We start from the raw sequence: 57,671 nt of genomic DNA on the forward strand, positions 1-57,671 counted from the left end.
TCAGTATAGTACATAACTGCAAAAGCGCCGTTTCCTGCATGCGTTGCCACAACTGGGTCGGCATTAAAAATCGGCATTTTGCTAAGCTGTAATATTTCCATCGCCTGCGCTTTGAACTCCTCGGCCATTTTAAGACCATTCGCATGTTCAATATCCAGCTCGACAATTTTTTTCGACTCCGTTTTAATCACATCAAATAAATACGACATGATTTTTTTGTTGCTTCGTAATTTAGCCTCTTCTTCTAGCTGGCCATTTTTTAAACGCGCAATCAATTTAATGTTTAACAGACTACCTAAAATCCCTTGCACTTTCCCGACGCGCCCACCTTTAATAAGGTTTTCAAGCGTCACAACGACAATATAAAGTTTCGTTTTCGACCGAATTTCCGTCATGCGCGCCGTAATTTCCTGAACCGAAGCATCGCCAGATTTCGCCAATTTAGCTGCCTCAAGCACTTGGAAAGCTTGGCCTCTTGCGATATAATCCGTATCAACAACGGTCACATTTCCTTCAACCATTTCGGCAGCTTGTCTAGCCGTATTCACCGTTCCACTTAATTTTTCCGTTAAATGAATGGATAAAATATCGTAACCTTCAGCAATATATTTTTCATACATCTCAACAAAATTCCCAATTGCGGGTTGAGAAGATTTTGGTAAACTTTTTGACGAACTCATTAAATCCATAAAAGCTTCCGGTGTTAAATCGGTTAGCGGATTATATATTTTCCCGTCAACCTCTACAGACAACGGTAAAACCGCAATCCCCCACTCGTTTTGTTCTTCAACTGAAATACATGCTGTAGAGTCCGTAATAATTTTTATTTTCCTCATACTTTCATCACATCCAATTTTCGCTTGATACTCCCTATTATAACGTTCAATTGGCTATTAGGATAGTCATATTAGGAAAATCTCAGAAAACTCTTTTCATTCTAACATTTTTGCCGTAAGATAAAGGTATTACAAAAGAAAAGTTTGGTGATAAAATGAACACGATTTCCTATAATTTTAAAGAAGAACTCGCGAACGCCATCACGCACGGTATCGGCTTTTTACTTAGCATTCCAGCCTTTATTTTACTCGTCCTATATGGCGTAACGAAAAATGATCCTCTCTATTTAACCAGCTTTCTCATTTACGGCATCTCGCTTATGGTTCTTTATCTTTGCTCCACACTACTGCACAGTTTTAAGCCATGCAAAGCGCGCAAAATTTTCAACATTATGGATCACGCATCCATCTACTTACTAATCGCTGGCACCTACACACCGTTCGTTTTAATCACCTTAGAGGGCGCACTCGGCTGGACGCTCTTCGGCATTGTCTGGGGGCTTGCACTTCTCGGCATTACGTACAAAATCTTCTTTTTGGAAAAATGGCGGGTTCTGTCAACCATCGTTTATGTCATCATGGGGTGGCTCGTTTTAATCGGCATTAAGCCGCTTTATTCCGGCCTTAGTGCAACTGGTTTTTGGCTTCTCGCTACTGGCGGCATCATGTTCACGATTGGCGCTGTGCTTTACAGCTTTCCAAAAATCCCGTACATGCATGCGATTTGGCACCTATTTGTCATCGCTGGCACAACCTTTATGTATTTCTGTATTTTGTTTTATGTATAGAAAAACGCCACCGGGCTCTTGCCCGGTGGCGTTTATTTAATTTGCTTCAGCAAAAGTTGCGCATTAATCGCCACAATAATCGTACTTAGCGACATAATCGCCGCACTAATTGCGGGCGGTAAAATGAACGGGTATAAAACGCCTGCCGCAACTGGAATGGCAATCACGTTATAAAGCGTTGCCCAAGCCAAGTTTTGCACCATTTTGCGTTTCGTTAATTTTCCCCAATGAATCACCTTGAACACATCTTCTGGATTGTTTTGGATTAAAATAATATCTGCCGCTTCATTTGCGACTTCCGTTCCGCTCCCAATTGCGATGCCAACACTCGCTGTTGCTAGGGCTGGGGCATCATTGACACCATCGCCAACCATTGCTACGTACTCCCCTTTTTCTTGGAGTTCCGTTAAAATTTGGAGTTTTTCTTCCGGTTGAAGTTCCGCAAAGTAGCCATTAAGTCCAAGTTCATCGCTCACATGTTTCGCGACCGCTTCATTATCTCCTGTAGCCATAAAAACGCGAATCCCGTTTGCCTGCAAATCTTTCACCGCTTGCTTCGATTCCGGCCGAACCTCATCAGCCAGCTCAACTTGCCCAATCAGCTCGCCTGCGATGACCAAATACACAACCGTTCGTGCCGCAGCATCTTCCGTTTTAAGCGGCTTCAAATCAAAATCTACCAGCGCCTTTGGACTAAGCACCGCATGCTTTTCGCCGTCAATCAAGCCACTAACCCCTTTTGCAGTTAAAGCTTCAAAACCAGTAACATCGTGCTTCCGCACCTCATGCTCCTTGCCGTAATTTGTAATCGCGCTTGCAATTGGGTGTTCTGAAAACTGCTCGAGGGAAACAACGCGCTGAAGGACTTGTTCCTCCGAATAATCGCTTTTAAAGCTCACGACCTGAACAACCGTAAAATTCCCGATTGTCAGCGTACCCGTTTTATCAAAAACAACGGTTGTCATTTTGCTACTATTTTCAAATGCCGTCCGGTTGCGGATTAAGACGCCGTTCGCTGCCACTTTCGAAATCGAGTTAGAGGCCACGAGCGGAATCGCGAGTCCAAGAGCATGCGGACAGGCAATAACCATGACGCCAACCATCATCATAATCGCAAACGACGGTTCCCGCCCTAAAGCCAGCCAGACAATTAAAGTTGAAAAACCCGCTGCTAGTGAGATATAAGTTAGCCATTTGGCTGCACGGTCCGCTAGATTTTGCGTTTTTGATTTGGCGTTTTGCGCTTTTTGCACAATATCAATGACCGTCTGCAAATAAGATTCCGCCCCGACTCCCGTCACACGAAGCGTTATCGTGCCACTTCCGTTAATCGAGCCGCCAATCACCTGGTCTCCCGTCACACGCTTGACCGGCCGTGATTCCCCCGTCAGCATCGACTCATCAATATGCGTGCTACCACTTTCAATTTCACCGTCTGTCGGGATTTTATCGTTTGCACGCACGAGCACCTTGTCGCCTGGCTGAATATCGCTAATGTCTACCTCCACCTGTTTCCCGTCCACCAGTTTAATTGCCTGTTTCGGCAAAAGTCCTGCAAGAGCTTCAAGCGCTTTTGACGCCCCCATAATCGAACGCATCTCAAGCCAGTGCCCAAGCAGCATGATGGAAATCAGCGTACCTAATTCCCAAAAGAAATCCATGCCATGAAAACCGAAAACCGTTGCTACACTGTAAAAATAAGCAACTGAAATGGCGACACTAATTAAGCTCATCATGCCAATTGCATGGTCTTTCACTTCCGAGACAGCCCCTTTTAAAAACGGTAAACCGCAGTAAAAATACAAAATGGATGCGAGAATAAGCTGCACAAATTCCGTCCCGGGAAATGTCAATTGATAGCCAAAAATATCTTGCACAGCAGCAGAAAGCACGACAAGTGGGACTGTCAAAAAGAGCGAAATAATAAACTTCTTCTTAAAATCCCCCGTATGATGCCCCGCATGTTTATCGTGCATATGCTCCGAATCTTCCTTATGCAAATCATGGTGATGACTATGTTCATTTTCCATCAATCACACCTTCTTTACATGATATTTCAGACTGATACGTTTTAGTTCACACAAATTCAAAGTTTTTCACAATCTGATTTCCATCACTATTGTAACATCAATTTGTGAATTTTTCCGAAAAGGACTTCGCAAAATAAAGTCGCATGAAATCTTTTTCGATTCCATGCGACTTTTCTAGAGCGCATTCAATAAATCAAATTGCGCCTGATACAAATTGTAGTAATAGCCTTTTTGCGCCATGAGTTCATCATGACTACCAGCCTCCTGAACGAGCCCATTGTCAATATAGAAAATTCGCGAACTATTTTTAATCGTGGAAATCCGGTGCGCGATAATAAATGAGGTCCGTCCTTCTAACAAACGTTCAAGTCCCTCTTGTAATAAAATTTCCGTTTTAGTATCAATGCTTGAAGTCGCCTCGTCTAAAATTAAAATCTTCGGATCCGCAAGAAGCGTTCGCGCAAACGAAATGAGTTGCCGCTGTCCAGCCGAAAGCGTGCTACCACGCTCTTTAACCTCCGTATGATACCCGTCTTTTAAATCCTTAATAAAATCATGTGCCCGAACGATTTTCGCCGCCTGAATAACCTCTTCTTCCGTTGCATCTAGCTTCCCGTAACGAATATTCTCAATAATCGTCCCGGAAAAAATAAAGGTATCTTGCAGCATGACCCCCATTTGACTGCGCAGCGAATGAAGTGTCACATCACGAATGTTCTGCCCATCAATAGCAATTTCCCCTTCATTCACATCATAAAAGCGGCTCAGCAAATTGATGACCGTCGTTTTCCCAGCCCCAGTTGGCCCAACAAGCGCAATCGATTCGCCAGCTTTCACATGAAAATCAATTCCTTTTAGGATATCATGATTTTTTTCATAGCGGAAAAAGACTCTATTAAAATCAACATTCCCTTTAATTGGACGCATTTTCGCAGCGTGCGGCAAATCTTGAATATCCGGTTTTACATCAAGCGTTTCAAAAATCCGCTCAAGATAGGTCGTTGCTGTAATTAGCGCATTATAGAAATTCCCGATATTAATTACCGGATTCCAAAAATTCCCAACATAGCCGACAAAGGCAATTAGTGTCCCTGTTGAAACATCTACGCCTAGCCCTCTTATGCCGACAAAGTAAATCAAACAAGTCGTCATTACCGCAATATTTTGCACACCCGGCCAAAGTAAAAACTGGATTTTAACAGCCTTCATCCACGACTCCCGGTAAGCATCGCTCACATCGCTAAAAATTTCAAAATTCTTTTCTTCACGCGCAAAACTTTGTGTGACTTTAATACCCGCAATACTTTCATGAATATAGGCGTTCATATTTGATGTTTTATTGCTTAAAACTTGGTATGCCTTGCGTTGAGCCGTTTTGATGACTAACACGATAATAAGTAAAACGGGCACAAGCGCTAAACTATAAAGCGTTAGCACAGGATCAATAGCAAACATAAAACCAAGTGTCACAATCACGCTTAAAATATCTGAAATAAGATTAATTAATCCATTTGATAATAGGTCACTCAGCATATTAATATAATTGACGACGCGAATTAAAATCTTGCCGTGTGGGCGACTATCAAAATATGAAAATGGTAGCTTCTGCAAATGACTAAAAATCGCCGTTCGCATATCCTTTAAAATGTCTTGCCCGATAACCGTAATTGAATAAATTCGGTACCGCATACACAGTCCAGTAATGACAACCGAAAGAATGAAAATGACGGCAATCCAAAATAGCTGAGTATAATCTTGATTCGGAATCGTATCATCAATGACAATTTTAGTTAAATAAGGACCCGCCATTTGCGCAATGTTCGCTAGTAAAATGACAAATAACGTCAAATAAATCGGCTTCTGGTAAGGTTTAATATAGACAAAAATGCGTTTTAAGTGCGCCGCATTGAAGCCCTCTTCTAGTTCCTCATCAACATCAAATTTATTCCGTGCCATCGCCGCTCACCTCCGTTCCAAGTTGCTTATGATAAATTTCATAGTAGTATCCTTGCTTCTCAAGTAACTCCGCGTGATTTCCACGTTCAATCACTTCTCCGCGGCGGAGAATCAAAATTTCATCCGCATCTTTTACCGAAGAAATTCGGTGCGCAATAATAAACGTCGTCGTTTTATGCGTCACTTTTTTTAACTCATCTTGAATTTTTACTTCTGTTTCCATATCCACTGCAGAAGTTGTATCATCCAAAATTAAAATAGAAGGCTGCTTCAATAAAGCTCGCGCAAGCGAAATCCGCTGTTTCTGTCCACCCGATAAACCAACACCGCGCTCACCAACTATTGTGTCATAACTTTCCGGCATCGTTTCAATAAAATGATCCGCATCAGCAATACGCGCCATCCGCCGAATATCTTCCATTGAAGCATCTGGTGCGCCAAACGCGATATTGCCCTCAATCGTATCCGAAAACAAGAAAATATCTTGCATCACAGTTGCAATATGCTGTCTAAGCTCGCGCACATGCCATTCTCTTGCATCAACACCATCGATTAGCACTTGCCCAGAAGTTGGGTCATAGAAGCGGCAAATTAAATTGACGAGCGTTGACTTACCTGCTCCGGTTTCCCCTAAAATCGCAATCGTTTGCCCTGGTTTAACTTGAAAAGAAACATTTTTTAATACCTCGGTTGTTGGATCATCTTCAAAATGAAAAGAAACATTTTTGAATTCAACATACCCTTCAATCGTATGTGGCAATTTTTCAGCGCGTAGTGGAATTTTCGCTTCTGCTTTTAGCATGTCCCGAATTTTAAAAGAAGAGGCGATAAAACGCTGCGCGTCATTGATTAACCAACCACTCATTCGCATCGGCCCGTTCAGCATCCATAAGAAGCCATTAAATGCGACTAAATCGCCAAGTGACATTTGCCCTTTCATCACTAAGTAGCCACCTAGAATAAGTGTAATAATGGTTAACATACCTGCTAATGAATCAAGCACTGGTAAATATTTCTTAGAAACTTCTGCAGAATCTAAGTTACGCTTTTTAAAATCAAGATTGTGCTTATGAAATTTTTGCATCTCGTAGTCTTCCCGTGCGAAGGCTTTTACAACACGATTTCCACTAATATTTTCCTCCACCATGGAATTAAGGCGCGAAAAACTTTCCCTAATTTCATAAAAAGCGGGTTGTGCCTTTTTAGACATCAAAATGGTAAGAATCGCTATAAATGGTGTTAGTAGTACGAGAGTAAGTGTTAGTTTCCAATCAATAGTCAGCATGATGCCAATCGCAAAAATAAACAGGAATAAATTTTCCAAAATATTATAAACAACCCAAGAAACGAAATGCCGAATCGCATCTGTATCCCCTGTCATTCGCGCCATAATATCCCCAACACGAGTGTGATTGAAAAAGTTAAAATCAAGCGCTTGCAATTTTTGGTAAAGGTCTTCACGAATTTGATATAATCCGTTTTGTCCAATCCGTTCGAACAAAATTTGATAACTATAGCGAAAAACAGTTCGAATAAAGGTACTTATAATCATAATAAGCAAAATCGGAATGAGCAAAGAAGTCTTGTGCTGATAAACGACCAAGTCAATCACCTTACCGCCAAGCAATGGATAAAGAACGCTAATAAGCGAAGCAAGAAATATAAGAATAAAAGCAATTAACAAGCGCGTACGATAAGGCCTCACATATGTCCAAATCCATTTTAAGCTGTCCAAGTGCGAACACATCCTTTTGAATTAATATACAAGTACTTAGTTTACACCGATTTTATTAAAAAAGAATGGTTAATCTTTCCCATAATGATGGACTTTATTATATAATTAAATCGAGGCTTGTAAGCGTTTAAATCCAAAGGGGGAAAGAAGATGCTCAAAATCGATACCAACACGTTTAATCCGCAAATTCTTTATGTGGGCGATTGTTATACGAACGAGCCACGGATTGGCGAGAATCACCATCATGATTTTATCGAGTTTTCCATTATTTACGAAGGACAAGTGAAGTATAATATCGAAGGACGTGAGGTTCTTTTAAGTCGTGGCGATATGCTTATTCTAAACCCAGGTGTGCGCCATTTTGATATTGCCGAACGAGGCATGCAAAATATCCAGATTCATATCGGTTTTCGCAATTTTTCTTTAGCCGGCTTCCCGCGCAACACCTTTCCTTTTAAAGAAACCGTGTTGCAAAAAAATCAGTTAAGCTCGAAAATTTTAGCCATTTGTGAGGATATCCTTCGAGAAAAGTCCGAAGAAAATCCTGGCTATGATTTACTGCTAAAAACTTACGTTATGCAACTTATTATCCAAATATTGCGCGAAGCAGAACCAGAACAGATTCAAACAAGCGGCTTAAAACTGTCTATGGAAGAACTTGAAAAACAACAAATCGTCAATGAAATCATTCACTATATGGAAAAACACCACACCGAAGAAGTTTCCTTGTCACGCCTATCCGAAACCATGTACATTAGTCCCGCCTATATTTCTCGCGTTTTTAAAGAGGAAACTGGCGACTCACCGATTCATTACCTGATTAAAATCCGCCTCGAAAAAGCCTATCTGCTACTAAAAGACGGCCACCTAACCGTAAAAGAAGCCGCCAAACTTGTCGGCTACAATGATGCCTATTATTTTAGCAAACTCTTCAAAAAACATTACGGCTTCCCGCCGTCTCAAACGAGTTGAATTAAACTTTTAACAGTAAAGAAATGATTAAGATAGCTCTCATAAAGAAAACCCAAAGAATTAGAAAATCTATTCTTTGGGTTTTTATGTTTTACTAACTACTGAATATTTACAATTCCTCATAAAATTTGTCTTTATTTTTTATTCGCTTAGTTTTCAAAAATTTGAGAAACAGATGGAGCCCCGTTATTAGCACAAGATAACTAACTAAAAATAAGCCTGATAATAGTAACAAATCATTTCGAGTTGAAGTGCATCTTGCAAGTTCATTTTGATAGATTCTTTTCAATAAATTCAAATATCTATTTTTTTTATCAGTCGTGATGTCCACAATTTCTTGAGTCGATACCCCAAGTTCTTGTTGCATCTCTAAATTAGTTGTATATTTACCCTTACTATTTAGGATTTCAAAAACTGTATAGTCACTTAATTCAGCATGACCACGCACAACAAGAATATTTGCATCAGTTGGCAGTTCAGACTCAATACTAATATTATCTGTATATATAACTTTAAAAAGAACGTTAGGAACAGAGCTCTTTTTTATGACCTTTCCAAGTTCTCTTTTATCAGTCGAATTAGCTGAAACTATAAATTCATCATCATAGATTAGTTTATTTATCCCACTTCTCTGCGTATAATTAAAAGTAATCTTATCATCTAGTTGCTTCCATTCTTCATCATACTTAGGATGAAGAAAGTAAATAGTCTGCTCCTCAATATCTTTATTTTGTAATTCAATCGTTTTTTTTATCGAACTAAAATTAACGACCAAAAACAGCAAAACTCCAGTAATACTTAAAACTACTAACCATTTTTTATTCATATATAACCCACTCATTATTATTATTTCTAACATTTTCAAGAAATTGTATAGCAACTTGAATACGATTTTTGAATTCTTCGTCTGAGAGTTCTTGTGTTTTCAAATATTCCGCAAAATCTTCATATTGTCCAAACAAACTATACATTCCTTCATCATAATCTCCAGTTCCTAAATTTGTTATGAACACTTCACATCTATTTGTTTTTGATTGACTTGTTATTTCGAAAGCATTTGTTTGAAATGTGTGATTTCTCCGTCATATTTCGACATGGTGCCACCTTCCTTTGTTTATCATCTCACAATTTGATTATATACAATTTTATACCGCATGACAATAAAACAAAAATTTCATTTAATAATAAACTTTACGAATTAGAATTCGTTGCTCCATTTAGGCATGTTTCCAATTCAATCAAAATGGAATGGCAGGGTCTTCTTTTTTAAAAATTTTAATTGACTTATGTTTTATTTCATTGTATTCTTAATACCAATAATTCTTATCGGAATTATAAACATTAAAAAAGGGGGCTTTTTATTTGAATACCATTTTAGTCATACTTAATTTAGTTGTGGCGCTTGCCATTATCGGACTTTTTATCTTTTTACAAAAGCGTCATGTTTCATTCTCAAAAAGGGTTTTACTCGCACTTTTCGTCGGCATTTTAGCCGGATTTATATTACAGTGGATTTACGGCATGTCAAGCGTTGTTACAACAGAAACAACCGACTGGCTAGGGATTATCGGCGGAGGTTACGTCAAATTCCTACAAATGATTGCCATTCCACTTATTTTTGTTTCCATTATCACCGCTTTTACACGTCTGGAACTCAAAACGAATATCGCTAAAATCGGAATTTGGATTATTGGAACACTTATTGTAACGGCGGCAATTGCTGCTGTGGTTGGTATCGTTTCTGCCCTACTCTTCCATTTAAACGCCGATAATATCTCACAAGGTGCGGTAGAAGTCGCACGCGGCAAGGAGCTTCAAGACCGGTTCGCAGAAATTGGTGATCTTACTTTACCCCAAAAAATCTTAGAATTATTACCAGCTAATCCGTTCCTCGATATGACTGGTGCAAGAGCAACATCAACCATTGCCGTAGTTATTTTTTCAGCCTTTATCGGCGTCGCGTATCTTGGTGTTAAACGCAAGCAGCCAAAAGAAGCAGAAATTTTTTCGCGCGGCATTGATGCCATTTTCGCCATCGTTCTTCGCATCGTGAGATTAATCCTTCGCCTAACACCGTATGGCGTTTTCGCGATTATGACAAGTACTGTTGCGACAAGCGATGCTAATGCGATATTGAAGCTAGGGAACTTTGTCATCGCCTCTTACGTTGCCCTCATCACCATGTTTATTATTCACCTATTAATCGTTGCGATTGCAGGCGTTAACCCTATTACTTATGTAAAAAAATCACTCCCCGTTTTAACATTCGCTTTTACTTCCAGAACGAGCGCGGGAGCCTTACCTCTCAACATTGAAACACAACGCAAACTAGGTGTGCCGTCAGGGATTGCCAATTTTGCCGCATCATTTGGACTTTCCATCGGTCAAAATGGCTGTGCTGCCATTTATCCAGCGATGCTTGCCATTATGATTGCACCAACAGTCGGCATTGACCCTACTTCGATTAGCTTCATTCTGACCGTAGTTGCCATTGTAGCCATCAGCTCGTTTGGCGTAGCCGGTGTTGGAGGCGGCGCAACATTTGCAGCCATCATCGTATTATCTGCCTTAAACCTACCCGTTGGACTTGCTGGCGTTTTAATTTCAATCGAACCTTTAATCGACATGGGGCGTACCGCGCTTAACGTGAGTGATAGCATGGTATCCGGAATCGTCACAAGTCGCGCCACAGGCTCTCTTGAAAAAGAACAAGAAACTGAAGAAGTTGCCGTATAATATGAAAAGGAGCAAGGCGACCTATCGCCTTGCTCCTTTCTCTATTTTCTTCAATCGTTTTCTAAAAATGATTTCAACACGGTTTCCCGGGAACGATTCAATTAGCGCAATTCCCGTTATCTTTCCTTTAATCGGCGAAAGATTGACCCCGTACCGATAAACACCCGCGATTTTTTCATTGTGTAAATGACTGGAAATCGTCGTATGCGGCGTCCATCTGCCCGGTAAATAATGCGATGTCGGATTGCGATTGTAGTCATCAAATAAAAGGTGATGCTTTTCATGTAGAGACAGCAACTCTCTTGTTACCGTAGGAGCCAAGAAAACTACGCCTGACTTTAAAAATGTGCCTACTGCATTAAATTCCACTTTTATCTCATACTGCCCTTTATAAAAATGCACAAGCTTATTCACAAATTGCTGATGCCGAATATTATCGTACGTAGCAAGCGTAATATGTGGCATCCGGTGGCGCATGTCGTCCACATAATTTGACAAGCCACGCCGTTTCAATTCAAACCAAATGTCCTTAATCTCTCGCTCCGTATTCTCATCAAAAAGTGCAATTACAGCATACATACAACCACCTCCGCATGCTTTTTTACCAGTTTTCCCCTTCCAACTTAGACTAAACGTTCACCTGCTCTTTTTCCAACCCAAATTCCACATAAAAATCACGTTTTGTTTCTAAAAAATAACGTAAATCATTCATAAATTGAAAGAGCACCGCCCGATTTTCAAATTCTTCCCGCGAACTAGGCAAATCACTTTTTCGAAAAGCGCGAACAAGATTTGTAATTTCCTCAACCAGCCTATCAGCCGGATTATCTTCCGCAAGTTCAAGCGCTGTCTTCTCCGTCAATCCAGCCAAAATTTTGCTATGCTCCGTATTTCCCTTAAACTCCGCAAGATGTCGCTTCATCTGCGTCAAAACACGATACTGAACAAGCCGCATATCCACATATTGCACATAATAATGCACTTCTTTTAAAAAATAATTGTCCACATTTTGCGTAGCTCCCGCTTGCATGGCTAAAAGAGACGTTTTAAGTTCACTAAAACGAACATCACCGTCAACATAAGGCACTTCGTTTTTTAAACTTTGCGACATCGCGAATAAAATCTGCCGCATCAATGCCTCAATTTTTTGCTGATCTTGTTTTAATTTCACATCCAGTTTAGGCATATAAAGGTTTAGCAGTATTGCTATCCCCGCCCCCACTGCCATAAGCGCCATTTCATTAACAAACCAGAAAAGCGCTAGCGACTGTTCCACTAAAATGTGCGTCACAAGCACCGAACTAACGACTATCCCATCTGTCACTTTAAGACGCACAGCAAGCGGAATAAAAATAAGTAAATACAGTCCAAAACTAATCGCATTAAATCCTATCAAAAGAAATAAAATGGCTGAAATCGATAGCGCAATCACAGTCGAATAAACGCGCTGAATCGCAAGTTGCATCGATCCCTTCTTCGTATTTTGAACACTCAAAATCGTAATAACTCCCGCCGAAACAGCATATTCTAATCCTATCCACTGTGCAAGCAGTATTGCAACTGTCGCCCCAATTGCCGTTTTTAATGTCCGCATCCCAATTCGCATCGGTCGACCTCCTCTTTCACATCACTCTATGATAGCATGAAAACAAAAAATCTTGAAGAATTCTCTTCAAGATTTTGTAAAGTTTAAAATGGAATGTGTAGCCCATCAAAACGTTCAAAAAATGGCTCTAGCGTGTCAAGCACGCGATTTATGCCTCCCGCTTCGTCAGCCTCTAAATTAAACGGCATCACTGGTTCATGCAAACTCATTCGAAGTAGAAACCAGCCCGAACCATACTTGCCGCTTGTCTTAACGCGAATACCTTCAAAATTCTCCCGTTCAAGTTCAAAGTCAGGCGTCAGTTTGATAAAGCTTTCAAATTCGTGCAACACGTTTTGTCCGTAGGATTTAAAATTAGACGTCGCAATTTGAATGCGAATCTCCTTGCTTTCTTTTGGCTGCTCTAGGTCGGCTATCAAAGCAGTTAAGTCTTGACTGTTTTTCTTGAGTACCGCATATTCCATTAAAATTCGAGCCACTAAATAGGCGCCGTCATCTAAAAAGTAGTTTTCTTTCAAAGCAGCATGTCCACTCACTTCAATCGCAATTTCAGATGGCGTACCCATTTCATTTAAGCGAATCGCTTCGCCAATAACATTGCGATAGCCGCGTTTAAAACGATGTTGCTTGCCAGCATGTGCCTCAATAAAAGCTCTTAAATGGTCAGAAGTTGTTGAATCCGTCACGATTGTCGTTTCAGGATACTCTTTTAAAAGAATAGCGGAAATAACGGCGATAAGAGCATTTCGATTCAAGCTTTCCCCGTGCTGATCCATAATAGCCGCGCGGTCGACATCCGTATCAAAAATGACACCTAAATCAGCTTGACTTTCTAAAACAGCTTTTCGTAAGCTCGCCATTGCCTCATCATTGTCAGGATTCGGAATGTGATTCGGGAAATGGCCGTCCGGCTCTAAAAATTGACTCGCTGAAACGTCAGCACCTAGTGGAGCTAAAACGCGCTCTGCGAAAAAACCACCTGCTCCATTTCCTGCATCGACCACAATTTTACTGCCAGCAAGTGGCTTTTCTCCTGCGCCAACTTTTGTTTGAATCTTCCTCACTAAATCATCTGCGTAGAGGCTCATCAAATCAATATTTTCAACCGAACCAGCTTGTTCTTTCACATGCTCTCGGTCCGCATGTTCCAATATGTAAGCAATATCTTCTTTTTCAGCGCCACCCGCTTTTGTGAAAATTTTGATACCGTTGTAAAAATAAGGAAGGTGACTTGCCGTAATCATGATGCCACAATCGGCGTCAATTTCCGCGTACTGGGTCGCCATAAACATCGCAGGCGTAGTCGCAAGGTGCGCGTCCAAAACAGCGAAGCCATCTGCCGCGAGCACGGAAATAAGCTCCGACTTAATTCGTTCCGCCGATAAACGGCTGTCATGGCCAATCGCCACTTTTATGCGCCCTTTTAACCCTTTCTTTTTGGTTAGAAAAAAGGTGATGCCGCGTGCTATTTTTTGTATCGCCTCATCCGTCAAAGTCACGTCGTGTTCGTCCGTTTGAATCGCAATACCACGAATATCTGAGCCATTTTGAAGTGCTAAAAATTCAGTCATACGAAACCTCCTGTTTTTCTTTTCATTATATAACATGGAAAGCCTTATTTTAAGTCCAAATTATGTTTAGCGCCAACAACTAATTTGTAATCAACGGTGATTTTTTGAGGCGTTTTTTGTAGTAGCGCCGCTTTCTTTTCTTCCGTAATGTGCCAGCCAAGTGGTGTCATTTCCATTAAATCCGTCAGCTCCACCCGATTAAGTTTGCGCTCATACGTAATACGCTCCTCATGCAAAATCGTAAAAGTTTCCTTAAAACGTTCATGCACACGCTCATTTGAATACGTGTTTTCTTCATAAAAAAAGGCACGTAACTCGGTTAAATAATTCGTTTCCGGCATAACCTTAATTAAAATACCGTCATCCGTTAAAATTCGCGCAAATTCCTGATAACTAGCCGGCGACAAAATATTTAGAATGACATCCGTTTGTCCCGTTTGAAGCGGCATATTCGCAAGATCCGCAACCGCCCAAATTGCTTCCCCGTAATCTCTCGCAGCCTGCCGAACGCCTTCTTTTGCAATATCAAAACCAAATGCCCGAACTTTTTTCTCACTCTGGGCTAAAAGATGCGCCAAGTGACTGCCCTCGCCTGAACCAGCGTCAACCATTTGAATCTCCGCTTTATTGAAACGATTTATAAGAGGGACAATTTGCGCCGTCAGACCATCAAAAAAGCCTGTTTCAATGAGCCGTTTCCGCGCTTCAAATAAACCTTGCTCATATTTCGTTTTCACTCCGTGTGGCAGTAAAAACAAGTAGCCTGGTTTCGCAACATCAAACGCGTGCCCCGTTCCACATTTTAATGTCAATGGCCGAACAAAATGACATGGCGACGCACAAATTGGGCAACGAAATGCATCCACTGCGGCAGAAATTCGTTCCGCTCGCTGCTCTAGTTTCGATTTCATCATACCGATTTTCTTTCGTACGTATAGAAACCAAATGTAACGTTGCTTTTTTCATCACGCATGCCGTCCGTTTGGCTCATCAATTGGAAATTTGACCAGTCGATTTCAGGGAAAGCCGTATCAGCATCATAAGCCGCATCAATTTTCGTCACAATTAAACGGTCGACTTCCGCTTGAAATAAGCGATAAATTTCTGCTCCCCCGCAAATAAAGACCGACTCATTTGCCGCCAAATCCAAAATAGTTTGCTTATCATGGACCACTTCCGCATCTGGCAATTGGAGCGACTTATCACGTGACAAAACGAGATTTCGCCGATTAGGTAAAGCTTTTCCAAGGGAATCATACGTTTTTCGCCCCATCACAATTGTGTGACCGCTCGTCTGCTCTTTAAAAAACTTCAAATCGGCTGGCAGATGCCACGGCATTTTATTCTCTTTCCCAATGTTGCCCATTTTATCTTGTGCCCAAATAAAAGAAATCATCGTCATCCTCCTCAAACAGAAATCGGTGCTTTAATCATCTTGTGCGGGTCGTAGCCTTCTAGCGTAATATCCGCCACATCAAAATCGAAAATCGTCGCCGGCTTATCCGATAAAACAAGCTTCGGAAGCGGACGCGTATCACGCGACAATTGCTCTTTCACTTGCTCAATATGGTTGTTGTAAAGATGCGCATCTCCCATCGTGTGAACGAATTCGCCCACCTCAAGCCCCGTTTCACGCGCAATTAAATGCGTAAGTAGCGCATAGCTTGCAATGTTGAACGGTACCCCTAAAAAGATATCCGCACTTCTTTGATAAAGCTGACAGGATAGTTTTCCGTCTGCCACAAAAAATTGGAACAGCGTGTGACAAGGCGGCAAAGCCATGTTCGGCACATCTTCCGGATTCCATGCGGATACAATTAGACGGCGCGAATTGGGGTTCGTTTTAATCATTTGAATGACTTCCTGCAGCTGATCAATTGTCGCGCCGCTAGACGTTTTCCATTCACGCCATTGTTTCCCGTAAATATTGCCAAGCTCACCGTATTTTTCAGCAAAGCTCATGTCTTCTAAGATTTGCGCTTTAAATTTCTCCATTTCAGCTTGATAAACTTCATTAAATTTCGGATCACTATTCGCCCGCAAACCAAAATCCGTCATATCAGGGCCACTGTAATCCGCACTTTTCACATAGCGCTCAAACGCCCATTCATTCCAAATATTGTTATTGTGTTGCAACAAATAGCGAATGTTCGTGTCCCCGTGCAAAAACCATAACAATTCACTCACAACTAAGCGAAACGGTACACGTTTTGTCGTCAAAATCGGAAAACCTTCCTGTAAGTTAAAACGCATTTGATAGCCGAACGTACTAATCGTTCCAGTCCCTGTGCGGTCCCCTTTTTGCGTGCCATTTTCTAACACATATTTTTCCAAATCTAAATATTGTTTCATCGTCCCACTCCTAATTCGCAAATTGCGATAAATATTCATAACGCTCGTACAAATGTAACAATTCGGCTTCTCCTGCTTCAATTTGTTCACTTAACTCGCGAGCTTTCGTAAAATCGGCACCTGTTTCAAGTAAAGCTTCGTTCAAATTCGCGACGAGCTCTTCTTTTGTGGCAATGGCTTCTTCAATACCGGCCCATTCTTTTTTCTCCATATAAGAAAGTCGCACTTTTTCTTTCGTTTCAGCTACAGGTTTTTCCTGCACTTTTCGAACGGTTGGCTTAATTTCTTTTTGTTCTTCCAAAAGCAAATACTCGCTATACATCCCGTAATATTCTTGGACGACGCCAGCGCCTTGAAACACAAGCAATTTGGAAGCCGTTTTATCAAGAAAGTAGCGATCATGGCTGACTGTAATGACAGTCCCATTAAACGTTTCTAAATAGTCTTCCAAAACGGTCAAAGTTTCTGTATCTAAGTCATTTGTCGGTTCATCGAGTAATAGAACGTTCGGCGCGCTCATCAAAATTTTAAGTAAAAAGAGGCGCCGCTTTTCCCCACCTGAAAGTGAAGCAATCAATTTACCGTGCGTTTCTTTTGGAAAAAGGAAGCGTTCAAGCATGGCGCTCACACTAATTGTTTCATTTTGCATCGTTTTAACTTCATTTCCAATTTCCTGTAGAAAAGTAATTAGCCGCTTATCTGGATCAAGTTCGGTATTTTGCTGCGTATAATAGCCAATTTGCACTGTCTGCCCCGTCGTCACATCTCCCGCATCTGCCGAAATTTCTCCTGCAAGCATGTTGAGCAAAGTTGACTTCCCCGTGCCATTTCGCCCAGTAATCCCAAGCCTTTCACCCGGAGCAATTAATAAATTAAAATCGTATAAAATCACTTTCTGGTCAAAACGCTTCGCCACATGTTCAAGTAAAAACACATCATTTCCTAAGCGACTCGTCTTGAAATCCAGCTCTAGTTTCGTATCGTCCGCCTTCGTCATCACCTTATCTTCCAAGTCCGTAAAACGATCCTTACGCGCCTTCTGCTTCGTAGAACGCGCTTTCGCCCCGCGGCGCATCCAAGCAAGCTCTTTGCGATATAAATTGCGATTCTTTTCCGACTCTCGCACCTCGTTTTCCATCCGAACCGCTTTAGATTCCATGAAACTCTCATAGTTGCCTACGTAGCGGTAAAGCTTGCCGCGGTCGAGTTCAACGATATGATTCGTAATCCTATCCAGAAAGTAACGGTCATGCGTCACAACTAAAACGGCGCCTTTAAAGCGCAAAAGAAAGTCCTCTAGCCATTTGATTGAAGCAAAGTCCAGATGGTTCGTCGGCTCATCTAAAATGAGTAAATCGGGCGTTTCAATTAATACTTGGGCCAGCGCCGCACGTTTTCGTTCGCCACCAGAAAGCTCACTAATTTTTGCTTTTAATTGTGTGACGCCAAGTCGGTCGAGAATCGTCTTCGCTTCGGTGTTCATATCCCATGCATTCGTCGCGTCCATCTCCGCCTGTGCCCGCGCAAAACGCTCATTAATAGCCTCACTATGATTTTCTTCCATGGCAAGCAAAACTTCTTCATATTCCCGCATCGCCCGTAAATTTCGTGTTTCTCCCGCAAAAACCGCTTCTAAAACCGTTGCATTTTCATCTAAAGGGGGATTTTGTCTTAAAAAGCCAATTGTATAATCATTCGCTTTCACAATTTCTCCTGTATCCCCACTTGAAACCCCTGCAAGACAATCTAAAAAGGTGGATTTACCCGTACCATTTACGCCAATTAGACCGATGCGCTCACCTTCTGAAATTGTCAAATCTACTTGTTCAAAGAGCGTTTTATCTCCAAACGTCTTGGTTATATTCATCGCTTTTAGTTGTTTCATTTATCCTCATCCTATTCAGGTTTGTATTATCTATTCTAGCATATCCAACCGCGTATACGTAAAAAAACTTTCAATGAAAGAGGGACGTGTTGGAACAGCCCCTTCGGCAGAATCTGTTTAAGACAGTGGTTTATAATTTTAGTAGCGTGCAAAATAACTATCTTCGCTTCTCCGTCCATTTATTTTAACACAATCCCCTCAACCAATCTACGTTTTCGCAACTATTGTATTTTCGCTAACAACGCTGGTTTTTCAAGTAGTTTCGTCGTTTTTTGCATACAAAAAAGACGCGAAAATCGCGTCTTTCTAGCTTAGAATAATCCCATTGCATTTCCGTTTTCATCAACGTCCATATTCAGTGCCGCTGGTTTTTTCGGAAGACCAGGCATGGTCATAACATCGCCAGTTAGAGCAACAATGAAACCTGCGCCTAGTTTTGGAATAAATTCGCGGATATGAATCGTAAAGTTTTCCGGGCGACCAAGTAGCGTTGGCTCATCAGAAAGTGAATACTGTGTTTTCGCCATACAAATTGGATAGCGATCCCAACCGTATTTTTTGAAATCAACAATTTGTTTTTGCGCTTTCGTGGAGAGTTCGACGCCCATGCCGCCGTAAATTTTCGTAACAATTTTTTCAAGTTTCGCTTCAATGGATTCAGCATCGTCGTAAAGGCGTGTATAATTTGCTGTGCCTTTCTCAATTTCACCAATCACTTTTTCGGCAAGTTCGAGCCCACCTTCTCCGCCTTTTTCCCAAACTTCTGTAAGCGAGAATGGGATGTCATTTGCTTGGCAGAGTTCTTCTAGGGCACGCACTTCTGCATCTGTGTCTGACACAAATTTATTGATGGCAATCACAAATGGCAAACCAAATTCCCCAATGGATTCTGTATGTTTTTTCAGATTAGCAAAACCAGCTTTCAGTGCGTCCACATTTTCTGCCCCAAGCTCGGTTTTCGCTACACCACCATGCATTTTAAGTGCGCGAATTGTTGCGACAATGACCACACAATCTGGTGCTTTTCCTAAAGAAGGCACTTTAATATCTAAGAACTTTTCTGCGCCTAAATCTGCGCCAAATCCTGCTTCAGTTACAACAAATTCGCCGAGCCTAAGCGCCGTTTTGGTTGCCGAAATACTGTTGCAGCCATGTGCGATATTCGCAAACGGTCCCCCGTGCACAATCGCCGGTGTATGTTCTAATGTCTGCACAAGATTCGGTTTTAACGCATCTTTTAAAAGTAACGTTAAAGCCCCTTCATAGCCCAGTTCTCCGACTGTAATTGGCTCCCGTGCATAGTTATAGCCAATCACGATCTCGCTTAAACGATGCTTCAAATCTTTTAAGTCTGTCGCTAAGCAAATGATCGCCATAATTTCAGACGCAACCGTAATATCAAAACCATCTTCGCGTGGAATCCCTTGAACGGGACCGCCAAGACCGACAATAACTTTACGAAGTGCGCGGTCATTTAAATCCACCACACGTTTCCAAACGATGCGTCGTTGATCAATCTTCAAATCGTTGCCTTGTTGCATATGGTTATCGATAAATGCCGATAAAGCATTATTTGCCGTTGTAATCGCATGAAAGTCACCAGTGAAATGCAAGTTGATATCTTCCATTGGCACAACTTGTGCATAACCGCCACCAGTTGCCCCGCCTTTAATTCCCATTGTTGGACCAAGCGACGGCTCACGAAGTGCAATCACCGTCTTCTTCCCTTTTCTCGAAAGAGCATCCCCGAGACCAACTGTCACGGTTGATTTCCCTTCACCCGCGGGTGTGGGGTTAATCGCCGTAACTAAAATTAATTTCCCGTTTTCTTTATTTTCTAATGAATGGATGGTTTCATAGGTCAACTTGGCCTTTGTTTTACCATAAAGCTCTAAATCCTGTTCATCTAAACCGATACTTTCCGCAATTTCTATAATAGGATTTACCTTTGCTGCGAGTGCAATCTCGATGTCTGATTTTACTTCTTTCGTCATTCTATTCCCCTCCATATATGTATAATGAGAAATTGTAAAATGTAAACCCTTTCCTTTTTAGGCACCGAAAAAATCGGCCAGTAAGAAACTACTGAACGGAAATTTGATTGCGCAGCTACATTTACAATTCCGTGTTACCTTACTCATCTTTTTCCGAGTCAGCTGAATTCAGCGCTCGAAGCTTTTTCAGTGCGTCTTCGTTCTCTTCAAAAAACTGTAAGAGATCGCCAATTCGGTCAATTGAATTCCAACTTAAATGATGCTCAATTCCTTCAACATCTTCATAAACATGCTCTTCTTTTACGCCAATCGTACGTAAAAAACTTTCCAACAAAGTATGGCGTTCGAGTAGTCGTTTCCCTGCTTTGTTACCTTTCGGCGTTAAAATCAGGCCACGATACTTTTCATAGACAAGATAGCCATCTTTATCAAGTTTTTGTACCATCTTCGTAACCGAAGAAGGATGCACCATAAGTTCGTCAGCAATATCCGAAACACGCGCATAACCCTTGTTTTCGATCAGAGAATAGATTTTCTCAATATAGTCTTCCATACTAGGTGTTGGCATAGCACTACCCTCCAACTCAATTTCTTTCACATACAAATTGTACTACACTCTTCCTCGTTTCACAAAGCATTTACCCCTTTTTCTGACAAAACTTTTTCTTTTTGAAAAAAACGCACAGTAAACAAATATTAGTTTGTAAGTTTTAGTACTTTCGTCGCTTCGTTTGATGCTGATTTCAAGAATAATGATAAAAAACAAAAAAGAAAACCTTTACAAGTCAGAAGATTATAGAATTTTTTAAAAATTCTCTTGACCTCTATAGGTACTTTGGTTTATATTAAAAGTATCGTATAAGACTTTCTTGTATGACAGAAAGGTTCTTTAAAAGGGCCAAGATTTGGAGGATTTATTTCAATGCAAAATGGGAAAGTAAAATGGTTTAACAATGAAAAAGGTTATGGTTTTATCGAAACAGACGGCGGCGAAGATATCTTCGTACATTTCACAGCGATTCAAGGTGATGGCTACAAATCTTTAGAAGAAGGTCAAGAAGTTTCCTTTGAAGTTGTAGAAGGTAATCGTGGACCACAGGCGGCAAATGTAGAAAAAATTTAATGTGATGACTTTGACACGGACAAGCTGGCTTTTAGCCGGCTTTTTATTTTTGCATTTTTATAAAGAAGAAAATATAATAGGGAAGAAAATGCATCCAAGGAGGAATGTATCAGATGGACGTTTTTGTTGATGGCGCGAGCTCCGGAAATCCAGGTTTAAGCGGTGCAGGCATCGTTTTGAAAGCCGATCAAATCTACGAGCAACATGCCATTCCAATTGGTATCCTAACCAATCATGAAGCCGAATTTATCGCCTGCAAACTTGGCCTAGAACTCGCGCTCACACACAACCCGGAATTTATCCGCATCTACACCGATTCAAAAATCGTCTTAGACAGCGTTGAAAAAAACTACGTCAAAAACCCATTATTCAAGCCGCATCTAGACGCCATTTTAAAGCTCGCCGAACAAGTTCCACTTTTCTATATCAATTACCGTAACGTCGCCCAAAATAAAAAAGCCGACGAACTAGCCCGCCAAGCCATTCAATCGGAAAAATAAAAAATCAGACTCTTGCTTCCCTTCATGGTTTTCAAGAGCCTGATTTTTTTACTGCTTTTGATAGTCGAACACGTAGCCGATATCACGGAGTAGTTCAATCCCATTGTCCAATTCTACCGTTCCTAGTAAAAGTTTCAAATCTAATTGTTCTCGCACATACGCGATTATTTCTGCTATAAAACGAGGTTGATTAAGATTAATTGTGATGCGCTGACCTTGATATAAAGCTGGAACCCCTTTGTTAAACGGACAATAGCCGCTATCCCATTTTCCCGTCCTAAAATAAATAAGCAACTTCCCATTTGTATCCGCACTTTTAATAATTAAAGACGAATCATTTTGATAGTCATAATCATCAAAAGAGTACTTCCATAAAAATTTTTGCCCCTCAACTGTTATTTTACGAAATGTTGTCATCTTATCACCTCTAACTAAACTCTATTTCTTTTTATGATAAGTAAAGGCAGCTTCTGCACAAAATTGAATGGCTTTTTCAGGAAGTGACTTAGAAATATCAAATACAATGGCTCGATTTCCAGAAAAATACAATTCATTTCCAAAAATCGTCCGGAAATTTTCAATCAAATTCGTTTGGCAATGAAAAAACATGGCCACTTGACTATCAGAAAATGTATCAAGCCGAATTGGGGTCCCGCCTTTTAGCGCATAGCTCGGTTGTCCCCATTTTAAGTCCTCTTGTAAAACGGCATCCCCATCAACTAAAGCCGCCACCTCAAACAAGATACTGCGAATTTCAAGCAATTTCACTTGTTCAAGAGGCGTATAGGTCGCATATTTTTCTTTTACAGAAATCGCTTGCATCTGTTTGTCACTCCTTATAACTGAATATCGCGCTCGACGGTTTTTAACCCGTAATGCAACACTGCATCGTTCATTTCTTTTGAAAATCCGCGGAATAAACAGCGATCATAATCGATTTCAAGCGGCACGTCCGTATGAATCGCTGCTAATTTTTGACTCAAGAACAGCATCTCTTTATCCTCTGCGATTTTCTGTTGTTGGGCGGGTTTCAATTTGTCGAGGTTGGCTAAAACACCGTCTACCGATTCAAATTCTTGGATAAGTTTTAAAGCTGTTTTTTCACCAATACCGCGCACGCCCGGGTAACCATCTGACGTATCGCCCATGAGCGCCTTTACATCAACAAACTGCGTAGGTGTAATTCCCATTTCTTCATAAAAAGTGGCTTCGTCGTAACGCTTATAGTTGCCATAACCCTTTTGCATAATCCACACATCATTTTTCGAGTGAATAAGTTGCAGCAAATCTTTATCGCCACTTAAAACCGTTGTGTTTAAATCTGACGTTAATTTTGTCGTAATCGTCCCGATACAGTCGTCTGCCTCAAAACCGGGGACACCGATATTGACAAACCCAAAAGCCTCTGCGACTTCCTTCGCCAAATCAAATTGCGGTATCATCTCATCAGGTGGTGCAGTTCGCCCCGCTTTATACCCGTCAAAAAGTTCATTACGAAATGTCTGTGCGCCCATATCCCAACAAATCACCGCATGTGTTGGCTGACTTTGGCGCATCGCTGCAAAAATGTGGCGTAACATTCCTTGTACGCCATTGGTCGGTAGCCCCGCTTCATTATACATAAATTGTTTGCTTACCGCTGTGGCGTAAAAAGCGCGAAAAAGTAACGCCATACCGTCCACAACAAGTAAATTAGGTTGTTTAGTTTCCATTTCGTGACTCCTTTTATCATGATTACTTCAATTTTACCATAAAAGAAGAGGCCAGAACATAAATCTTAGCTAAACATAAAAACCGTGAAGAAAATCACTTTCTTCACGGTTTTGGTTAATGAAAAGCCATCTTTGGTTGCCACTACTTGATTCACTTTGGTAAATGGAAATTTATGTTCCAAACGGTTCTAGTTCATAACGGGATTTTGCTGTTTTTTATAAGCTTCTCCCAGTCTTTCAACATATCATCCGCAATCAAATCCTCGCCTAATACACGCATAGACTGAATAATCTTTTTCACTTCATCGAATGTACTTTGATGCTCGCCGCCAAGAAAGTAGATCTGATTTAAAATAAATTTACAGCTTAGGATTAAAACGCAATCATGAGCTTCTTTCGCGTCCTCTAGAACTTCCTCAATAATCGGCTTAGTTTCTAGAATTCTATCGTTCACTCTTAGCAAAGTGCAGTAATTAAATTTAGTAGTTCGACTAAGCTTATCAATATCTCTATAACCAGCATACTTATCATAAAATTTATTCAGTCGCTGCAAGATTAAGCTCATAGGCTCTTCAGCAAAAATATAGAATATGTTAGACATTAATACAATATCATTGTAATACCACGTTTCCCTATTTTTCAAATCTTGCCAGACAGCATCAAAGTGATGCCGAGCGGTATTTATATTTTGGGATTCTTGGAGTTCCATGTAGCCAAATAATATAGACTTTAAATGATTTAAAAATGTGTCACTATTACCATTATGTTGCAATGCTTCAATTTTACTTATTAAGTTTTGAAATCCTGACTTGTTAAGCGTTGAACCAAGCCTTCTGAATTCATTAAAAATCTCTTGTATATGAGAATGGGCATAACCATTTCGAATATACTCAAATTCAGATAAATCCATTGAAAATCGTTCTAAAATATCTAAAAGTAGTGGATAACTAGGTGTTTGAGTACAGTTTTCGAGGCGTTGTAAATGTGTTCGCGACATAATATCCGTATAAACATCAACTTGTTTCAATCCAATACTTGTGCGTATGCTTTTTAAAGTTTTCCCGACTGCTAACTTATTTTTGTTTTCTGTCATCTCCATCGCATCCTTTTTATGTTTTTATAAGTTGCTTTTTAATAAGTCAGTATATTTTGTGTGATAAACTGTATTTGTCAGGGAGGTGAGAAAATGTTAGCTTCAGTACTAGTTTATTTCATTATTGTATAATTCTTTCCCCAAGTGTTTAGGCTACTTAATTCGTAAGATGACGTGGATGAATCGGAATTAAATAGCCTGACATGTCACGACAATTTTGTAAATCTTTGGTTTTAGTATACTATTTTATTTATAAATTGTCTAATACAATCTGAAAATATGTTAATACTGAATCAAGCATCATTTCTCTGACGCACTATCGTAGTTATTTGTTTTCATTCATCTTTTTTTGCTGTATAACTTCATACAAGTATAACAGCCAGCCGGACTATGTTCGGCTTTTTTTGTGCTGTCTATGTAAAAAGACTGCTACAAGAAAGCAGCAGTCCTAGCATGTAGGAAAACTCCAAACACACGTAAAATCAGACTAAAGCAGCACATACTGGAAATCGCAATCTATCCGACCACGTGTGATAGAACGAAGCTTTAACAACGAAAATTGCCGTTTGTCGTCAATTTTCACCTGTATAATTTTACCAACTGGCTTTTTTGACGCCAGGAATTTGTCCTTTATGCGCAAGTTCGCGAAAACGGATTCTACTCATGCCAAATTTACGCATATATGCATGTGGTCTACCAGTTAATTCGCAGCGGTTATGCAAACGCGTTGGCGATGAATCACGCGGTAATTTCCGAAGTTCTTCGTAGCGTCCCTCAGCCTTCAACTCGCGCCGCAATTCTGCGTATTTAGCAACTAATGCTTTTTGTCGTTCATATTTTGCTACCTTCGATTTTTTAGCCATCGTTTCTCCTCATTTCTATAAATAGGAATCATTACGTTTTACATTTTACGCTTTTCTACAAAAAAGTCAACTAAAAAAGCAACCCAAATGAGGTTGCTTTAAGAAAATTAGTCGTTAACCTGTTGCCACTCTAACTCTTCTGTTGCTTCTTTTTTGCGTGTTGGTAACATATTAAAAATAATATTTAAGCTGATTGCCGTAAAGCTTCCAGCAACAATACCGTTACTTGTGAAAAGTTGAATGAAAGATGGAAAGTTTTGGAATAGATCTGGTACCACGGTAACGCCTAGTCCAACACCGACGGAGCACGCAATAATAAGCAAATTTTCTTGCGACGTGAAATTCACCTTACCTAGCATTTTAATTCCTTGGGCAACGACCATACCAAACATCGCAACCATGGCACCACCTAAAACACTTGTTGGAATAATGGTTGTCACTGCCCCAATTTTTGGAATCAAACCGAGGATTATTAGAAATCCGGCGGCGACATAGATAACTTTACGTGTTTTAATCCCAGATAATTGCACTAAACCAACATTTTGGGAGTAGCCTGTGTACGGGAAAGTGTTGAAAATTCCGCCGAGAATGATGGCTAGCCCTTCTGCGCGGTAACCACGTGTTAAATCTTTTTTATCAAGCGTGCGACCCGTAATGTCAGACAGTGCGAAATACACGCCTGTGGACTCAACCATGCTGACGAGTGCGATTAAAATCATCGTCACAATTGCTGGCCATTCAAAAGTCGGCATACCAAAGTAAAATGGTTGCGGGAGATGGAAAAAGTCTGCTTCTTTAACGGGGGCTAAATTGATACCACCTAAAATCGCGGCAGCAAGCGAACCACAGGCAAGCCCAATCAACACGGCGATAGCTTTCGTAAATCCTTTACCGAATCGATAAACTAAAATAATGAGCAAGAGCGTGCCAAATCCTAAGCCGATATTATAAAACGAGCCAAAATCTTTTGCGCCCTGTCCGCCTGCAAGGTTGTTAATCGCCACCGGAATGAGCGTTAAGCCTATCACCGTCACGACCGAACCCGTTACGACTGGTGGAAAAAAGCGCACAATTTTTGAAAAGAACGGCGCGATAAGAAGAACAAAGAGGCCTGACGCAATGATGGAGCCGTAAATCGCAGAAATGCCCATTTCCTGCCCGATTAAAATGATGGGCGCTATCGCCTGGACTGCACAGCCAAGTACAACTGGCAAGCCGATGCCGAAAAAACGATTGACGGTTAATTGGAGCAGCGTAGCGATGCCGCACATGAAAATGTCGATGGAAACGAGGTACGTCATTTGTTCGGCGTTAAAGCCGAGCGCCCCACCAATGAGGAGTGGGACAATAACTGCGCCAGCATACATTGCCAGTACGTGTTGAAAGCCGAGTGCGGCCATTCTGCCTTTATTTAACATCGCCATTCTCCTCTCTAATAAAGCGAATCGTTTGATTTTCAAGTGAGGCGATTCGAGCTAGTGAGAGTACTTCTAGTCCTACTTCGTCTAGTAAAGCGCGTCCTTTTTGGAATGATTTTTCGATGACAATGCCGATGCCTGAAACTTTTGCTTTTGCCGTTTTGGCAATGTCAAGTAAACCAAGAACGGCTTGTCCGTTTGCCAAAAAGTCGTCGATGATTAAAATTGTATCCTCACTCGTTAAAAAGCTTTGCGATATGGAAATCGAATTGGTTTCTTTTTTTGTAAACGAATAGACGTCCGCCGTGTATAAATTTTCTTTCAACGTGACGGATTTTTTCTTGCGCGCAAAAATGACGGGGACATCAAGGAAAAGCCCAGCGAATACAGCGGGCGCAATACCTGATGATTCGATGGTGACGATTTTTGTAATACCGCGACCTTTAAAATGTTCCGCGAATTCATTGCCGATTTCGCGCATTAAGCGGGGATTAATTTGGTGGTTCAGGAAGGCATCGACCTTCAGCACATCACCTTCTAAAACCGTCCCTTTTTCCAAAATATAGTCTTCTAATAACTTCAAAACAAGTTCTCCCTTCATTTTAAAGACAACAAAAACCTATCTCCCGGCTAGAGAGATAGGCAAAATAAACCAGCTGTGCTGATTGTCGCTTATCACTCATAGTCCAGTTATTTACGGCAACCGGGTAGAAACTCATTGTCCATATCACAATTATTATATAAGTGCTTCATTTAATTATTTTTCCATTATAACGAACGGTTTTCGTTTGGTCAATCGCTTTTTTAGAACTTGTAAACAAATTTGTAACGTTCATTCAATAAATCTAACAAATAATCGGGGTTTAAACTTTCGCCTGTTGTATCTTGCAAAATTTCAAGCGGTTTCTTTAGCTTCCCGTATTGATGGACGTTTTTTGTAAGCCATTTTCGAATTTCCGTGTAGTCATCGCTTGCGATAATCGCATCAAGATTCGGAATTTCACGTTTCATGGTGTGGAAGAACTGGGCGGCGTACATAAGGCCGAGCGCGTAAGACGGGAAGTAGCCGAAATCGCCACCTGCCCAGTGAATGTCTTGCAAGACGCCATCGCTATCTTTTTCAGGGCGAACGCCAAGGTAGGCTTCGTATTTGTTCGCCCATGCCTCTCTTAAATCGGCCACTTCAAGTTCGCCGTTCATGAGAGCTTTTTCTAGCTCGTAGCGAATCATGATGTGCAGCGGATACGTTAAAATATCTGCTTCAATTCGAATGAGTGAGCTTTCAGAAATGTTCGTCGCGCGGTAAAAGTCCTCCAGCGACACCGCATCAAACGCAGGTTTAGCCAGTTCAGCAAGGTCTTTAAAATTGCTCTTCCAAAAGGCGAAGCTTGAGCCGAGAATGATTTCATAAAAGAGCGACTGCGATTCGTGAATGCCCATTGAAGCGCCTTCTGAGAGCGGTGTACCCGAAAGTTTCGGGTCAAAATTTTGTTCATAAATGGCATGCCCACCTTCATGAATGATGCCAAACACGGCCATTTTGAAATTATCTTCGGCATAGCGTGTCGTAATCCGCACATCATTCACATTTAACCCAATGGCGAACGGGTGAATCGTATCATCTAAGCGGCCTGCGTCAAAGTCAAAACCCATTTTTTGCAAAATACGTTCACTAAACGTTTTTTGAATGTCTTTTGCGATATTCACTTGAAGTGGCTTGCTGCTTGGTACCTCGCCTTGCTCCATTTTTTTGCGCAAATCCATAATCCCGCTTCTTAACTTCCCAAACACGGCATCAAGCGTTTCCACCGTCATACCCGGCTCATATTGCTCGAGCAACGTGTCGTATTTATTCGCTTTGTAGCCCCAATACTCGATGAACTTTCGTTTCATCGCGACAATTTGGGTTAAAAGTGGTTCGAATTTCGCGAAATTGTTTTCCGCACGGGCTTCGCCCCAAACGTTTTCCGCATCCGCAACAAGTTTGGAATAAGCAGCAAATTCTTTTGCAGGAATTTTTTTGTTGAGTTCATATAAACGACTGCACTCTTCAAGCGTCTTACGTGCCACTTCTCCTAACTCGTCTTTATGCGGCGTAAGAGCGGCAATAAACGCCGCCATTTCTTCTGAGACTTCGAGTTTAAAGATGTCTTCTGAAAGCACGCCAATGACTTCAGCACGTGCTTCCGCGCCTTTTTTCGGAATTCCCGTGCGAATATCCCAATAAACTAAATTGAGCGCCTCGCTAAGCGCTTCTTTGCGTTTCACATAAGCCAAAAACTCTTTTTCAATTTCATAAATGGATTCTGACATTGTCACTCACTCCTTATTTCTCGGTTTTCGTGGTCCCCAATACTGATATAAATCCGTTCGCAAATAACCATTATATAATTTACGTTTTTTCGTTGCTTTTTTTCCGTAAACTTCTTCAAATTTTTCATAGCTCGTGAGTACATATACCGACCAAGTTGGCATTTTTGCGTATGCTTCGCCCATTTCCTTGTAAAGAATTCGAATTTGCTCCTCGTCTTCTAAACGCTCACCATAAGGCGGGTTCGCCACGACAACGCCATATTCTTTTTCAGTCGTAAAGTCACTTGCTTGCATTTGTTTAAAGGAAATTAAATCAGCGAGCCCTGCCTCTTCCGCATTTTGCTTCGCGATTTCGATTAAACGGTGGTCGATATCCGCCCCTAAAATATCAAGTGGCTGGTCGTAATTCGCAAGGGTTTCCGCTTCATTTCGCGCATCTTTAAAAATCTGTTTGGGCATCCAGTCCCATGATTCACATACAAAATCGCGATTAAATCCAGGCGCAATATTTTGCCCAATCATCGCCGCTTCAATTGGAATCGTGCCGGAGCCGCAAACCGGATCATAAAACGGACGGTCCGGGTGCCAGCTCGTCAGTAAAACAAGTGCTGCTGCCATCGTTTCTTTAAGCGGAGCACCGCCCTGAGCCGTTCTATAGCCACGTTTATGTAAGCCAGCTCCGCTCGTATCAATCGTAAGCGTCACAACATCTTTTAAAATCGACACTTCTATTTTGAAAAGCGCCCCCGTCTCCATGAGCCTTCCACTCCGCCGGTATTTTTCACTAAGCCGATTCACAATCGCTTTTTTCGTAATCGCCTGACAATCCGGCACGCTAAAAAGCGTTGATTTAACGGATTTACCGGAAACTGGAAACGCCGCATCAAGCGGTAAATAATTTTCCCACGGCAAAGCTTTTGTTTTTTCAAATAGCTCATCAAATGTGGTCGCCTTGAATTCACCGACGACAATTTTGACCCGGTCCGCTACGCGCAGCCATAAATTGGCACGAGCAATCGCGCTTTTATCCCCACTGAAAAATACTTTCCCATTTTCAACTTTTGGTTCGTAGCCCAGCCGCTTCACTTCTTTGCCGACAATGGCTTCAAGTCCAGATGCAGCGGTAGCTACAAGATTAAATTCGTTCATCGTCATCATCCTTTTTTATTTTATCCAAGAAAAAAACTGCTTCAAAAGGACATCTACGTAACACGTAAAAGGCATTAAAAGAATGCGGTGGCCCTTTGAAACAGCCTTAATTGTTCATTTTCATCCTGCTATTAACGTTCTATAAGCCATGTTCTGTCCTCTACTGCTTACAGGGTTACAGTAAAGGGATAATCATCTATCTACACCCAGATTGCCCATAAATAGCAACCTTCATTGTCAAAAGCTTGCGCACCACTGTTCACGTATAAAAATACGCTCCAGTACGGTGCTCACTTTTTTCTAGAATCTTACCATTTATGGACAATCTTAAAAGGTGTCTCTTCCCTCATTCATTTACTCGGGAAAAGTGCCCCTACCATTGTTTGAGTTTCTCGCTCGTGGGGTTTACCTCGTTCCACTCCTCTTATTTCTAAAAGGACTCCGTCACTGTGGCACTTTCAAGGTACAATGACCATATCTAAAAGACTTAGGTCATTCACCTGCCGTCAAACTGGCATCAGTTTGCCTTGGCTTATGGTTTCACCAAGCACGATCACTACGGGCATCTCAGCACCGTGCGAGCATGGACTTTCCTCTGCATAACGCAGCGATTATCCGAACGTTAATAAAATTTTCTACTAGCTGATACTATCACATTTATTCGCCGTCGTCTAGCTTATTTCCAAAAACATGTTTTTCTAAATTTGATAAACGTTTTAAAATATCAAAATTAGTAGCACCTGCTGTTTGCGCTGGCGCTTGGTACGCACTTCTTGTCGGTTCTGATTTTACAGATGCACTATCAAGCTCTTGCACAAGGCGAATATTTTCCGCTTGTAAAGCTTCAATCTCACGTGTAAACGTTCCATAGTCTTTAATGACCATATCTAAAAACTCATCCACATCTTCTGGATTATAGCCACGCAAGCCAGTTTTAAACGCTTTTTCTAAAATTTCTTTTGCTGTTAAGTGATAATCAAATTGTTCCTCAGCCATAATATCCACCTCAATTTTATTCATTTCATGATTGTTTCTTCATCGAGTTAATTAATAAATCTATATCCTTATTCTTCCAAATCTAATAACATTTGTCAATGTAAACCCTTCTTTTTTAGAAAAAATCATTTTGAGTTTCGGCGACGATTTCTTGTAACTCGTAAAAATCAATTAGTGTGAGCGCGTACTCATTTTGTTCCGAAAAGTGCTTTGCCCGTTCATAAAAAAATTTGGGGGACCCTTCCTTCTCAAAATCATAAAGCAAGAGCGCGCCTTCTGTGTTTTCAATGATAAACTGGTCGCGCATGCCGAATTGTCCAGGATTCTCATACGGTCGCTCCGTAATATAGGCCCGGTAATCTGCTGCGGCAACGACTTCCTCATACCACAGTTTGTTCGCCTCATTCCAGTTACTCGCCTGCTCAACAAATGGCTCTAAAATCGCCAGCTGAACCTGATATTCTTGCTTCAAGTCACGCACCACTTCCCCGGCCCAAAGCTCGGTTCCAAGCTGCCCAGAAATAATGACCCACTCCAAACCTTCATCTATATAGGAAAGCAATTTTTTCCTTAGCGCCAATTGGATATACTTGGCCTCCTCGGCATCACGTTTAAAAATACCTAATTCAAAATTCTTATAGCCCGAGATAGCAATCGATTTCACTCTAAATTTTCACCTCGTTCTAATGCAGTTAACATGCGTTCTAGTGTATACTTAGATGATTCATAATGATCATGAAAATGTTTATAAAAGGATTTTCCATTAAAACAATTGACAGCGGTCATTTGAATATTCTGAGTGCACTGCAAAAGTTGCGTTTCTGTTAAATAAAGCGGCCTGTTTTTGTTCACATAAGGAACCGCAAGCGCTAAAAATTGCTCACATTTTTCTTTAGCGGCATCAACAAACGGCTTCATATCTTGATAAAAATCAAAGTCTTCCTGCGCTTTTTGATTGGCTAAATAGCGTTTGAAATTTTCTTCATTTTGTTGTAAAAGCGCCTTTGTTTGCGCGACAAGTTTGTCCATATTTAGCACCTTTCCCTAAAGTTTCTATTAAACTAGGATAACATAAAGTCGCTTTTTAAAACATTTCTCTGCTTTAAAGGCGCTTTTTACTAAGCAGAAAAGGCTTTCGTATGCGCTTTAGCCAAAATTTACTATCATTTTCATTTTAATTTGGTATAATAAAGAATGGTTCATTTTGAATAATAATCATAATTGAGGTGAGCATATGGCAATTGGCTATCCTAATGGAAAGAAAAATCTGCTGCATCAAAATAGCCAGTCCCCTGTAAAAAAGAAGCCGCAAACAAACTACGGGAAACGTGGTATGTCGCTTGAGGAAGATTTAAATGAAACCAATGCCTATTATTTGGCACATGAACGGGCAGTGATTCACAAGAAACCCACCCCTGTTCAAATTGTGAGAGTTGACTATCCAAAACGAAGTAGCGCGACAATTAAAGAAGCCTATTTCAAGCAGCCGTCAACAACAGACTATAACGGCGTCTATCAAGGAAAGTATCTTGATTTTGAAGCGAAAGAAACAAAAAACAAAACTTCTTTTCCGTTAAGTAATTTTCATCCCCATCAAATGGAGCACATGAAACAAGTTTTAAACCAAGGTGGTTTTGCTTTTGTCATTACCTCTTTTAGCTCACTTGGGGAAGTTTATTTAACAAGTTTTGACTCTTTCTTGCCGTTTTGGGAAAGAATGCAAGATGGTGGGCGTAAATCTATCACGCTTGCTGAGCTAAAAGTGCATTCGACACTGATTCCCTATGGTCTAAATCCAAGGTTGGACTATTTGAGTATTTTAGATTCACACTTTTTTAGTTCGATTTGATTAAAGGAGAGAAAAATGAATGGCAGAAAAACCGCAAACTAGATCAGAGTATCGCAGCAAAAAGACAAATGCTAAGCCGAAAAAGCCAAAAAAAAATATCGCGAAAACGATTTTTAAATCCATATTCTTCGTGGCTCTATTCTTTGCGTTCTTTGGTATTGCTGCTGGTGCATCTTTATTTTACGTCTATGCAAAAGACGCGCCTGAACTCACTGATTCAAAATTGCGTGACCCGCTATCTTCTAAACTTTTAGATAAAGATGGTAAGGTCTTTGCAGAAATCGGTACAGAACGCCGTGAGTATATTGAGTATAAAGATATTCCAAAACAGCTGGAAAATGCAATTCTTTCTACAGAGGATTCGCGTTTCTACTCGCATGATGGTCTCGACCCTATTCGTTTAGGTGGCGCCGTTATCGCGAATGTTAAAAATGGCTTTGGTGCGGAAGGAGCAAGTACGCTCTCGCAACAAATCATTAAAATGAGCTATCTGGATTACACCAACAAGACACTTGCACGTAAAGCGCAAGAAGCTTATTTAGCTCTTCAACTTGAAGAAAAATATAGCAAACATGATATTATTGAAATTTACGTCAACAAAGTGTATATGTCTGACCGAGTTCATGGTATGGAAACGGCGGCTGAACATTTTTACGGAAAAAACTTGAAGGACTTGAATTTAGGGCAAACGGCTTTAATTGCTGGTATGCCGCAAAGTCCAAACAACTACAATCCGTATGACGATCCAGAACTGGCGAAAAAACGTCGTGATTTAGTACTCACAAACATGTACAACCATGATAAAATTACGAAGCAAGAAATGGAACAAGCCCAACAAACCCCTATTTCAGACGGCTTGCGTTCTCAAAAAGAACGTGAGGAAAAAACGTACAAATATGATGCGTACGTCACACAAGTTTTAAGTGAAATTCCGGAAGAATATGATGTTTACACGGATGGTTTAACGATTTATACGGCACTTGATCAAGATGCCCAGCAGTATACGGAAAAAATGTTAAATACGAACGAAATCGTACAGTATTCGGATGATAAGATGCAAGCTGGTCTTGTGTTACAGGATACGAAAAACGGCCGTGTGCAAGCTATAGGTGGTTCGCGAAATCAGGCAGAGAATGTTACACGTGGTTACAATTATGCGACGCAGCTTAAACGCCAAGTTGGTTCGACGATGAAACCAATTGCTGATTATGGTCCTGCTTTCGAATATTTAAATTGGTCTACTGCTCAAATTTTAGATGACGCACCGTATACGTACACGGGGGGCTCTAAAATTAACAACTGGGACTTTGGCTATAAAGGACCTATAACAGTTCGGCAAGCCCTTTACCAGTCACGTAACATTCCGGCGCTTAAGACATTACAGGCGGTTGGACTTGATAAGGCAAAAGCCTTCACTGATGGACTCGGCTTTAATTACAAAGAGTTCTATGAGTCTTATGCGATTGGTGCTAATGAGTCGAATCCTCTTCAAATGGCTGGTGCTTACGCGGCTTTTGGGAACCAAGGGATTTATACCAAACCTCATACGGTAACCAAAATCGTCCTATCTGATGGCGATACATCGATTGATATGGAACCGAAAAGCGAAGTGGCAATGAAGGAATCTACTGCTTATATGACTTCTGATGTTTTAAAAGATGTTTTAACGATGGGTACTGGTACAAGTGCAGCTGTTCCTGGTGTTCCAGTCGCTGGTAAAACAGGGACAACGAACTTTGACGCTGCGGCACAAAGTAAATACTATTATCCAAGTGGTGCGGCACGTGATGCGTGGTTCGCTGGCTACTCAACGAATTACACCATCGCCGTTTGGACTGGTTATGACAGCTTGAAAAATTATTTATCTCCAGATGAGCAAAAAATATCGCAACGCATGTTTAGTAAATTAATGAGCCATGTTTCAGCTAATAAAACAACTGCCGACTTTAAAGCACCTAGTAACGTTGTATCTATTCCGATTCTAAAAGGCTCCAATCCTCCTGTTCGTGCGGCTGCTGGTACGCCAAGCGACAAAGTAACGAATGAGTTATTTATTGCTGGTACAGCACCAAGCAAAACGGCTTCAACAACGGATAAAGAAAAGGAAGCAGCAGCGAAGAAGAAAGCTGAAGAGGAAGCGAAGAAAAAAGCTGAGGAAGAGAAGAAGAAGGCTGAAGAGGAAAAAAATAAACCTCTTGCAGCACCAAGTGGCATCTCAGCATCTTACAATACAGCAACTAAACAAGTTTCCGCAAGTTGGGGAGCTGTTGAAGGCGCCACTTATGAAGTGACCGTAAATGGTCAAAAATCAACGGTCACAACCACTTCGATTACGGTTAGTGGAATGAGCCCGGGAAGTACGGTCAACATTAGCGTTGTAGCAATAAAGGATAATAAACGAAGCAGCGCCGCGACAACATCTGTTGCAATACCTGCAAATGCTAGCGCAAATGACGACGCGACAAACAATAACGGTCAGAATGGAAATAATCCTGGCAATAATAACGGGGACAACGCCAATGGGGATCCTCCAAGTAACTAATAAAAAAGAAGTATAGCTATCTGCTATACTTCTTTTTTTACTTATGCTTAGCAATTAATTTTCGCTGTTCTAGCAAAAGCTCGTTTAATTGCTTAAATCCTGGAAATGTATGGGCGCGCATTAGACAATATTCGAGTCGTTCTTCAAGATTTAGCGGCTTAATGGACAGTTCGCTTAGCGCTTCATTTAAATTTTCTAATCGGACAGGCTTTCTGTTACTCCAAAAAAGAATGGACAAGAAAATGCCAAGTGCATCTTGAACGAGGTAGGAGTCGGGCTTTTCATGTGCGCGAAATTTTGCTTCCATGGCGCTTAGAATGGCTGTCATTTGTTTGGTGAGTTTACGGCAGGCTTTTTCGGCATCATTTGCCCATGGTTGCACACCCTCGTTTTTCGTATAAAATAAGGTTTCTTGCCAAAAAGGACAGCCCGCAACGAATATCGATTCTTCGTCAAAGGCGTTGATATTCACGTTCGGCGCAGGAAATGCAACGTGCTGGAGTTCCTCGACATATTGAAATTTAACCATCAAAACCTCTCGCTTTCGCTTGTTTCTTCCCTTCACGGCAAATAAAAAGGAGCGGACATGTTGGGCACTCTGGTTTTCTCGCCTTACAATGATAGCGTCCAAAGAAAATCAAATCGTGGTGCGCATCTGACCACATCTCTTCAGGCAATTTACGTTTCAAAGTTTCTTCCACTTCGACAACAGAGTCTTTTAAGCGGCATATTCCGAGGCGTTTTGTAACGCGCTCAACATGTGTATCTACGGCCATTGCAGGGACGCCAAATCCGACTGATAAGACGACATTCGCCGTTTTTCGGCCGACACCAGGTAAGCTTTCTAATTCCGCATGTGTGCTTGGTACTTCGCCGTTAAATACTTCTAATAAGCGCTTTGATAAACCTTGAATGTTTTTTGCTTTGTTGCGGTAAAGCCCAATTGCGCGGATATCATCTTCTAGCTCTTGAAGTGGAACCGCCAAATAATCCTCGGGCGTATGATATTTTTCAAACAAAGAAGCCGTGACCTTATTTACTAAATTATCTGTGCACTGTGCGGATAGTACAACTGCGACTAAAAGCTCGAATGTATTTTTATGTACGAGCTCACAATGCGCATTAGGAAACATTTTTGCCATTTCCTGAATGCACATTACCGTTTGCTTTTTATTTAACACGTGTCCATCACCCTTTTCGATTTTCTAGCCAGTCATACAGCGGAATGGAGTCCTTACTTTTTTGAATATCACTTCGATTTGTCGTAATTCCAGTTCGCCCGTTCTGATGGAAATTTTCAGCAATACGTCGCGCGTCTTCTACCGTTTTCACTTGCTCTTTTTTCCAGTTTAATAAAATCCGGTCGATATAACGAAAATTGAGTTTCTGTGAAATTACCGCCTCTTTTAGCGCCTCACGAATTAATTCCGGAGCAAAGTGATCTTGGTCCAACCAGCCCGATAGCATTTCGGCTTCAAGCGGGGAGAGCGGCCGACCAAACTCGGATTCAAACGTGCGGTAAATATGCGTTTCTGCCTCGTTAACCGCTTCCTTTTGATTCGTAAGTTCTTCATTTGCTAAAAAAGCGGCAAGTTTTTGATACAACGGTTCTAAAGAATAAACCTCATGAGCCAGCTTATTTTCCTGTGCTAAAATGGCCAAGTTGCCCTTCCTAACAAGCGATTCGAGCAATCGCGTCACCCGCTCAAATGATGTCCCCATTCGCTCGGCCAGCTCGCTAATACTAGGAAACGAATTCCCGCTCACACGGAACGCTTCAATTTGCAAAACAAGCATAAATTCCGTTTCGTCTATATTTAATTTCGTATAATGTTTAATAAGAATTTGCGGTAATGTGACAAAGCCTTCTGTCATCCACGCACTTAATTCATTTTTTTCCATCCAAAACACCTCACATAAAATTATAGCATAGACGAAAAAAATAAGAAAATGCGGGAAAGTTTCATTTGGGACATAAAAATAGCGAAACCTTCTGGGTTTCGCTATTTTTGCATGTCATTTATTTTTATGGATATAAACGATTCAATAGACGTGGGAATGGAATGGTTTCGCGAACGTGTTCAGTGCCAGAAATCCAAGCTACTGTGCGCTCTAATCCAAGTCCAAAACCAGAATGCGGTACGGAACCGTAACGTGCCAAGTCGATATACCAGCTGTAAGCTTCTTCATCTAGACCGAATTCTTTTACACGAGAAAGCATTAAATCTAAATCGTGAATACGCTCGGAACCACCGATGATTTCGCCGTATCCTTCTGGTGCGATTAAATCCGCGCAGAGAACGACTTCGCTGTTTTCAGGGTCTTCTGGCATGTAGAAAGGTTTGATGCCTTTTGGATAATGCGTGATGAAGACAGGTTTTTCAAAGCTGTCGGCAATCGCGGTTTCATGCGGTGCACCAAAATCTTCGCCCCATTCAATATCATCAAAACCTTTTTCTTTAAGAAGTGTAATCGCATCTGTATACGTAATCCGCGGGAATGGCGCCGTCATTTTTTCAAGAACGGCTGTATCACGACCAAGACGTTCAAGTTCAATAGCGCAGTTGTCTAAAACGGATTTTACAAGAAATGCGACATATTTTTCTTGCACTTCAAGACTATCTTTTAACGTATAGAAGGCCATTTCTGGTTCAATCATCCAAAACTCGATAAGATGGCGACGCGTCTTGGATTTTTCAGCGCGGAATGTTGGACCAAATGAAAACACTTTTCCAAGTGCCATTGCGGCTGCTTCCATGTAAAGTTGTCCACTTTGCGATAAATAAGCATCTTCATCAAAATATTTCGTATGGAACAATTCCGTTGTGCCTTCCGGTGCACTGCCTGTTAAAATTGGCGGATCCACCTTAATAAAACCTTCTTTGTTGAAAAACTCGTAAGATGCGCGGATAATTTCATTTCTGATTTTCATAATCGCGTGTTGTTTATTGGAACGCAACCATAAATGGCGATGGTCCATTAAAAATTCCGTACCATGTTCTTTCGGTGTAATCGGATAATCGTGTGCTTCTGAAATCACTTCAATATTTTGAACAGTCATTTCATAGCCAAACGAAGAACGACTATCTTCTTGAATGACCCCCGTTACATAAAAACTCGTTTCTTGCGTCATGCCTTTTGCCAGTGTGAAAATGTCTTCTGGCACTTCCGCCTTCACAACAACACCTTGCATAAAGGCAGTTCCATCACGCATTTGTAAAAAGGCAATTTTGCCGCTGGAACGTTTATTTGCGAGCCAAACACCAATTGTAACTTCTTGTCCTACATAATCTTTCACTTGATTAATTGTAATTTTCACCATGTACACTCCCTATTGATTCATAAAGTCTTTGATTCGATTTATTGCTTCTTGGAACAGCGCTGGATCTGTCGCATAGGAAATCCGAATATAATCCGGCATGCCAAACCCTGATCCCGGAATAACGGCCACGAGCGCTTCCGTCAGCAAAGCTTCCACAAACGCATCCACGCTTGGATAGCCTTTTCGCGCGGCCGCTTCGTGCGCGTCAATAAAGAAATAAAAAGCACCATCTGGTTTTTTCGGTTTAAAGCCGGGTATTTCTTCTAACTGCGGGTAAAATCGCGCCATGCGATCCGAAAACGCCTGATACATTTTCTCCGGCACTTCCTGGCTCCCGTTATAGGCTTCAATCGCCGCGTACTGCGCATTTGCAGTCGGATTACTCGTCATATGATCCGCTAGTTTGCCCATGCCCCGAATGACGTCGGCATTTGCCGCAGCATAACCGATACGCCAGCCGGTCATGGAATACGCTTTTGAAACACCATTAATTAAAATTGTGCGCGCATAAATTTCCGGGCTAAGACTCGCAACGGAAACCACATCCGCCGGGTCGCCGTAATATAGTTTTTCATAGATTTCATCAGATACAATCCATAAATTGTGTTTGACGGCAATAGCTGCAAGCGCCTTTAATTCGGCTTTTGAATAGCACATGCCAGTTGGGTTGTTTGGCGAATTTAATAGCACCGCTTTCGTTCTCGCCGTAATTGCTCGTTCAAAACTAGCTGGATTCATTTTAAAATCGGCATCGAATCCTGTTTCAACAAAAACAGGCACGCCGCCGGCAAGTTTGACTTGTTCCGGATAAGTAACCCAATAAGGAACAGGGATAATCACTTCATCTCCCGGATTTAAAATCGTTTGGAAGGCAGAATATAAAACGTGTTTCGCTCCCGTTCCTACGAAAATTTGGTCTTCTGTATAACGCACATCTTGGTCACGTTCTAATTTCTGAACGATGGCTTTTTTCAACTCGGGAATTCCTGTTGATGGGGTGTATTTCGTAAAGCCGTCTTTCATGGACTTATAAGCTGCCTGAATGATATTTTCCGGCGTGTTGAAATCGGGTTCTCCTGCGCCGAGGCCAATGACATCAATACCATCTTGTTTCATTTTTTTCGCTTTTGCCGTAATAAAAAGCGTCGGTGAAGGTGCTACTTCCTGCACGCGTTTAGACAAAGGTAAGTCCATTTTTTGCTCCTCCTCTTATAAATTTTCGATTTGTCTTAGCCATTCTCCTTCGCTGAAAGACATGTCGTAGTAACCAAGATTATCGTTTTTATCTAAATAGCTGACTTCCCAAATTGGGACGCCTTCTTCCATACCAAGTGTTACGTTTAAAATTTTGCGCGGCTTCTTCTCTTTTTGCACAATATCTCGCGCTTGTTGTTCGCTTATACCATCAGACGCATATTTGACTAAAACTTCGCCCGATTTTTTCTTCGGCACCCAAACAATAATGTCTTTTCCAGCTTTATTTTTCCCGGTTAAAACATAATACGTTTCTTTTGGTCCATTGTACAAATAAAAATCATCGTGCGATTTCAAATCTACGCTGCCGCTTATTCGGTCTAGCGCCGCTTGCTCATCTTTTTTAATTGGCTTTTCAGCACTATGCAAAAACCAAAAGAAAGCGAGTCCTAAAACTACCAAAATGCTGACTGGAATGAGAATATATCGGGCGATTTTTCGCCTGTTTTTTCGTTTTTGCAAATCTATTCGCTCATTTCTATTCTTTAATTGCCAAAATGGCTAAGTTTCAATATGTTCCTATTATAGCAATTTGCTGCTTTTTTTTGAAGCTTTATTATTATTCTGACTTAAAAAAGTCAGCAATTTCGCTTAAAAGAACTGTTTTATCGCCTTTTTTCGTAGGAACTTTCGGAATAGAGTTTAAAAAAGATTGACCAAATTTCGTCGTATCAATTCGGTTATCGAACACTAAAATAATTCCACGGTCCGTTTCGCGGCGAATTAAACGCCCAAAGCCTTGCTTAAAGCGCAATACGGCTTCCGGTAACGAATACGTTTGAAAGGCGTTCTCCCCGCGTTCTTTACGGAGAGCAATTTGAGCTTTCGTATATGGATCTTCGAGCGGTGCAAACGGTAAGCGCACAATAGCCAGACAAGATAAATCTTCGCCCGGAATATCAATCCCCTCCCAAAAGCTCGTCGTCCCAAGCAGAATTGCTTTTTCAAACAGTTGAAATTGTTTCGTTAGCCGGGCAGGACTTCCCGCAGACACGCCTTGTGCGAGAATCATATATTCCGCGAGCGCCTCTTTCCCCTTCATGAAGCGTAGCGTTTCGCGCAACATCTCGGTTGCCGTGAATAAAACAAGCATGCGACCGTCCGTACAAAGCGCCACATCACTCAAATAATCAGCCAGCGCCTTCGCATAATCCGAAACAGGCGTCCCTTTAATTTGCGGCATATCTTGCGGAATCAAAATCCGCGCATTTTCCTCGTACTGGAACGGCGATGGAATTTTCGCCTCTAACAAGTCACTTTCCTCAAGACCAAGTGCTTTTTTTATGTAAGAAAAATCATGATTGACAGAAAGCGTGGCAGACGTCAAAATGACGCTTTCTTTTTGTTCAAAAAAGTCCTCTTGAAGCGCCCTCTCCACCTCCATAAGCGTACCAACAATACGCAAACTCGGCAACGCCCCGTTTTTGTCCGCCTCAAGAGAAATCGTCATGACGGGCTGATTCTCATTTAGTAAACAAGCAAAATCCTCCCGCATTGTTTTCCAATCAAGTAAGAAAGAATACACTTCCTCAACAAAAGCCGTTTCCGCTTCTTTTAAGTCCGTTTCTTCTTGCTTCCCTTTTTTTAGAAGCGTTTCGATATTCCGTTCCACTTCACGGAACAGTACGAGAACATTTTCAGCCGCATATTTTAATGTGTCATCAAAATGAATTTTTTGTTCATTTTCAATTAAAACGAGTTCTTTTTTAGCACCGCGACTATTTAATAGTTCCGCATGTAACAAACTAAATAAAATATCTGTTGCTTCTGTCAGTTTCAACTGGGCGATGTCTAAATCAAACAAACTCTCTTCTGCTGGAAAGACCATTTCTAAGCGACTAAGAAGTGAATATTTTTCGAGCGTTCCAAGTTGATTCAAGAAATACTTCACTTTTCGGTAAGACAAGTAAAAGCTCTTCTGCATGCGAGCGCTCTCCGCAAAATGATGCGCCTCATCAATAACTGCGAAAGAATATGCTGGCAATAATTTTTTCCCGTTGAAGTGATCGGAAAGAAGTAAAGCATGATTCACAATGACTAGGTCGGCATGGCGCGCCTGCTCCAAACTAAATTTGTAAAAATCAAAAGCAATCCACGGATCTTTCGTTTCAGAAAGGTACCAACCAGTATGCTTCATTCTGTTCCAAAACAGCTCGCCACCACTCGATAAATTGACTTCATCAATGTCACCCGTTTCTGTTTCCGTAAGCCAAACGAGCAGTTTTAATTTCGTCACGACAACATCGTACTGCGGATCGCTTTCATGAAGCAATTGCTCAAATTTAAACAAATTTAAATAATGATCTCTCCCTTTTAACAGCGAAGCTTGCACATCAAATCCAGTTAATTTTGACACAAGCGGGACATCTTTTTCATAAAGTTGGGTTTGCAAAAGGTTGGTATATGTACTAATAATAACAGGCAACTCTTTTTGTTTCGCAAAATAAATTGACGGCAAAAAATAACCTAATGATTTTCCAATCCCAGTTCCGGCTTCAATAAGCGCATGGCGCCCTGTTTGCATCGCTTGAAACGCCAAGTTCATCATCTCAAATTGACCACTTCTCGCATATAAAGGGGCCCCCGCACGTTTAAATAACGCAAGTTTTTCTTCCTCACTTTTTGGAAAATCCAATTTATCTTCTGTACGATAAATCGGCTTACGAATATTTTTTTTACGCAAAACTAAACCACGATGTTCCAGCCATTTTTCAGGAAGCGGCTCAGCTTGGCGGTCTTTTTTCATCTCAATCTCAAAGAAAAGTTCCGGCAAATGCGTTTTTAACGGCTGGGCAATCGTCGTCATCTTCCGAATCACCGAAACCGGTAAACTCTCCAACTTCTCCACGCACTGAAGAAACAATTCCGCTGTTACCAAAGCATCACTATCGGCTTTATGTGGATTTTCATGAATAAAACCAAACTCATCAGCTAAATCCTGCAATTTATAACTATCGACAGACGGATATAAAATACGCGCCATTTCCACCGTATCAAGCAACTTCATTTTACTAAGCGGCTTACCCGCACGGCGCATTTCCTTTTGCAAAAAAGTCCAATCAAAATTCACATTATGCGCCACAAAAATCGTATCATCCAGAAGCGCCAAAATCGTATCCGCCACATCTTCAAACAGCGGCGCATCAGATAAATCATCTGGCGTAATCCCCGTCAATTCCTGAATAAAAGGCGGAACTGGCTTTAAAGGATTGATATAGGTTGAAAAAGTCTCTACAATTTGTTTTCCTTCCACTAGCGTGGCAGCAAATTGAATGATTCGGTCATCTCTTGATGCCTGATTACCTGTCGTTTCTAAATCGACCACTACATATTTTTTTAACTTTCGTCCCATATGATTCACCTTCCTAAAACCAGTTCCACTTGTTTTTTTACAACGTTGTATTCGCTTTTTCTTCGTAAAGTCGTTCTACAATTTGATTGTTTTCATCTAACACAATCACTTTCGGCGTCATCGTTTTGGCATCGTTCGTTTCAAACAAACCATAGCCCATAATAATAACGATATCCCCGGGTGACACAAGCCTAGCTGCCGCCCCGTTTAAACAAATTACACCACTATTTTTTTCACCCGCAATAATGTAGGTCTCTAAACGCGCACCGTTATTATTGTTCACAATCTGTACTTTTTCGTTTGGCAGTAAGCCCGTCGCCTCTAAAAGCGCCGCATCAATCGTAATGCTCCCCACATAATTTAAATTCGCTTCCGTAACCGTCGCGCGGTGAATTTTCGCATGCATCATCGTTCTAAGCATCATACTCACCTCGCTTTATAATTTCGTTATCAATTAAACGCGCCTTTTCATACTGCACTGCTATGGCTAAAATAAGCGAATTTGAGAAATCAGACACCGCAGTAAAATCAGGATATTCGTAGAGCGCCAAGTCGTCCACTTTCTGTGCCACATTTCCAAGAACCGCTCGTACCTCGGCTAAAATGACAGCCTCATCGTTTACGCCTTCCAAAATGCGTTTCTTCCCAGCTAAAAGGGCTTGATGAATGATCGGCGCCTCATTTCGTTCAGCGGTGGATAAATTGACATTTCGACTGCTTTTCGCGAGGCCATCTTGTTCGCGCACCGTCGCTACACGCCGAATGGTAATCGGTAGAAAATAATCACGAACAAGTCCTTCCACAACCGCAACTTGCTGGGCATCTTTTTGCCCAAAATAAGCACGGTCGGGGCCAACAAGATGGAATAGTTTGAGCAATACAGTAACGACGCCATCAAAATGACCCGGCCGTTTCGCCCCGTCAAGCACATCAACACGCTTTGTAACATGCAGCGCCGTTGATAATTCCACCGGATACATTTCCGCGACACTCGGCAAAAAGAGAATATCCACGTGGGCTCCTTCTGCCAGTTCAATATCGCGTTTTTCATCACGCGGATAGGTATCTAAATCTTCATTCGGCCCAAATTGCGTCGGATTCACAAAAATGCTCATCACAACCACTTCATTTTCTCGCCTTGCTTCCCGAACGAGCGTAAGATGACCAACATGTAAATAGCCCATCGTTGGAACGAAGCCAACCGATTTCGAGTCCACCGCACGAAGCGTTTCGCGGAGTTCCGTTTTTGTGCGTACAATTTTCATCTTATTTTCCCCCGTATAAGCCTTTTAGCTCTTCTTCATTCATCGTAAAGCTATGGCTCTCTTCTGGAAAAGCTTGCGTTTTGACATCTTGCACATAAGTAGTAAGTGCCTTTTCAATCAGCTCATCAACTTCCGCATAAGCCTTCACAAATTTAGCGCGCCGCGAAATACCATACCCGATGACATCATGATAGACCAGTACTTGCCCATCAGTTCCAGCACCTGCGCCAATCCCAATTGTTGGGATACTTATATTTTTCGTCACTTGCTCAGCAAGCTGTTTGGGAATCGCCTCTAAAACGAGCGCAATAGCACCTGCTGCCTCTATCTTTTTAGCATCGTCTAACAATTTCTTAGCCTCTTCTTGCGATTTTGCACGGACTTTGTAGCTTCCTGTAAGCCCAATAGCCTGAGGCGTCAAACCAAGATGCGCGACAACAGGTGCCCCAGCCGTCGTCAGTGCCGCAATATGTCGCACAACATCACCAGCACCTTCCAGTTTCACCGCATTTGCACTACTTTCTTGAATGAGTGTCCGCGCGCGTTCTACCGTTTCGCTTTCTGTCCCGTGGTACGTCATAAACGGCATATCGGTCACAACAAATGTATTTTTCGCCCCACGCTTCACCGCTTTTGTATGGTGAATCATATCCGAGAGCGTCACTGGAATTGTTGAATCGTAACCTAACACCGTCATGCCAAGCGAGTCACCAACTAAAATCATGTCGATTTCAGCGGCTTCCGCATTTTTGGCAGAAGGGTAATCATAAGCAGTCAGCATCGTTATTTTTTCTTGCTTTTGCTTCATGTTCAAAAAATCAATTGGAGTTTTCATTTTAACGCATCCTTTCGTCCATGTTCATAAATGAATCACGGCAAAAATTAAGTTGAAAAAGAAGCTTTACGGTATCGTTTCATCCGAATACGATCATTGTCTTTGCTTCCTCTGTTAGTTTAGCATATTTGTACATCGCTATAAAGTACACTTACTTAAAAAAGCCCTCGCCTAAATCGAGGCTAGGGCAGGCAAATTTAAGAGCCTTGCGGTTTTTTTACATATTTTTCTCCAGCCATGTTTTTAAATCGGCCTTACTATCGTTCCCTAAAAATTTAGATGCCACTTTGCCATCTTTCAAATAAACCATTGTAGGCACAGAATCAATATCCATTCCTTTCAGCAAGTCCATCATTTTGTCACGATTTTCTTTACTTGCCGCATCTGTATTATAATAAGCCATTTTCTCCGGCCAATTTTCCTCTTGAAGTACTTCTTTTAAAATCGGTTGAAAAGCTTGGCAATCCACACAAGACGGGCGTCCTACATAAACAAAGCCATCTTTTTTATCCGCAAATTCGCTCGTTCCAATTGTCGTTAAAAAAGCTTTCGCAGCTTCACTTGTTTTTTCCGTCTTTTCCTTTTCCACCGCTTTTTTTTCTTCCGTTTGCGAACAGGCCGAAAGAACCAACCCTAACACACAAACACCAACAAACAGCATGATTTTTTTCATGTCCAACCTCCTAATTCATTTTCATTTTACACAATCTCTGTAAAAAAAGAAAATGCTAAGTTTAGCATTTTCTAAAGGGTCTAGCCCCACAAAATTCAATTTCACCAAACCATTCGGCTTGATTTTCTAATTTTCCGTAGCAGAAAAACAATTTTAGGAGTTGAAATCAATATCCGCTGAATAAATTTGGTGCAGTACGTTTGATTCGTCACGAACGAGTAAAACACCGTCATCTGAAATTCCTTCGGCAAAGCCAGCCAGTTGTCCTTGCATCGTCGAAACCGTAATTTTTTCCCCAAAAGGAATCGCCTTGTCTTCCCAAAGTAGCTTAATCGGACGGAATCCTTCCGCCATGAACAGCTGGTAATATTTTTCAAGCTGTTTTAAAATTTCTTGAATGAGCGCCGTGCGCGAAATAGCATGCCCCGCCTGGAGCGCAAGCGAAGTCGCCTTTTCTTGAATCTCCACTGGGAACGTCATTTGATTGACATTGATGCCGATGCCGATGATGACCGCCTCAACAGAAGCCGCTTCAGCGCGCATTTCCGTTAAAACACCACACACTTTTTGTCGGCCAATGTAAATATCGTTTGGCCATTTAATTTGCGGTTCGAGTTTCGTGATTTCCTCTATCGCTGTTGCCACCGCGAGCGAAGCGATGAACGTAAACTGTGGCACTTTTTGCATCGCAATTTGCGGCTTTAAAATGACACTCATCCAAATACCTTTGCCGCTTTGCGAATCCCAGACGCGCGCTAGGCGACCTTTGCCGCTTGTTTGCAACTCGCTAACCACAACCGTGCCACTCGTAGCACCCTCGCTAATTTTTTGATGCGCCACAAATTGCGTCGAATCGACTTCATCGTAAAAATACAGTTTTTGCCCCATAAATTTCGTATGCAAGCCAATTAAAATGCTGTCTTTTGAAAAGGAATCGCTATTTTTAACTAGGCGATAACCTTTATTTCGAACCGCTTCAATTTCAAAACCTTCATTTCGCAGACTTTCCATATGTTTCCATACCGCCGTGCGCGATAAACCAAGTAAATCTGCAATTTGCTGACCCGACAAAAACTCACCTTGACGCTTCGCAAAAAGCGCGAGCAATTTCTCTCGATTTTGATTAGCCACGTCGTAACCACCTCCGAATCGCTTCCTCTTCATTTTCCACTTCCCGAAAAACAACCGCCCGCTCAATCTTTAAAAGCAATTCCCGAAGCCATAAGCCGCCCGGTTTGCCGAACATTTCCATTAGTTCCGTTCCCGAAATCGCAAGCTCCCGCCGAGATTTAATCGGCAACTTTTCGTAAATTTCAAGTGCATCAGCCACTTTTTTCTCTCCTGAATAAAACGCGCGTCCCGCTTCAACTAAATCGACTAAAGTAGACCCAGCTTGAAATACAGTTAGCGGATTCCAAGAAACATCATCTAGAATGAGTACATACGCAGCCGTTACGAGCTGAATGCGCTTTGTTGGCAACTTCCAAGCTTTCAAAAATGAAACCGCCTCATTCGGCCGAACAGCAAGGAGCAGCGCAAGCCAAATTTCCTCTTCTGTCGGATTATCCGTAAAATGAAACGCGCAAAGCTCGGCAAGTTCCGATTTTCTGCCAGCAAGTTGCGGCAAATAGTTTTCCATGTTAGCTTGCAGCACGACTTGGAGGGCGTCTTTCCGAAAAGCCCCGCGCATCAATTTAACCCACTCCACAGCTTTCCGTTCCGTAGCAGTATGCGTTAGAAGGCCCACTTCCGAAATGAGCGCCGCTTTCGTTTCAGCTTCAAGCGCAAAACCAAGTTGGCTGACGAAGCGAACTGCGCGCATCATTCGGAGAGCGTCCTCGTGGAAGCGCGTTTTTGCATCACCTACCGCACAAATCATTTTCATGCGAATCGCATCGCGCCCGTGAAATGGGTCATGGTACACCCCGTTTTTATCCATCGCAATGGCATTCATCGTAAAATCACGACGCAGTAAATCCTCTTCTAGCGAACGCACGAACGTAACGTCTGTCGGACGTCTGAAGTCCTCGTATTTCCCGTCTGTACGAAACGTTGTCACTTCATAATATTCCGTTTCATAGCGAACCGTAATCGTCCCGTGTTCGATGCCGGTGTCATATGTAGCCGGAAAAAGCAATTTCACTTCTTCCGGGAAGGCGCTTGTGGCAATGTCAATATCATCAATTTCGCGGTCTAGGAGCGTATCACGCACTGAACCACCGACAAAATACGCCTCATATCCTGCCGCTTCTAATTTTTCTAAAACTGGAATGGCTTGTTTAAATAGTTGATTCATCGCTCTCTCTCGTTTCTTAAAACGTGTCGTCACGTCGTAGTTTCCGCCAATCTAAAAAGCCTTTTGAAAGTCCGCGAAGCAGTACTTCCGCTGTCCCGATGTTCGTCGCAAGCGGAATCGCATATACATCACAAAGTCTGATTAGCGCCGTCACATCTGGCTCGTGCGGCTGTGCTGTTAATGGGTCACGTAAAAAAATGACTAAGTCCATCTGATTTTCCGATATTTTCGCACCAATTTGCTGGTCACCACCGTGCGGTCCGGATTTAAAACGATGGACATCAAGCCCTACTTCTTCGATGATTCGCTTTCCAGTCGTGCCAGTTGCAAAAAGCGTGTGCGGCTTCAAATAATTTTTGTAGCTTAGCGCAAGTTCAATAATTTGTTCCTTTTTTTCATCGTGAGCAATCAGGGCAATATTCATTTTTTTCCCTTCCATCATAAAATATTTTCAAGTCCGTAAATGAGCGTATCGAATTCGGCTGTTTTACGGATAGCAAGCGCAACGCCTGACATGAAGGAAATACGGTCATAAGAGTCGTGCCGAATGGTCAGCCCTTGCCCTTCTGAACCAAAAATAACTTCTTGATGGGCGACGAGTCCCGGTAAGCGAACACTATGAATGCGCATGCCTTCATAATCGGCACCGCGAGCACCTTGAATAGTTTCTTCTTCCCCAATCGCGCCTTGTTTAATCTTTTCACGTGTTTTGGAAATCATTTCCGCCGTTTTTACCGCGGTTCCGCTCGGGGCATCTAACTTTTTATCATGGTGGAGCTCGATAATTTCGACATTTGGAAAATACGCCGCCGCTTTTTCAGCAAATTGCATCATCAAAACAGCACCAACAGCAAAATTAGGGGCAATCAAACTGCCGATTTTTTTATCCGCAGCAAGCTTTGTCAGTTCTTCGATTTGCTCGGGCGAAAATCCAGTTGTGCCAACAATCGCGCGTACCCCGTGCTCAATAATTTTTTTCGTATTAGAATACGCCACACTTGGCATCGTAAAGTCCACAACAGCTTCTGGCTTCACTTCGGTAAGGAGTTGTCCTAAATCACCAAATACCGGCACATTTAGTTCACTAAATTCCGCTAATTCATTTATATTTTTTTCTACTGGATCTTTATCTAACACACCAACAAGTTCCAAGTCGCTTTCTCGTAACACCGTTTTTACGACCTCATGTCCCATTCTACCTTTATAACCAGATACTGCTACTCGTATCATTTTTCTTCCTCCTTTTTCGTCCAGCGATTTATGTCGCGTGTCGCAAATTTTTGCATCACTGTGTCATGCGCTTCTTCCAAATCAATATGTAACGAATTCGCCATACACGTTAGTACGAAAAGACAATCGCCCAGTTCCTCTTGAATCGTTTTCTCGCCTTCTGATGATTTTTTCGGCTTTTCGCCGTAGTAATGGTTGATTTCACGCGCAAGTTCACCAGTTTCCTCTGTCATTCTTGCCATCATCGCAAGTGGCGAAAAATAGCCTTCTTCAAATTGTCCAATAAAAGCATCTACTTCATGTTGCATCTCTCTTATCGTCTTTGTCACGCGCTTTACCTCCCATTTTTTGGTACACTAATAGTATTATTATAACGTTATTCTAAAAATCTTGAAAGGAGCAGATTATGTTCAAAACACTTCGGGTTAAAAATATTCTTTTCATCTTGCTTGGCACAGCCATTTATGCATTTGGTCTTGTCAATTTTAATATTCAAAACGGACTCGGTGAAGGCGGTTTAACAGGGATTACACTCCTTTTGTTACACTTCTTCCATATCGATCCCGCCTATTCAAACCTTATCCTAAACGTTCCACTCTTCCTTTTAGGCTGGCGTATTTTAGGATTTCGTACCTTTCTTTACAGTGGTATCGGCACCATTAGCCTATCACTTTTCTTATGGATTTTTCAGCGCATCCCGTTTACACTCGATTTGCACACAGATTTACTGCTCGTCGCTTTATTTGCAGGCAGTTTCACTGGTGTTGGACTCGGGCTCGTCTTTCGCTACGGCGGGACAACAGGCGGTAGCGATATTATCGCGAAATTGCTCCACTTTAAAAAAGGGATTAGCATGGGGCGCACATTATTCGTCATCGATGCACTTGTTTTAACGGCCTCACTCTCTTATTTAGACATTAGACAAGTCATGTATACTCTTGTTGCCGTCTTCATTGGCGCGCGCGTTATTGATTTCGTCCAAGAAGGCGCGTATGCCGCACGCGGAGCCATGATAATCTCGAAAGACAACAACGCCATCGCAACTCACGTCATGCTCGCAATGAACCGCGGTGTCACCATTTTAGAAGGTCGCGGCGGCTTTTCCAAACTTGACCAAGATGTGCTTTATATCGTCGTTGCAAAAAACGAAATTATCCAACTTAAAAATATTATCGAAGCCGTCGACCCACACGCTTTCGTTTCTGTCAGCGTCGTCCATGATGTGATGGGGGAAGGCTTTACGCTGGATGAAAATAAAAATCCGCTTTATTAGCGCTTTCGGATATAATTCGCTGGGTCAAAACGTGTGATATCCAGCGAAACCGGTTCACCTAGCGCGCACTCAGCAATTAGTTTTCCAACAAAAGGACCCGTTGTTAAACCTGATGCCCCTAAGCCATTTGCCACATAGATTGGCGTGTCCCCGATTTGACCAATGAACGGTGTAAAATCAGGCGTATATGGCCTAGTTCCAACCGAAATTGTGCTCGTCTGTGCGCCTTCCAGCTGAATAAACGGCGCGAGCTCTCGAATGATTTCCTCATAGCCGGCTTCCGTAGGCTCACGGTCGAAGCCGGCTTCTTTTTCATGTGTGGCCCCAAGCATGATTTGCCCCGCATCAAACGGCACAATACTCTTCGCAGCTGGCGGCAAAATAACTGGCCAGTCGTCCGTTTTCTCAGCAAAAGTCATCGTCACAATTTGCCCTTTTTGCGCCAAAACATCCGCCTCAAAACCAAGTGGCTCCAAGAATCGCGGCATCCAAGCGCCAGCTGCCAGCACAATTTTATCAAAAGCAACTTCTTCTTCTCCTGCAAAAAGCGCCCCTGCCGCGTTCACCTTACCGTGCGCCTCCATTTTCACTGCACCGTTTCGTTTCGCCCCGTCTAAAAGCGCGTCACGAATCCGTGCGCCATTCACACGCCCGCCGCCACTCACGAAAACCGCCCCAAAACCAGGCTGCACGAGCGGAAACCGCTTTTTCACATCCGCTTCTTGTAAACGAATCACCTCGCCCATTTCAGGTGCCGACACGCGCCGCTCCTTCGCAAGCGCAAACAAAGCATCGAGCGCCATTTCATTTCCCCGAAGCGCAAGCGTGCCAACTTGTTTGTATCCAGAATCCACAGAAAACCCCGCCAGTTCTCTTGATAGCTGCGGATAAAAAGCAGCGCTATGTTTCGCGAGCTCATACCAAATCTTATTCCGCCGTTTTGAAAGCCACGGACAAATAATCCCCGCCGCATGTTCCGTCGCCTGCCCAGGCGCCTTATCCTCAATAATCGTCGTCTCATGTCCCCATTTCGCCAAATGATAGGCCGCACTCGCACCAACAATGCCAGCGCCAACAACCGCTATTTTCATGTCGTAATCTCCTTTAGCCACACCCGAAGCGCATCAAAATCAGCTTCAATAAGCGGCAATAATTTTCGATTGTAAAAAATACTCGCCGGATGAAACGTTGCCATCATCCGAAATTTCCGCTCCGTATCCTGGTACTCCCGGTTACCAGGCGTAACCAGTTCGCGTGCAGGTACATAAAGGCGCTGACCGCGCACATCTGGAACCGCTATTTTCCCCCCAAGCATTCGTCTTAAAGCAATGTTCCCCATTGTCAGAATAATTTTCGGTTCAATGTGCCGCAATTCGTCATCAAGAATCGGGGCGTGCGCATCAATCTCCTTCTGATTCGGCGTACGATTGTAACGCTTCAAAACGCGCTCCCCGGACTTCGCATCCACCTTGTAAACGTCTTTAAAAGGCCGACTTCGAACGGCGCTCGTTATATAAACGTCCTCACGCGTTAAGAAAGCTCTCTCAAGTGACTTCATTAGTTCAGCGCCCGCTCGGCCGCTAAACGGGATTGAATTATGAATTTCTGTTTCACCCGGCGCCTCCCCAATTAGCATCACTTGCGGTTTTTTGGGACCACGACCTTTTACAAAGCCTTCCAGCGCCAAGTGTTCACTCCGTTTTTTGACAAGTTGAACTAGAGTATCTGAAGTTTCAAAAAAAGCATCATTTGGCTGCATGTTATCCTTCCTTTGCATATATTGACAACAATATGTTAATTTGTAATAATATGATAAATGTATTAAATCATCAGAATAGCACCGTGACTAGCCTTCTGAATTAACCGTATCTTTTTATTTTACTGAATTCCCGTACGAATTACAAAAAGGGAGCTTTTTTTTTATGTGGAATATGATTGACTCGTTATGGTCCAGTTTGGCACTTTTTTTATCCGCTCTATTTTTTCACGGTATGATTTTACGTTCACTTCGCGAAAGAAAACCAAATTGGTTTATTAATAATTGGCAACACCATATCATCCGTTATTTTATCGGCATGTATTATGGTGTTTTAGGTTTGTACTTTATTTTGCGTGGCTTGCCAGGTACAGATTACGGCGTTTATACCGACATGCTCGTCAACATTATCTTAATTTTAAACTTATTTTCAGGTGTAGGCCCCGCTACTATTGCAACTATTATCATCGCAGTAGGCAAACTCATGCTAGCCGCAGACACGAGCCTTCAACTTCTCTATCTTTTTTTTATCATCTCTTTCCATCTTATTTGTATTCAAGTAAACACTTTGAAAATCTCGCTTTTTCAAAAGTTCATTTTAAGCAAGCTGAGCATTACGCCCTTCATGCTTTTCTATCTCCATCTTAAAATGGCTATTCCCCTTCAAATGGAAGCTATTCCAAGGTGGCTCTTATTTTTTGGCATTTCTTTTTTCTGTAGCCTGCTATTATATCTGGCTGCCCACTTCATTGATTCCTCCAACAAACAAATTTTTGCCTTGCGCCAGTCAGCTATTTTAGATCCATTAACAAATCTCGCCAATTTTCGTCATTTTGACAATTGTTTAGGCGAACAATTTGCTGAGAGCAAGAAAAATCGCACACCGCTAAGCATTATTATTTTTGATATTGATTTTTTTAAGAATATCAATGATACATATGGACATCAAACGGGTAATGTTATTTTATCAAGCTTAAGTGGCGCCCTACAAAAAGTCCTTTTTCCTAAAGGGACACTCATCGCAAGAATTGGTGGCGAAGAATTTGCCATTTTATTACCAAATATTTCACGCACCGGTGCAAAGCTTTACGCCGAACAGCTTAGGGGGAAAATTGAGAAAACCGATTTCCCTTTTAATCGTGAAGATATCCACTTGACCATTTCTGTTGGCACTGCAACGATGGACGAACTTCACGATTTTGAAAGTGGTGCAGCCTTATTAAACACCGCTGATAAGGCGCTTTATATCGCAAAAGAAAATGGACGAAACCGTGTTCATGCAGCAGTTCATTTAACAGTTCCATTAAAGGAGTAATTTTTATGCCTACACAATTTGATGCCTATATTGATAGTATCTCGACATTTCTGGCCATTTTATTCATTCAAGGAATTGCCTTCCGCAAACTTCGCGAAATAAAACCCAATTGGTTTTTACATCGTAAAAGTCAGCTGCTTTTAAGTATTTCAATTGGTGTTTACTACGGCTTAGCTGGCATTTATTTTATTTTTCGCGGGGACCAAGACGCGGCGACAGTCGTTTATACAAACATGCGCATGAATATTTTACTCATCACTGCCATTTTCGGCGGCCGAATTCCTGTCACCATCGCCTATAGCTTCATGGTTATCGGCCACATTTGGATGGGGGAATCCACGCAAAATGAGCTTAAATTTATTCTGCTGCTAACAGGCTTTTATCTTATTTGCTTTATTGTCACCAAACTTAACATGAGCTATTTCAAAAAATATTTGATTGTCTTTTCCTGTGCCATTCCCGTTCTAGCTTACTACTACTTCACCGACTTTGGCAGCCACACCATTTTAACTGGAAGCGAAGCCTTACTTTACTACGCGCTTTTCATGCTAACGAGCGCACTCGTATTTGCCGCTTGTAACTATATTGATAAGAGCAATAAAATCATGTTTCAGCTTCGAAATTCTGCTATGACAGATATGCTAACCAATTTGCCTAATATCCGTTATTTTTTAGAAACATTTGAAAAAGCTTTTCTTCTTTCTTTGAAAAAAAAGAAACCGCTTAGTTTAATCGTCATTGACATAGATAATTTTAAAGAAATTAATGATGTCCATGGTCACCAGGCGGGCAATACGGTTTTATCCCAGTTTAGTGTGATTTTAAGCAATCATGTGCTGCCAAAAAGTGCGCTCATTTCCCGAATTGGTGGCGAAGAATTTTCCATTTTATTACCCAATGTGGCGCTTCCAGAAAGTCAGCAAATCGCCGAGATTATTCGGAGCCAAATTGAACGCACATCGTTTCCTTACAATCCAAAAAGCGGGCAAGTGACAATTTCTTTAGGCGTTTCCTGTCAGCAATTTCCTGATTCGAACTATAAAACGAAAGAAAGTTTGTTTGAGGCGGCCGACAAGGCGCTTTATCTTGCCAAACAAAGCGGACGGAATCAAGTTTTAACAAGCTTTTCAAAGGAGGGCTTGGAAGATGTTTAAAAAATTATTTTTACTGACGCTTATCGCATTTCTAGCCGGGTGCGCGCAAAGTCCGCCAAAAGAAACAACGCCGAAAAAGGCAAATGTGGAGAAACATGTGGCAACCAATTATTTGGCAGAAAACGGGTTAATTGCCGACTATAAAGTGTCTAAAAATGCCAATTATTTGTCGGAAAGTATCGGTTTATATATGCAGTATCTTGTTTTAAACAATGACAGCCAAACGTTTCATTCGCTTTTTACGGCGATGCAAAATGAACTGCTAACTGAACAAACCTTTATTAAGTGGAAAATGGGAAATGGTATTACGACAAACGCGTTTATAGATGATATGCGCATTTATGAGGCTCTTCAGGCGGCAAGTGACCAATTTAATTACCCTCCGTACGCTGACTTCGCGAACAAAATCGCGGTGAGTTGGAAAAAATATGGTTTGGGGAACCAAACACCTCGTGATTTTTTCGATTTTAAAACAAAAGAAAAAGCAAAAACGCTTCATTTGAGTTATTATAATAGTACCGCGATGAAAGAAGCTGGGTTTGATAAGGCTGCCTTCAAGCCGCTAGAAAATGCGGTAGCTAGTCCGTTTTTTGATGAAATCTTTCAAGATGGGCGTTATGAAACGACTGGTAATGAAGTGAATATGATTGATCAAATGCTAATTGCGATTCAATATGTTACGCTAACTCATAAAAAAGAACCGCATTTTGATGCTTTTTTGCAAAGCGAATGGGAACAAAATAATCGAGTTTATGCACGTTTTTATCGGGATACGAAAGAACCTGTGGAAAGTATTGAATCGACGGCCGTTTATGCGATGCTTACGGAATACTACACGCAAACGAATCAACCAGATTTTTATCAAAAAGCAATGGATAAACTAAACGAGATGGATACGTCGAACGCTACTACGACACATTTCTTTGATTACATGCATAAAGAGTTAGCCTTGATAAAAAAGGACGTTAGTAGATGAATAAAAACCAAATTTTGGATATGATCGAATCCAATGAATTCCAAACGATTTATCAACCGATTGTGAACATTCAAGAAAATCATGTTTTTGGCTACGAATCCCTGACGCGCGTTCATAACGTACCGATTGGGGATTTTATTAAAGAATGCGAGAAAAACCGTTTGACCAGTCAATTTGAACTGCGCACGCTTAAAAATGGCATCGAGCACTTTAGTTGGCGCGAAAGCACACGACTTTTTTTAAATATTTCCTACGACACGTTTATCCACCACTACCAAGAATTGGAAGAACTACTTAAAGAAAGTGGCGAAATTACATTTGAATTTTTAGAAACATCTGTGATTGATGAATGCCAGTTGCTCGACTTGCACGTAAAAATGACCTCTCTGAAAAGACGTTTTGGCACGCAATTTGCGATTGATGACTATGGTTCAGGCTATGCAGACATCGCACGCGTTCTAAGGCACCCGACTGATTTTGTGAAAACGGACGCTGAACTGTTGAAAGACGTACAAAATCATCACGGGAAAAAATTAGTGCTCACCAACTTGCATCATTTTTTAGAAAAAAAGAAGAAAAAGATGGTTGTAGAAGGTGTTGAAAACAAGGAACAATTCCATTATTTGGTAGGTCTTGGGATTACGTACGCGCAAGGATTTTATTTTATCTGAAAAACGCGGTAAAATAGAACCAAAGATTGAAAAGGAGCCACTTTATGACGAAAAATAATATTTTAAGAAATCCGTTTTTAAACAAAGGAACTGCTTTTACATATGAGGAACGTGAAAAATATGAATTAGACGGCCTACTTCCGCCGCACGTGGAAACGCTAGATGAACAAATTGTACGCGTGAAGGCCATTTTTGACGCGCTTCCTGATGCCTTGCAAAAAAATTATTATTTGACGGACCTTTATAATAAAAATCGGACGCTTTATTTTGCGACAGTGCA

At 41.6% G+C, this 57,671-nt stretch carries 57 protein-coding genes, 1 other RNA gene and 1 riboswitch (2 of these 59 running past the window's edge); of the genes, 13 read left to right on the forward strand and 45 right to left on the reverse strand.

What is annotated here, in order from left to right:
• Positions 1-836, reverse strand: the 5' portion of a protein-coding gene (locus BN1609_RS02240; RefSeq protein WP_088808611.1) for a DegV family protein. Its footprint begins 4 nt before the window's first position; the window shows 836 of its 840 coding nt (coding positions 1-836); it begins with the start codon at positions 834-836; its stop codon lies beyond the left edge, outside the window.
• A 155-nt stretch (positions 837-991) separates the two neighbouring features.
• Between BN1609_RS02240 and BN1609_RS02245 the strand changes: the two genes are divergently transcribed.
• Positions 992-1,624 (forward strand): hemolysin III family protein, encoded by a 633-nt coding sequence (locus BN1609_RS02245; RefSeq protein WP_088808610.1) that lies wholly within the window; start codon positions 992-994, stop codon positions 1,622-1,624.
• A gap of 32 nt (positions 1,625-1,656) precedes the next feature.
• On the opposite strand, the gene BN1609_RS02250 is transcribed toward BN1609_RS02245, so the two are convergent.
• The 3 genes from BN1609_RS02250 to BN1609_RS02260 all read right to left on the reverse strand — a co-directional run bounded on the left by BN1609_RS02250 (position 1,657) and on the right by BN1609_RS02260 (position 7,345).
• Positions 1,657-3,654, reverse strand: a complete 1,998-nt coding sequence (locus BN1609_RS02250; protein WP_088838673.1) for a heavy metal translocating P-type ATPase — start codon at positions 3,652-3,654, stop codon at positions 1,657-1,659.
• A gap of 174 nt (positions 3,655-3,828) precedes the next feature.
• Positions 3,829-5,610 (reverse strand): ABC transporter ATP-binding protein, encoded by a 1,782-nt coding sequence (locus BN1609_RS02255; protein ID WP_088808608.1) that lies wholly within the window; start codon positions 5,608-5,610, stop codon positions 3,829-3,831.
• Positions 5,597-7,345, reverse strand: coding sequence for an ABC transporter ATP-binding protein (locus BN1609_RS02260; protein ID WP_088840467.1), 1,749 nt, complete (start codon positions 7,343-7,345; stop codon positions 5,597-5,599). The genes BN1609_RS02255 and BN1609_RS02260 overlap by 14 nt, the downstream gene beginning before the upstream one ends.
• A gap of 150 nt (positions 7,346-7,495) precedes the next feature.
• Here BN1609_RS02260 and BN1609_RS02265 point away from each other — a divergent pair, with 150 nt between their 5' ends.
• Complete coding sequence (locus tag BN1609_RS02265; protein ID WP_088808606.1) at positions 7,496-8,317, forward strand: AraC family transcriptional regulator; 822 nt, start codon at positions 7,496-7,498, stop codon at positions 8,315-8,317.
• A 109-nt stretch (positions 8,318-8,426) separates the two neighbouring features.
• On the opposite strand, the gene BN1609_RS02270 is transcribed toward BN1609_RS02265, so the two are convergent.
• Positions 8,427-9,143 carry a hypothetical protein gene (locus BN1609_RS02270; protein WP_088825304.1) on the reverse strand — a complete coding sequence of 239 codons (717 nt, stop codon included), beginning with the start codon at positions 9,141-9,143 and terminating at the stop codon, positions 8,427-8,429.
• A 536-nt stretch (positions 9,144-9,679) separates the two neighbouring features.
• Here BN1609_RS02270 and BN1609_RS02275 point away from each other — a divergent pair.
• Positions 9,680-11,053, forward strand: coding sequence for an L-cystine transporter (locus tag BN1609_RS02275; RefSeq protein WP_088825305.1), 1,374 nt, complete (start codon positions 9,680-9,682; stop codon positions 11,051-11,053).
• 21 nt (positions 11,054-11,074) lie between these two features.
• Here BN1609_RS02275 and BN1609_RS02280 read toward each other — a convergent pair whose 3' ends face one another.
• From BN1609_RS02280 to mntR, 9 genes are all read right to left on the reverse strand, one after another.
• Complete coding sequence (locus BN1609_RS02280; protein WP_088815123.1) at positions 11,075-11,632, reverse strand: 2'-5' RNA ligase family protein; 558 nt, start codon at positions 11,630-11,632, stop codon at positions 11,075-11,077.
• A gap of 49 nt (positions 11,633-11,681) precedes the next feature.
• Entirely contained in the window at positions 11,682-12,659 is a 978-nt protein-coding gene (locus BN1609_RS02285) for an aromatic acid exporter family protein (protein ID WP_088808603.1), read from the reverse strand.
• An 83-nt stretch (positions 12,660-12,742) separates the two neighbouring features.
• Positions 12,743-14,230 (reverse strand): phosphomannomutase/phosphoglucomutase, encoded by a 1,488-nt coding sequence (locus BN1609_RS02290; protein ID WP_088838670.1) that lies wholly within the window; start codon positions 14,228-14,230, stop codon positions 12,743-12,745.
• 44 nt (positions 14,231-14,274) lie between these two features.
• A complete protein-coding gene (locus BN1609_RS02295) occupies positions 14,275-15,144 on the reverse strand; it encodes a putative RNA methyltransferase (protein WP_255377279.1) in 870 nt (289 codons plus the stop codon).
• Positions 15,141-15,626 (reverse strand): dihydrofolate reductase, encoded by a 486-nt coding sequence (locus BN1609_RS02300; RefSeq protein ID WP_088808601.1) that lies wholly within the window; start codon positions 15,624-15,626, stop codon positions 15,141-15,143. The genes BN1609_RS02295 and BN1609_RS02300 overlap by 4 nt, the downstream gene beginning before the upstream one ends.
• An 11-nt stretch (positions 15,627-15,637) precedes the next feature.
• On the reverse strand, positions 15,638-16,582 hold the full coding sequence (locus BN1609_RS02305) for a thymidylate synthase (protein WP_088815121.1): 945 nt from the start codon (positions 16,580-16,582) through the stop codon (positions 15,638-15,640).
• A gap of 10 nt (positions 16,583-16,592) precedes the next feature.
• Complete coding sequence (locus BN1609_RS02310) at positions 16,593-18,467, reverse strand: ABC-F family ATP-binding cassette domain-containing protein (protein ID WP_088840468.1); 1,875 nt, start codon at positions 18,465-18,467, stop codon at positions 16,593-16,595.
• 311 nt (positions 18,468-18,778) lie between these two features.
• Positions 18,779-20,461, reverse strand: a complete 1,683-nt coding sequence (locus BN1609_RS02315; protein ID WP_088808598.1) for a formate--tetrahydrofolate ligase — start codon at positions 20,459-20,461, stop codon at positions 18,779-18,781.
• A 139-nt stretch (positions 20,462-20,600) separates the two neighbouring features.
• Positions 20,601-21,029, reverse strand: coding sequence for a transcriptional regulator MntR (mntR, locus tag BN1609_RS02320; protein ID WP_088808597.1), 429 nt, complete (start codon positions 21,027-21,029; stop codon positions 20,601-20,603).
• Between the two features lie 354 nt (positions 21,030-21,383).
• On the opposite strand from mntR, the gene cspD reads away from it, so the two are divergent.
• Positions 21,384-21,584, forward strand: a complete 201-nt coding sequence (cspD, locus tag BN1609_RS02325) for a cold-shock protein CspD (RefSeq protein ID WP_088808596.1) — start codon at positions 21,384-21,386, stop codon at positions 21,582-21,584.
• A gap of 113 nt (positions 21,585-21,697) precedes the next feature.
• Complete coding sequence (locus BN1609_RS02330; protein ID WP_088808595.1) at positions 21,698-22,084, forward strand: ribonuclease HI family protein; 387 nt, start codon at positions 21,698-21,700, stop codon at positions 22,082-22,084.
• 48 nt (positions 22,085-22,132) lie between these two features.
• On the opposite strand, the gene BN1609_RS02335 is transcribed toward BN1609_RS02330, so the two are convergent.
• From BN1609_RS02335 to BN1609_RS02395, 13 genes are all read right to left on the reverse strand, one after another.
• Positions 22,133-22,501, reverse strand: a complete 369-nt coding sequence (locus BN1609_RS02335; RefSeq protein ID WP_088808594.1) for a hypothetical protein — start codon at positions 22,499-22,501, stop codon at positions 22,133-22,135.
• A 21-nt stretch (positions 22,502-22,522) separates the two neighbouring features.
• Positions 22,523-22,906 (reverse strand): DUF1801 domain-containing protein, encoded by a 384-nt coding sequence (locus tag BN1609_RS02340; RefSeq protein WP_088815118.1) that lies wholly within the window; start codon positions 22,904-22,906, stop codon positions 22,523-22,525.
• 14 nt (positions 22,907-22,920) lie between these two features.
• The gene (locus tag BN1609_RS02345) at positions 22,921-23,796 is read right to left on the reverse strand and encodes a 5'-3' exonuclease (RefSeq protein ID WP_088808592.1); all 876 of its coding nucleotides are present in this window, start codon (positions 23,794-23,796) and stop codon (positions 22,921-22,923) included.
• A 193-nt stretch (positions 23,797-23,989) separates the two neighbouring features.
• The gene (locus BN1609_RS02350) at positions 23,990-24,889 is read right to left on the reverse strand and encodes a helix-turn-helix domain-containing protein (RefSeq protein ID WP_088840469.1); all 900 of its coding nucleotides are present in this window, start codon (positions 24,887-24,889) and stop codon (positions 23,990-23,992) included.
• 593 nt (positions 24,890-25,482) lie between these two features.
• A complete protein-coding gene (gene rpsN, locus BN1609_RS02355; RefSeq protein ID WP_088815116.1) occupies positions 25,483-25,752 on the reverse strand; it encodes a 30S ribosomal protein S14 in 270 nt (89 codons plus the stop codon).
• A gap of 107 nt (positions 25,753-25,859) precedes the next feature.
• The gene (locus tag BN1609_RS02360) at positions 25,860-27,170 is read right to left on the reverse strand and encodes a nucleobase:cation symporter-2 family protein (protein ID WP_088808589.1); all 1,311 of its coding nucleotides are present in this window, start codon (positions 27,168-27,170) and stop codon (positions 25,860-25,862) included.
• Positions 27,160-27,753 carry a xanthine phosphoribosyltransferase gene (locus BN1609_RS02365; protein ID WP_159458132.1) on the reverse strand — a complete coding sequence of 198 codons (594 nt, stop codon included), beginning with the start codon at positions 27,751-27,753 and terminating at the stop codon, positions 27,160-27,162. The genes BN1609_RS02360 and BN1609_RS02365 overlap by 11 nt, the downstream gene beginning before the upstream one ends.
• A gap of 79 nt (positions 27,754-27,832) precedes the next feature.
• Positions 27,833-27,934, reverse strand: a riboswitch (purine riboswitch).
• 40 nt (positions 27,935-27,974) lie between these two features.
• Positions 27,975-29,483, reverse strand: a complete 1,509-nt coding sequence (locus BN1609_RS02370; protein WP_088825310.1) for a carboxypeptidase M32 — start codon at positions 29,481-29,483, stop codon at positions 27,975-27,977.
• A gap of 6 nt (positions 29,484-29,489) precedes the next feature.
• A complete protein-coding gene (locus tag BN1609_RS02375) occupies positions 29,490-30,632 on the reverse strand; it encodes a class I SAM-dependent RNA methyltransferase (RefSeq protein WP_088808586.1) in 1,143 nt (380 codons plus the stop codon).
• Positions 30,633-30,769: 137 nt separating this feature from the next.
• Positions 30,770-31,255, reverse strand: an RNA gene (gene rnpB / locus BN1609_RS02380) — RNase P RNA component class B.
• A 34-nt stretch (positions 31,256-31,289) separates the two neighbouring features.
• On the reverse strand, positions 31,290-31,628 hold the full coding sequence (gene gpsB, locus BN1609_RS02385) for a cell division regulator GpsB (RefSeq protein WP_088808585.1): 339 nt from the start codon (positions 31,626-31,628) through the stop codon (positions 31,290-31,292).
• A gap of 115 nt (positions 31,629-31,743) precedes the next feature.
• A complete protein-coding gene (locus tag BN1609_RS02390; protein ID WP_088808584.1) occupies positions 31,744-32,292 on the reverse strand; it encodes a DUF1273 domain-containing protein in 549 nt (182 codons plus the stop codon).
• A complete protein-coding gene (locus tag BN1609_RS02395; protein ID WP_088808583.1) occupies positions 32,289-32,657 on the reverse strand; it encodes a DUF1798 family protein in 369 nt (122 codons plus the stop codon). The genes BN1609_RS02390 and BN1609_RS02395 overlap by 4 nt, the downstream gene beginning before the upstream one ends.
• Positions 32,658-32,862: 205 nt before the next feature.
• On the opposite strand from BN1609_RS02395, the gene recU reads away from it, so the two are divergent.
• Both recU and BN1609_RS02405 read left to right on the forward strand, forming a co-directional pair.
• On the forward strand, positions 32,863-33,477 hold the full coding sequence (recU, locus tag BN1609_RS02400; protein WP_088808582.1) for a Holliday junction resolvase RecU: 615 nt from the start codon (positions 32,863-32,865) through the stop codon (positions 33,475-33,477).
• A 19-nt stretch (positions 33,478-33,496) separates the two neighbouring features.
• Positions 33,497-36,019, forward strand: coding sequence for a PBP1A family penicillin-binding protein (locus tag BN1609_RS02405; RefSeq protein ID WP_088808581.1), 2,523 nt, complete (start codon positions 33,497-33,499; stop codon positions 36,017-36,019).
• A 37-nt stretch (positions 36,020-36,056) separates the two neighbouring features.
• Here the strand turns inward: BN1609_RS02405 and BN1609_RS02410 are convergent, their stop codons facing one another.
• The 16 genes from BN1609_RS02410 to BN1609_RS02485 form a co-directional block, all read right to left on the reverse strand.
• On the reverse strand, positions 36,057-36,548 hold the full coding sequence (locus tag BN1609_RS02410) for a YpoC family protein (RefSeq protein WP_088840470.1): 492 nt from the start codon (positions 36,546-36,548) through the stop codon (positions 36,057-36,059).
• Positions 36,541-37,200 (reverse strand): endonuclease III, encoded by a 660-nt coding sequence (gene nth / locus BN1609_RS02415; RefSeq protein WP_088840471.1) that lies wholly within the window; start codon positions 37,198-37,200, stop codon positions 36,541-36,543. Before nth ends, BN1609_RS02410 begins: the two co-directional genes overlap by 8 nt.
• A gap of 7 nt (positions 37,201-37,207) precedes the next feature.
• A complete protein-coding gene (locus tag BN1609_RS02420; RefSeq protein ID WP_088840472.1) occupies positions 37,208-37,921 on the reverse strand; it encodes a DnaD domain-containing protein in 714 nt (237 codons plus the stop codon).
• Between the two features lie 124 nt (positions 37,922-38,045).
• On the reverse strand, positions 38,046-39,338 hold the full coding sequence (asnS, locus tag BN1609_RS02425; RefSeq protein WP_088815303.1) for an asparagine--tRNA ligase: 1,293 nt from the start codon (positions 39,336-39,338) through the stop codon (positions 38,046-38,048).
• 12 nt (positions 39,339-39,350) lie between these two features.
• Positions 39,351-40,535: a pyridoxal phosphate-dependent aminotransferase gene (locus BN1609_RS02430; RefSeq protein WP_088808577.1), complete on the reverse strand. Its 1,185-nt coding sequence runs from the start codon at positions 40,533-40,535 to the stop codon at positions 39,351-39,353.
• 15 nt (positions 40,536-40,550) lie between these two features.
• Positions 40,551-41,057, reverse strand: a complete 507-nt coding sequence (locus BN1609_RS02435) for a DUF5590 domain-containing protein (protein ID WP_088808576.1) — start codon at positions 41,055-41,057, stop codon at positions 40,551-40,553.
• Between the two features lie 97 nt (positions 41,058-41,154).
• Positions 41,155-43,947 (reverse strand): ATP-dependent DNA helicase DinG, encoded by a 2,793-nt coding sequence (dinG, locus tag BN1609_RS02440; RefSeq protein WP_088825312.1) that lies wholly within the window; start codon positions 43,945-43,947, stop codon positions 41,155-41,157.
• A gap of 37 nt (positions 43,948-43,984) precedes the next feature.
• Positions 43,985-44,368, reverse strand: coding sequence for an aspartate 1-decarboxylase (panD, locus tag BN1609_RS02445; protein ID WP_088808574.1), 384 nt, complete (start codon positions 44,366-44,368; stop codon positions 43,985-43,987).
• The gene (gene panC, locus BN1609_RS02450; RefSeq protein ID WP_088808573.1) at positions 44,361-45,212 is read right to left on the reverse strand and encodes a pantoate--beta-alanine ligase; all 852 of its coding nucleotides are present in this window, start codon (positions 45,210-45,212) and stop codon (positions 44,361-44,363) included. The genes panD and panC overlap by 8 nt, the downstream gene beginning before the upstream one ends.
• A gap of 1 nt (position 45,213) precedes the next feature.
• Positions 45,214-46,047: a 3-methyl-2-oxobutanoate hydroxymethyltransferase gene (panB, locus tag BN1609_RS02455; RefSeq protein WP_088840473.1), complete on the reverse strand. Its 834-nt coding sequence runs from the start codon at positions 46,045-46,047 to the stop codon at positions 45,214-45,216.
• A 217-nt stretch (positions 46,048-46,264) separates the two neighbouring features.
• On the reverse strand, positions 46,265-46,720 hold the full coding sequence (locus tag BN1609_RS02460) for a thioredoxin family protein (RefSeq protein WP_088808571.1): 456 nt from the start codon (positions 46,718-46,720) through the stop codon (positions 46,265-46,267).
• Positions 46,721-46,873: 153 nt separating this feature from the next.
• Positions 46,874-47,884, reverse strand: a complete 1,011-nt coding sequence (locus BN1609_RS02465) for a biotin--[acetyl-CoA-carboxylase] ligase (protein WP_088808570.1) — start codon at positions 47,882-47,884, stop codon at positions 46,874-46,876.
• Positions 47,844-49,016, reverse strand: a complete 1,173-nt coding sequence (locus tag BN1609_RS02470) for a CCA tRNA nucleotidyltransferase (RefSeq protein ID WP_088808569.1) — start codon at positions 49,014-49,016, stop codon at positions 47,844-47,846. The genes BN1609_RS02465 and BN1609_RS02470 overlap by 41 nt, the downstream gene beginning before the upstream one ends.
• A 16-nt stretch (positions 49,017-49,032) precedes the next feature.
• Positions 49,033-49,440: a methylglyoxal synthase gene (locus BN1609_RS02475; protein WP_088808568.1), complete on the reverse strand. Its 408-nt coding sequence runs from the start codon at positions 49,438-49,440 to the stop codon at positions 49,033-49,035.
• A 14-nt stretch (positions 49,441-49,454) separates the two neighbouring features.
• Entirely contained in the window at positions 49,455-50,243 is a 789-nt protein-coding gene (gene dapB / locus BN1609_RS02480; protein WP_088809057.1) for a 4-hydroxy-tetrahydrodipicolinate reductase, read from the reverse strand.
• Complete coding sequence (locus tag BN1609_RS02485) at positions 50,243-50,575, reverse strand: nucleotide pyrophosphohydrolase (protein WP_088808567.1); 333 nt, start codon at positions 50,573-50,575, stop codon at positions 50,243-50,245. Before BN1609_RS02485 ends, dapB begins: the two co-directional genes overlap by 1 nt.
• A 77-nt stretch (positions 50,576-50,652) precedes the next feature.
• On the opposite strand from BN1609_RS02485, the gene BN1609_RS02490 reads away from it, so the two are divergent.
• Entirely contained in the window at positions 50,653-51,519 is an 867-nt protein-coding gene (locus BN1609_RS02490) for a YitT family protein (RefSeq protein WP_088808566.1), read from the forward strand.
• On the opposite strand, the gene BN1609_RS02495 is transcribed toward BN1609_RS02490, so the two are convergent.
• Positions 51,516-52,610, reverse strand: a complete 1,095-nt coding sequence (locus BN1609_RS02495; RefSeq protein ID WP_088825314.1) for an FAD-binding oxidoreductase — start codon at positions 52,608-52,610, stop codon at positions 51,516-51,518. The two genes, BN1609_RS02490 and BN1609_RS02495, sit on opposite strands and share 4 nt — an antisense overlap.
• On the reverse strand, positions 52,607-53,278 hold the full coding sequence (locus tag BN1609_RS02500; RefSeq protein WP_117584595.1) for a uracil-DNA glycosylase: 672 nt from the start codon (positions 53,276-53,278) through the stop codon (positions 52,607-52,609). Before BN1609_RS02500 ends, BN1609_RS02495 begins: the two co-directional genes overlap by 4 nt.
• Before the next feature lie 163 nt (positions 53,279-53,441).
• Between BN1609_RS02500 and BN1609_RS02505 the strand changes: the two genes are divergently transcribed.
• The 5 genes in view from BN1609_RS02505 to BN1609_RS02525 are tightly spaced (at most 44 nt apart) and all read left to right on the forward strand, a layout consistent with a single transcriptional unit that may run on beyond the window.
• The gene (locus BN1609_RS02505) at positions 53,442-54,590 is read left to right on the forward strand and encodes a sensor domain-containing diguanylate cyclase (RefSeq protein WP_088808564.1); all 1,149 of its coding nucleotides are present in this window, start codon (positions 53,442-53,444) and stop codon (positions 54,588-54,590) included.
• A 5-nt stretch (positions 54,591-54,595) separates the two neighbouring features.
• Positions 54,596-55,744, forward strand: a complete 1,149-nt coding sequence (locus tag BN1609_RS02510; protein ID WP_088808563.1) for a GGDEF domain-containing protein — start codon at positions 54,596-54,598, stop codon at positions 55,742-55,744.
• On the forward strand, positions 55,737-56,720 hold the full coding sequence (locus BN1609_RS02515; RefSeq protein WP_088808562.1) for a glycoside transferase: 984 nt from the start codon (positions 55,737-55,739) through the stop codon (positions 56,718-56,720). Before BN1609_RS02510 ends, BN1609_RS02515 begins: the two co-directional genes overlap by 8 nt.
• Positions 56,717-57,391: an EAL domain-containing protein gene (locus BN1609_RS02520; protein WP_088808561.1), complete on the forward strand. Its 675-nt coding sequence runs from the start codon at positions 56,717-56,719 to the stop codon at positions 57,389-57,391. Before BN1609_RS02515 ends, BN1609_RS02520 begins: the two co-directional genes overlap by 4 nt.
• A 44-nt stretch (positions 57,392-57,435) precedes the next feature.
• Positions 57,436-57,671 carry the start of an NAD-dependent malic enzyme gene (locus tag BN1609_RS02525; RefSeq protein ID WP_088840474.1) on the forward strand. It continues 1,396 nt past the right edge of the window, so the window shows 236 of its 1,632 coding nt (coding positions 1-236); its start codon is at positions 57,436-57,438; its stop codon lies off the right edge, out of view.

Source organism: Listeria sp. ILCC797, assembly GCF_900186185.1.
Classification (GTDB): domain Bacteria; phylum Bacillota; class Bacilli; order Lactobacillales; family Listeriaceae; genus Listeria; species Listeria goaensis.

Coding starts and splice junctions, on each gene's coding strand:
- BN1609_RS02245 (WP_088808610.1), top strand. CDS start 992: ATGAACACGATTTCCTATAATTTTAAAGAAGAACTCGCGAACGCCATC.
- BN1609_RS02250 (WP_088838673.1), bottom strand. CDS start 3,654: ATGGAAAATGAACATAGTCATCACCATGATTTGCATAAGGAAGATTCG.
- BN1609_RS02255 (WP_088808608.1), bottom strand. CDS start 5,610: ATGGCACGGAATAAATTTGATGTTGATGAGGAACTAGAAGAGGGCTTC.
- BN1609_RS02265 (WP_088808606.1), top strand. CDS start 7,496: ATGCTCAAAATCGATACCAACACGTTTAATCCGCAAATTCTTTATGTG.
- BN1609_RS02270 (WP_088825304.1), bottom strand. CDS start 9,143: ATGAATAAAAAATGGTTAGTAGTTTTAAGTATTACTGGAGTTTTGCTG.
- BN1609_RS02280 (WP_088815123.1), bottom strand. CDS start 11,632: ATGTATGCTGTAATTGCACTTTTTGATGAGAATACGGAGCGAGAGATT.
- BN1609_RS02285 (WP_088808603.1), bottom strand. CDS start 12,659: ATGCGAATTGGGATGCGGACATTAAAAACGGCAATTGGGGCGACAGTT.
- BN1609_RS02290 (WP_088838670.1), bottom strand. CDS start 14,230: ATGACTGAATTTTTAGCACTTCAAAATGGCTCAGATATTCGTGGTATT.
- BN1609_RS02295 (WP_255377279.1), bottom strand. CDS start 15,144: ATGATGAAATCGAAACTAGAGCAGCGAGCGGAACGAATTTCTGCCGCA.
- BN1609_RS02300 (WP_088808601.1), bottom strand. CDS start 15,626: ATGATTTCTTTTATTTGGGCACAAGATAAAATGGGCAACATTGGGAAA.
- BN1609_RS02305 (WP_088815121.1), bottom strand. CDS start 16,582: ATGAAACAATATTTAGATTTGGAAAAATATGTGTTAGAAAATGGCACG.
- BN1609_RS02310 (WP_088840468.1), bottom strand. CDS start 18,467: ATGAAACAACTAAAAGCGATGAATATAACCAAGACGTTTGGAGATAAA.
- BN1609_RS02315 (WP_088808598.1), bottom strand. CDS start 20,461: ATGACGAAAGAAGTAAAATCAGACATCGAGATTGCACTCGCAGCAAAG.
- mntR (WP_088808597.1), bottom strand. CDS start 21,029: ATGCCAACACCTAGTATGGAAGACTATATTGAGAAAATCTATTCTCTG.
- cspD (WP_088808596.1), top strand. CDS start 21,384: ATGCAAAATGGGAAAGTAAAATGGTTTAACAATGAAAAAGGTTATGGT.
- BN1609_RS02330 (WP_088808595.1), top strand. CDS start 21,698: ATGGACGTTTTTGTTGATGGCGCGAGCTCCGGAAATCCAGGTTTAAGC.
- BN1609_RS02335 (WP_088808594.1), bottom strand. CDS start 22,501: ATGACAACATTTCGTAAAATAACAGTTGAGGGGCAAAAATTTTTATGG.
- BN1609_RS02340 (WP_088815118.1), bottom strand. CDS start 22,906: ATGCAAGCGATTTCTGTAAAAGAAAAATATGCGACCTATACGCCTCTT.
- BN1609_RS02345 (WP_088808592.1), bottom strand. CDS start 23,796: ATGGAAACTAAACAACCTAATTTACTTGTTGTGGACGGTATGGCGTTA.
- BN1609_RS02350 (WP_088840469.1), bottom strand. CDS start 24,889: ATGACAGAAAACAAAAATAAGTTAGCAGTCGGGAAAACTTTAAAAAGC.
- rpsN (WP_088815116.1), bottom strand. CDS start 25,752: ATGGCTAAAAAATCGAAGGTAGCAAAATATGAACGACAAAAAGCATTA.
- BN1609_RS02360 (WP_088808589.1), bottom strand. CDS start 27,170: ATGTTAAATAAAGGCAGAATGGCCGCACTCGGCTTTCAACACGTACTG.
- BN1609_RS02370 (WP_088825310.1), bottom strand. CDS start 29,483: ATGTCAGAATCCATTTATGAAATTGAAAAAGAGTTTTTGGCTTATGTG.
- BN1609_RS02375 (WP_088808586.1), bottom strand. CDS start 30,632: ATGAACGAATTTAATCTTGTAGCTACCGCTGCATCTGGACTTGAAGCC.
- gpsB (WP_088808585.1), bottom strand. CDS start 31,628: ATGGCTGAGGAACAATTTGATTATCACTTAACAGCAAAAGAAATTTTA.
- BN1609_RS02395 (WP_088808583.1), bottom strand. CDS start 32,657: ATGGACAAACTTGTCGCGCAAACAAAGGCGCTTTTACAACAAAATGAA.
- recU (WP_088808582.1), top strand. CDS start 32,863: ATGGCAATTGGCTATCCTAATGGAAAGAAAAATCTGCTGCATCAAAAT.
- BN1609_RS02405 (WP_088808581.1), top strand. CDS start 33,497: ATGGCAGAAAAACCGCAAACTAGATCAGAGTATCGCAGCAAAAAGACA.
- BN1609_RS02410 (WP_088840470.1), bottom strand. CDS start 36,548: ATGGTTAAATTTCAATATGTCGAGGAACTCCAGCACGTTGCATTTCCT.
- BN1609_RS02420 (WP_088840472.1), bottom strand. CDS start 37,921: ATGGAAAAAAATGAATTAAGTGCGTGGATGACAGAAGGCTTTGTCACA.
- BN1609_RS02430 (WP_088808577.1), bottom strand. CDS start 40,535: ATGGACTTACCTTTGTCTAAACGCGTGCAGGAAGTAGCACCTTCACCG.
- dinG (WP_088825312.1), bottom strand. CDS start 43,947: ATGGGACGAAAGTTAAAAAAATATGTAGTGGTCGATTTAGAAACGACA.
- panD (WP_088808574.1), bottom strand. CDS start 44,368: ATGCTTAGAACGATGATGCATGCGAAAATTCACCGCGCGACGGTTACG.
- panC (WP_088808573.1), bottom strand. CDS start 45,212: ATGAAAATTGTACGCACAAAAACGGAACTCCGCGAAACGCTTCGTGCG.
- panB (WP_088840473.1), bottom strand. CDS start 46,047: ATGAAAACTCCAATTGATTTTTTGAACATGAAGCAAAAGCAAGAAAAA.
- BN1609_RS02460 (WP_088808571.1), bottom strand. CDS start 46,720: ATGAAAAAAATCATGCTGTTTGTTGGTGTTTGTGTGTTAGGGTTGGTT.
- BN1609_RS02465 (WP_088808570.1), bottom strand. CDS start 47,884: ATGAAGAGGAAGCGATTCGGAGGTGGTTACGACGTGGCTAATCAAAAT.
- BN1609_RS02470 (WP_088808569.1), bottom strand. CDS start 49,016: ATGAATCAACTATTTAAACAAGCCATTCCAGTTTTAGAAAAATTAGAA.
- BN1609_RS02475 (WP_088808568.1), bottom strand. CDS start 49,440: ATGAATATTGCCCTGATTGCTCACGATGAAAAAAAGGAACAAATTATT.
- BN1609_RS02490 (WP_088808566.1), top strand. CDS start 50,653: ATGTTCAAAACACTTCGGGTTAAAAATATTCTTTTCATCTTGCTTGGC.
- BN1609_RS02495 (WP_088825314.1), bottom strand. CDS start 52,610: ATGAAAATAGCGGTTGTTGGCGCTGGCATTGTTGGTGCGAGTGCGGCC.
- BN1609_RS02500 (WP_117584595.1), bottom strand. CDS start 53,278: ATGCAGCCAAATGATGCTTTTTTTGAAACTTCAGATACTCTAGTTCAA.
- BN1609_RS02505 (WP_088808564.1), top strand. CDS start 53,442: ATGTGGAATATGATTGACTCGTTATGGTCCAGTTTGGCACTTTTTTTA.
- BN1609_RS02510 (WP_088808563.1), top strand. CDS start 54,596: ATGCCTACACAATTTGATGCCTATATTGATAGTATCTCGACATTTCTG.
- BN1609_RS02515 (WP_088808562.1), top strand. CDS start 55,737: ATGTTTAAAAAATTATTTTTACTGACGCTTATCGCATTTCTAGCCGGG.
- BN1609_RS02520 (WP_088808561.1), top strand. CDS start 56,717: ATGAATAAAAACCAAATTTTGGATATGATCGAATCCAATGAATTCCAA.